We start from the raw sequence: 57,671 nt of genomic DNA on the forward strand, positions 1-57,671 counted from the left end.
GATGTGCGTACTCCAGAACAGCTGCTTCATTGTCCGAGGAACAAGGACCAATAATTAATAAAAGCCGGGAATCCTCACCTTTGATAATTGCTTCTAATTCTCTGTCTCTTGCTTCTTTTCGCTGATGTTGTTCGCTATCAAGGTGGCCCAGCATTTTGACTGCATCAACATTTATCTCTGGGCTTATTATTTTGAAAGACATCTTTCTCCTTTCAATTTATTGATATCTTTTGTATTTATCAACTTAGAAAAATGAAACACCCTAAGTTAGGGTGTTTCGTCTATTTTATCACTTTTTTATCTAAGCTGTGTGAACGCGACCATGACAGTTCTTATATTTTTTACCTGAACCACATGGACACATGTCATTACGGCCAACTTTACTGAAATCAATACCTTCTGCAGAGGATTGTCCCACATTTGTCAAGTTTTCTTGTGAAGCCGTTACAGTTACACGCGGTGCTTGTTCTTGAACAGCGGTTTGCGGATGAATTTGAGCTTTCATCATCAAACGAGTTACTTCAAACTCAATAGCTCCAATCATGTTATTAAACATTTTGTGCGATTCTTCTTGATATTCAACAATCGGATTGTTTTGTGCATAACCACGCAAGCCTACAGACTGACGCATTTGATCCAAATGATCGATATGCTCAGACCAATTGTTGTCTACTACACGAAGGATAACAGCACGTTGGAAGTCAATCTGACGCTCTTTATCGCCCAAGCGTTCCATTTGTGTTGCATAATGTTCTTTAACTTTTTCAAAAAGAAAATCTTTAATTTCTTGTGGGCTTTTACCACGAAGATCTTCAATGCTAAAGACATCCGCTGAAAGCATTGTATTTTCAACAGTTTCATAAAGATTGAGCAGATTTGCTTCTTCTTGAAGATCTCCTGTTGCTGCATGGCCGTCAACTTGGCGATCGATTGTACGCTTAAACATACCATACAGAGCAGGTGTCATATCTTCAGTTGCTACAATCACTTCATGGCGTTGTGCATAAATAACTTCACGTTGTTCACGAATCACATCATCATATTGCAAGACTTGTTTACGTGAATCGTAGTTATTTCCTTCGACACGTTTCTGTGAACCTTCGATTTGTCGTGTGATTAAGCCAGATTTGATGACGGCATCATCACCACTGATACGCATACGATCAAGGAAGGCAGAAACGCGTTCGGAACCAAAACGTTTCATTAAGTCATCTTCAAGTGAAAGATAAAATTGAGAGACACCAGCATCCCCTTGACGACCAGAACGTCCACGGAGCTGATTATCGATACGACGACTTTCATGACGTTCAGTACCGATTACCGCAAGACCTTGATATTCTGGATTTGGATGTTCTTTAACACCAGGGCCAAGCTTGATGTCTGTACCACGACCAGCCATATTGGTCGCAATGGTTACCGCACCTTGTTGACCGGCATTCATAATGATTTGTGCTTCACGGAAGTGGTTTTTCGCATTCAAAACTTCATGCGGGATTTTAGCTTCGACCAATTTTTTCGAAATAATCTCAGAAGTTTCAACAGCCACAGTACCAATCAAAATAGGTTGTCCCTCAGCATGACGTTTCTTCACGTCATCCAAGACAGCATTTAGTTTTGCTTCAAGGGTTGGATAAAGCAAGTCTGGATGGTCCACACGACGGATTGGGCGGTTCGTTGGAATCGGAATAATTTGAATATTATAGATTTCACGGAACTCTTCTTCTTCCGTTTTCGCTGTACCAGTCATCCCTGACAATTTTTTGTACATACGGAAGTAGTTTTGAATCGTAATTGAAGCCATGGTTTTAGATTCATCTTGAATCGGCACACCTTCTTTGGCTTCAATCGCTTGGTGTAAACCATCAGAATAGCGACGACCAGGCATTGTCCGACCTGTAAACTGGTCAATAATCAAGACTTCTTGTTGGTCATCAACCATATAATCAATATCATGAAGCATGATATAGTTGGCGCGGAGTGCATTGTCCACAAAGTGAGTCAAGGCAACATTTTCCATGTCATAAAGGTTTTCAATATCAAAGAAACGTTCTGCTTTATCTATCCCCTCATCTGTGAGTGAAATAGTTTTAGATTGCAAGTCAATCTTATAGTCATCGCCCTCTTCATAGTCTTCACGACCAACCAAAGTCTTAGCAAACTGATCTGCACGGTAATAAAGCGCAGAAGAGCCCTCTGCTTGACCTGAAATAATCAATGGTGTGCGCGCCTCATCAATCAAGATGGAGTCAACCTCATCGACAAGAGCATAGTTGAGCGGACGCTGTACCATATCTTCAAAACGAGTGACCATGTTGTCACGCAAGTAGTCGAAACCAAGCTCAGATGATGTCGAATAAGTGATATCACAGTTATATGCTTCACGTTTTTCTTCTGGTGACTTAGAGTTAAGGTTAAGTCCAACAGTCAAACCGAGCCAGTTGTATAATTCACCCATTTCGGTTGCATCACGTGTTGTCAAATACTCGTTGACTGTTACTACGTGTACACCTTTGCCAGAAATCGCATTTAAATAAACTGGCATGGTAGCTGTCAAAGTTTTACCTTCACCAGTACGCATCTCCGGAACGTCACCATTGTGGAGGACAATCCCCCCCATAATTTGCACGTGGAAAGGAAAAAGACCAAGGACACGTTTTGCTGCTTCACGGCAGACAGCAAAAACTTCATACAGCATGTCGTCAAGACTCTCACCGGCAGCTGCACGTTCTCTAAATTCTTCTGTTTTGGCCTGCAGTTGCTCATCTGCAAGGGCAGCCATTTCTTCTTCGTATGATTCGACTTTTTGAGCCATTTTATGTAATCTTTTGAGCTCTTTTTTGTCGTTTTCTACTAATTTTTTAATAATATTTGCCATGTATTCTCCGTTTACTATCCAATAAGGGATATTTCCTTAATTTTAGCATTTTTAAAGGTTTTTTCCAATAGTTACCTCAAAAATATCAATACAACTGTATCATTTAGCAACGTATTTGTAATTTGGATCGATTTCCTTATCGAGTTGAGCAAATGCAGCTTCCAAACGGCGATTTACTTCTTCGATACCTTCAGCATTTGCTTTTTTAATATCTGAAATATCAATAGGTTCCCCAAAATTCAATTGTACTTTTTCACGCTTAAAAATACCCTTCATTGATAAAGGACCTTGATAAACAGCAGGAACAATCCGAACTTTTGCCATTTTAGCGATAATCGTAACACCGCCTTTGAGTTCGTTGGAGTGCCGTGAACCTGTTGGAAACATGATGAGAGATTTGTCTGATTTTTTTAGCATCTTTACCGGATACTGAATGACTTCACGTCCAGGATTTTCACGATCGACTGGGAAAGCCCCACATTTTTTAATCCACCACGCAAAGAAAGGATTTTTAAAAAGCTCTTTCTTGGCCATAAAGATAAACTGTTTTGGACGTGTCGCAAAAGCCATGTAAACAGGATCAAGAATCATGCGGTGTGGCGCTACCAAAATATAATTCTCAGACTTGTCTGGAATGCGTTCCGTATGATGGTATGTAGCCTTACCATTAAATATGAAAAGTAAAAAGCGAACTAAACCGCGTAAAAATATATAAAACATAACTGTAGAATACTCCTAAAAATATTTAGCTTTATAAATTTTATACTATTTACTTCAATTTGGCTAGTCAGAAAAGCAAAAAAACTCCTTCTGGAGTTTTTATTTATCAATTGACTTGACGCTAATCAATTTCTAAGTCGAGAATGGTCTGAGGCTTTTGGAGATGAATTGTTTGGAGCCCCACCTTCTGTGCTCCCACTATATTAGCTAAATTATCATCTATAAACAAAGTTTCCGCCGCCTGTAAACCAGAGTATTCTAAAACCTCTTTAAACCCAGCCATATCTGGTTTTCTCAGGTGTAAACTATGTGAATAAAACACCTGTTTAAAGTAAGACTCCAAAGTTCTTCCCGTTTGTTCTGAGCATCTTTTTTCAAAACATTTTGCATGGATACTGTTAGTGTTTGAAAAGAGAAAAATGTTATATTTTTCAGAAATTCTTTCCAGATAATTCATCCGCTCTGAACTGAAATCTTTCAAAATAAGATTCCAAGCTTCTTCTATCGCCTCATTATCCACATCGACTTTTGCTTCTTCTCGAAGGCGGTCACAAAATCCTTCTGGTGTAATGAGTCCCAACTCCAAAGCTTCGAAAAAATCCGCCTGTTTTTTCAAGGTGAAATAATCTTCGAAATCTGAAATACCTAATTTGTGGAATTGCTGTATCATTCTTTCAAAATCTAGATCAAGAATCACACCGCCGAGATCAAAAATGATATTTTTAACTGTCATCGATTGTCCTCTGCTTTCTATTTTCGTGCACTTTTTGTATCAATAATTATTGTTACTGGCCCATCATTAATTAAACTGATTTCCATATCTGCACCGAATTCTCCTGCTTTAGTCGGAACAATCTGGTTAAGCTTTTCATTAAATTTAAGATACATCGCTTCTGCATATGCTGGATTCCCGGCTTGCGAAAAGCTTGGGCGTGTTCCTTTGCGAATATCCGCATAGAGTGTAAACTGTGAGATAGAAAGTACTTCGCCAGAGATATCTTGTACAGATAAGTTCATCTTGCCATTTTCATCTGAAAAAATACGCATTTTACTGATCTTGCGTACGGCATAATCTAAGTCAAAATCTGTATCTGCATCTTCTACTGCAACGAGAAGTAATAGGCCAGATGTGATTTGATTTCTGATTTTATTTTCAATTTTTACTGAAGCTTCTTTAACTCTTTGGATTACTATTTTCATAATTTCATTTTAACAAAAAAACTATCCAAAAGGACAGTTTTTTGCTATTTTATGTTAACCATTGGTCCGTTTAACACTATAAACATCTGGTGTCATCTTAATCTTATCAACAATCAAAGTCAAATCAGATAGATTTTTTATTCCAATAGAAAGATGGATATTGGCCATTTTTTTATCCTTTGTTGGATGAGCATTAATTGAGATCAAACTTTTTGTTGTATTAGACAACACTTGAACGATATCATTAAGCAGATTCGGACGATTAAACGCATACACATGGATATTGGCCACGTATTCTTTAGTGAGGTGTTGTGAATCATCCCATTCTACATCAATCAGACGTTTTTCATAATCTTCTTGACTGCGAACATTTTTACAGTCTGCGCGGTGGATGGAAACCCCTCGACCTTTAGTGATATAGCCGACAATCTTATCCCCTGGCACAGGGTTGCAACATTTACTGATATGCACCAACATGCTATCAACGCCAGAAACACTCACACCACCATCATGGCGAATTTTCATGACATTTTTATTTTTGTTTTCGCGTTTGACTTCGCCCTTCATTAGTTGTTCAGATTCAGCTTTCAGCTTTTCTTTCTCAACTTTACGGCGCTCACTTTCTGTCAAACGATTGAATACAGAAGTTGCTGATATTTCCCCAAAACCAACTGCGGCAAACAGGGCTTCACTGTCCCGATAACTTAATTTTTCAAGTACTTCGTCCAGATGTTTTTTATCCAAATATTGGTTCGGTGTGAAACCATTCTCTGCAAGTTCCGTTTGCAGCATTTCACGACCTTTGTGGATAGAGAGTTCCTTATCTTGACTCTTGAAAAATTGCTTAATCTTGTTACGGGCTTTATTGGTCTTAACGAGCTTAATCCAATCACGACTTGGTCCAAATGACGTTTTGGAAGTAATAATTTCTACTTTATCACCTGTTTTCAGAACATAATTCAGCGGTTGCATCCGCTCGTTAATCTTCGCACCTGTTGCATGATCTCCCACTTGCGTATGAATAGCATATGCAAAGTCAATAGGACCGGAGCCAGCTGGCAATTCCTGAACTGCTCCTGTTGGTGTAAACACATAAATTTTGTCGCCAAGAATATCTTCCTGAACTGCTTTAACAAATTCCTCTGCGGAGTCACCTGATTGTTCTTGAAGTTCCACCAATTCGTTAATCCAGTTTAGTGTTTCCGAAATCTCATGAACGTCAACTTTAGCTTTACGCCCTTGCTTGTAAGCCCAGTGTGCTGCGACCCCGTACTCAGCAATCTGATGCATCTCATGGGTTCTGATTTGGAATTCCATCGGCCCCTTAGGACCGTAAACCGTGGTGTGAACAGACTGGTAACCATTAGCTTTAGGGTTAGCAATATAGTCCTTGAAACGCCCAGGCATCGGTTTCCATAAATCATGGATATACCCTAGTGTCGTGTAAACGTCGCTTGTCGAGTTTGTCAAACAGCGAATGGCAATAAGGTCATAAATTTCATCAAAACGCTTTTTCTTATCGTGCATTTTACGATAAATAGAATAGATATGCTTTGGTCGCCCATAGATTTCAGCGTCAACTTGTGCATCTTTCATACGCTCATTTAGCTTCTCAATCACTTCTTCAACTAAATTTTCACGCGCTGCACGTTTTTCGTTCATTAAGCCACGGATACGATAGAACTCTGTTTCATTAAGATAACGGAAAGAGAGATCTTCAAGTTCCCATTTAATGCTTCCAATACCCAAGCGGTGTGCAAGCGGCGCATAAATCGCCATAGTCTCACTTGAAATACGTTTTTGTTTGTCTGGTCGGAGATTTTTGAGAGTGCGCATATTATGAAGACGGTCGGCAAGTTTGACCAAGATAACTCGAATATCCTTGCTCATTGCCATCAACATCTTACGGTGATTTTCCGCAAGTTGTTCTTCATGCGATTTGTATTCTACCTTACCAAGCTTCGTTACTCCATCAACAATATTCGCAATCTCTTCACCAAAAAGTTCCACCAAGTCTGACTGTATAAAGTTAGTGTCTTCAACAACATCATGCAAAAAGCCTGCCGATACAGTTGCTGCATCAAGCTGTAGTTTAGCTAAAATTCCCGCCACTTGGATAGGATGGATAATGTAAGGTTCTCCGCTTGCACGATACTGTTCAGCGTGAGCTATTGATGCACACTGTAAAGCTTTACGTACCAGCAAGATATCTTTTTCATTCATGTATGCGGAAGCAAGTTTAACCACTTGATCTCCGGTAAGATTTGGTTCTGAGGGCATATTTTATTTCCTGTGAAGTAGCTCCACTTTCCTCCTTGATATATTTTTACTATTCTAACACATTTCTGCCTATAAATTTACGCTTTTAGTCCTTAAAGCGCGAGTTTTCGTCTCTTTGTTCGGTTTATTTCAACAAATCAAAGTAAGTTGAAAAGGCCGACAAGGCGTAGAGCGGTGCTGTCTCAGCACGCATAATACGCGGTCCAAGCCCGACAATCTCTGCACCTGCTTGTTCAAATAGCGCAATCTCTTCCGGTGCAATACCACCTTCTGGTCCAAAAAGCAGCAAAACTTTTTGGCCTGGTTTTAAACTCGCCATACTTTGAGCCAACTTCGCTTGCTCCCCTGCTTTAGCAGATTCTTCATAAGCAATTAAAACTTGGTCAAATTGAGAAAATGTAGCAACCAGTTCAGACAGTTTTTCAAAAAAACAGATTTCTGGCAATATTTGACGGCGAGATTGTTCTGCAGCACCCAATACAATTTTATCTAATTTTTCCTTCTTTTTAGCAAGCTTTTTGCTGTCCCATTTGGCCACAGACCATTTGAAGGGCGCAGCCCAGATTGCACTTGCGCCAAGTTCCGTTGCCTTCTCACTGATAAATTCTAATTTATCGCCTTTAGGGAAACCAAGCGCTACAGTAATGTGAACTGGAAGTTCCGTTTGCACTTCCAGTACCTCTAATAAACGTACCGTACATAGCTCGCTAGAAACAACTTCGGCAAGGCCCACTTTCCCCTCTTCAAAAACTAGCTGTATCTTCTCCCCCACACTCGTCCTCATGACTGTAAAAATGTGATGAACAGCTGCCTTATCGTCAATAGTAAAGTCTTCACCAATTTCTGGTTGCTTTTTGAACACAAAATATTGATTTGCCATACTTAACCGCCAATTACCCCTTCACGGTTTTCTGTCTTTTTGAAAATCACACAGTTCCATTCACCTTGAGTCATACGCGTTTCAAGGAAGAAACCAGCATTTTCTGCGGATGCAATAACTTTATCTGCCTTATCAGCGATGATACCACTCATAATCAAATAACCTTCATCTTTGACGAGACGGAAAGCGTCGTCAGTCATAAGTACAAGAATATCTGCCAAGATATTTGCTACGATAACTTCTGCTTGTTGCTCGATACCCTCCAATAAATTATTGGCTGAGATTGAAATTTTATCCGTATTTGGGTTAAGCTCGATGTTTTCACGTGCTACACGCACAGCAACTTCATCAATATCATAGGCATGAATTTCACTTGCGCCAAGATAAGCGCTAGCTACAGAGAGCACACCAGAACCTGTACCTACATCCAAGACCGTTTCGCCACCGCGAATTATTTGTTCTAGAGCATAAAGACTCATTTTTGTTGTTGGATGCGTACCTGTACCAAAAGCCATCCCTGGATCAAGGCGAATCAGCTTCTCCGCTGAAGATTGTGGAGTATAATCTGTCCAACTTGGGACAATCGTCAAATCATGAGTAATACGAGCTGGTTCAAAATACTTTTTCCAAGCATCTGCCCAATCTTGTTCTGCAAGATTATTTGTACGTACTTCAACGTTGGTCACGTCAAAGCTTCCTGCTAAAGCATTTACCTTTTGTTCAATATCTGACTTGAGCTCCGTAATTGGCATATTTTCCGGATAATAAGCAGTCACTTCCACCATTTCTGACTGTTCTACCTGAGGAAGCACTTCTCCGAAAAGGTCCTTGTGATTAAGATAATCTGCACTGTCGTTAATTTCGACTCCTGCTGATCCTGCTTCAACTAAAATATTACTGATTGCTTCTTCCGCTGCACGAATGATGCGTACGGTGATACTGTTCCAATTATTCATATTATTGCTATTCTCTTCCTTATATTAATAACGAGGATACTTGAAAAAAGTTGTCTCCTCAAGATTTTCCAAACCTTTTTCAAATTTTTCTTGATCAAATTCAAGCATAAATTCTTCTTCATCGGAATTTAAGAAATCTATCAAAGCATCTAAACCTTCATCCGCTGTTTCTTGTAAGAACTCAACAAAGTAAGCAATATATTCACGAGATAATCCCTTATCTGAATACGCCACACCTGCTAAATAGTCTTCTTCTGAAAACTTCGACTTGTTCGGATTATAAAAAATCACAGCATCTTCATAAAGTACATTTTCTTCTGACTCGACACCATCTGCATCCGAAAGAACAACGCCTTCTGGATTTGCAGCTTCCAAAAGGAAGCTGACTTCGACAGCGAAATTTCTTTTATCCCAATTTATCTCAAAATCATAACTGAAATTCTTGCTCAATTCTTCATCTAAAATATCTAAAAAACCGTACTTTGCCATTTTCTACCTCTTTTTTCTGTTACAAGCAATTTTCTCTCCAATGCTTCGAATTAAAATAGCAATTGGGAGTTTAAACGTCGTAATACTTTTCTGTTATAATTATAACAGAAATAAAAATTATCTCTAGAGAGAAATATATGAAAATCAGACCTATCGAACCCCATGATTTCGCTTATGTGGCTAAAATCGAAAATCAAAACTGGACTTTAAAATCCACACCCTTTGTCATCAACAGCTCTGCTGAGAAAATAATGAAGAAAATATTGAAGGGAACACGTTATCTTCTTGCGGAAGAAGAGGGTGTTATTTTGGGTGTTTTAGATTACGGTCCCCGCAATAAGTCTGAATTTGGTTCACATGTAATTACTTTCGGTGTAATGACTGTAAAAGAAGCAAGAGGAAAAGGTGTGGCGACTCAGCTTATCCAACATCTTATTCACGAAGCACGTACCGAAAAATATGAAAAGATTACTATCAATGCAATGTCAAGCAACCCTACAGCAGTAGCTCTCTACGAGCGTCTAGGATTTCAACTTGAAGGGCGACTCAAAAAAGAGTATTTCATTGATGGTCTCTATGTTGACAGCTTAATTTACGCCTATTATCTCTAGGTAGTAAGGAGAACCGCTTTATATGACACATCAAAATTTAGCTCGCCGAATGCGACCGCGTAATATTGACGAGATTATTGGGCAATCTCATCTTGTTGGCCCTAAAAAAATCATTCGCCGGATGGTCGAAACAAAACTTTTGACTTCCATGATTCTTTACGGCCCTCCGGGAATTGGTAAAACTTCCGTTGCCTCTGCTATTGCTGGCACGATGAATGCCGCTTTTCGTAGTTTTAATGCGACAACAGACAGCAAGAAAAAACTACAAGAAATTGCCGCTGAGGCGGAATTTTCTGGACAACTGGTTCTTCTCTTAGATGAGATTCATCGTCTGGATAAACCTAAGCAAGATTTTCTCCTGCCTCTGTTAGAAAATGGTCAAATTATCTTAATTGGCGCTACTACGGAAAACCCTTATTTTAGTGTTGTGCCTGCCATCCGTAGTCGTGTGCAGATTTTTGAGTTAAAGCCTCTAGAAAGTGATGATTTACAGAATGCTGTAAACCTTGCCCTTGAAGATACGGAACGAGGCTTTAACTTTCATGTTACTCTTGACGATGATGCTCTTTACTTTCTCACACACTCAACCAACGGTGATTTACGCGCGGTTTACAATGCTTTGGAACTTGCCGTCTTATCTTCCGAAAACCATCATGTAACCCTGGAAGATATGGAAAACTCACTTCAACGTAAAGCACTAAGTTTTGATAAAGATGGCGATGCTCATTATGACTTGCTTAGTGCCTTACAAAAATCAATCCGCGGATCTGATGTAAACGCAAGTTTACACTATGCTGCACGTCTAATTGAAGGCGGAGACCTTCAAAGTCTGGCACGAAGATTGACAGTAATGGCTTATGAAGACATCGGTCTTGCCAATCCAGAAGCCGCTGTTCATACAATGTTAGGTTTACAAGCTGCAGAAAAATTAGGGTTTCCTGAGGCAAGGGTACCGCTAGCAAATATAGTAATTGACCTTGCCCTCTCCCCTAAGTCCAATGCCGCTTATATGGCTCTGGATGCGGCAATAGAAGACTTAGGAAAATACGGAAATCTTCCCATTCCTGCGCACTTACAAGACGGGCACTATGCGGGAGCTAAGGATCTTGGGCGAAGTGAGGGTTATAAGTACCCACATAATTTCCCAGAACATTGGGTGAAGCAGGATTATCTACCCGATAAACTGCGAAAAGCAGATTACTTCCACCCTGATAAGATGGGCAAATACGAATGGGCCTTAAATGAACGTAAGAAATGGATCGAAAACCAAAAGAAAAATCGTCAAAACTGACGATTTTTTATTACTTATTCTTAAATCCCTTCAAGGCTCTTAAAGCATAAAGAATCGAAACAACATCAATAACCTCTTGGAAAAGAGCACCGATAATTGCCGGAATAAGCCCTGTAGCAGCAATTAACATCAAGATGACACAAATGATAATCCCAATCAAAACCGATTGTTTCGCAATGGTTAATGTATCACGACTAATATGAACTGCTTTTGTCACGGAAGACAAATCATTTTTCAGAAGCACAATATCAGCTGCTTCACTAGCGACAGTATTGTTTCCTGTCCCGATAGAAATACCGACATCCGCAAGTGTTAAGGCTGGAGCGTCATTGACACCGTCACCAACCATTATTGTCGGATGAATAGTTGAAGCTTGGATTTTGGCAAGCTTTTCTTCTGGTAACATACTACTGTAAACCTCGGTAATCCCTACTTGTGCTGCAATTTTATCGGCAACACGAGCATTATCCCCTGTCAGCATCGTAATGCTCTCAAAACCTGCTTGACGTAAATCTTTAATCACAGCGGGAGCATTGGCACGTAAAGTATCTGAGAAGGTTACTGCACCGATATATTGGCCATCACGTGACACATAAAAAGCTGTTTCAAAATCTAACCCCTCTGGTGCGCCCACAAAACTTGCACGTCCGATTTTAATTAATTGACCATTGATTTGCCCTGTCACACCTAATCCTGCAACCTCACTGAGGCTTTCTAAAGCAAGACTTTGGACATTATGTGACTCTGCATAGCTTGAAACAGCCTTGGCCAAGATGTGAGTGGAAGATTTTTCGATGGTGTAAACAATATTGAGTAACTCTTCTTGCGATATTCCTTCTGCTGGAACAATGGCATCTACTTCGATTTTACCATCGGTAATTGTTCCCGTTTTATCAAAGAAAATTGCCTTGGCTGTTGCAAGTTTCTCAATGATGGTTCCATTTTTAATTAAAAAACCATTTTTTGAGGAACGACTCATTCCTGAGACAAAAGCAATGGGCGCAGCCAAAATCAAAGGACATGGACTTGCGACCACCAATACTTCTGCAATACGGACAGGGTCACCAGAGATAAAGTAAGCAACAGCTGCAATGATGTAGGCCATAATCGTAAATGGCACAGCGTAACGATCTGCTAAACGTACAAAATTTGCCGGCGTTGCTTCTGCTTCACGAACAAGAGCAACGATTTTTTGAAATTGGGATTCACTTGCTGCAACACTTGTGCGGATTTCGATACTGGAGCTACCATTAATTGCACCTGAAAGAATTTCATCCCCTTGTTGTAACTCATTCGGTTTAGTTTCACCCGTTACAGAGGATTCATCCAGAATAGCTGCTTCTGAAAGGAGAACCCCATCGATAGGCACAACTTCCATAGGCTTAATCAAGAGATGTGCCCCTATCTCAACATCATCTAAGTCCATGTCGACGACTTTACCCTCTTGCATGACATGGGCAATATCTGGTGTTTTCTGCAACAGGGCAGACAATTCACGATTGGCACGTCCCGCTGCGTAATCCTCAAGCGTTTCACCTCCAACCAACATTAAAATAATGATTAATGAGGCCCAATATTCTCCTACCAATAGTGTCGCAATAATCGCAGTAATTGCGAGTAAGTCAACACCATAATTTCCTTTACGCAGTGTTTTAACCATCTCAATAAACATTGACAGTGCTAAAATACCACCTGCAACAGTGATGATAAATCGTGCTATCAGAGGTGCGTTAAAAGCAAACTGAGCCAAAAGAGACGCAGCTGCTATGAAAAATACTAAAACAAGTTTTTGCCAGTTTTTCATGTTTTCTCCTTATAAAATAAATTTCCTGAAACTTTGCCCTGTTTGACTCAAAATAGTTTTCATCGAACACTGATTTGCTCGGGATAGAAAAATAATCCTTGTCGCACTTTGATTCCGAAGAACTGAGCTTTTATTTTATAAGTTACAACATTCTTAACTATATATTAGCAAAAAACAGGGAATATTCCCAACCAGACAACTGTCAAAAGTCTTTGTCACTTTATCTATAGAACTTTTTCACCCAATAGCCACCTTAAAAAAACGTCAAGTAAAAATACTTTACAAAGCTTGCTTTTTGAAAAAGATTAGTGTATTATAGTAAAGTACGTTTTTGGGCTTATCCAAAACGAAAAAATCTACGGAGGAATCAAACCATGGCAGTACCTGCACGTCACACTTCTAAATCTAAGAAAAACAAACGTCGTACACACTACAAAATGACAGCTCCAACTGTTACTTTTGACGAAACTACTGGTGACTACCGTCACTCACACCGTGTTTCACTTAAAGGCTACTACAAAGGCCGCCAAGTAAAAGACGCTAAATAAAAACAGTAAAAAAGTCAGAAAGGAACAGTTATGCGCGTAAATATTACACTTGAACACAAAGAATCTGGTGAACGTCTTTACCTTACTCAAAAGAACAAACGTAACAACCCAGACCGTTTGGAATTGAAAAAATACTCTCCAAAACTTCGTAAACACGTTATTTTTAAAGAAGTTAAATAATATTAAACCGCTGTGGCGGTTTTTTGTTTCTCAAGAATACCCCTCATTGAAACTAAAAGGGTACTATTTACCTAGCTTCACAAACAAAAAAACTTCCCAACATCACGCGAGAAAGCTTTTCCTATTTTTTATTATTTAAGATTAAAGCGACCAGTAAACACCTGCACGTAAATTCTTCACCGTCATCATAGCCAAGAAACTTAAAATATAGAGCACGGAGATGAAGAGCATAACAGTCATGATAGAGTAATGTGCCAAGATAAAGCCAATAACTATTGAAGAAAAACCTCCAATACAGCGCCCCGTATTCATAATCACATTATTTGCTGTCGCTCGGACTTCTGGCGGATATAGACGAGAAACTACGGCCCCATATCCTGTAAACATACCATTTGAAAAGTAACCAACGACGGCACCAACTAAAGTTAGTGATGCGAGTGTTGTTGGAATGGTCAAGACATAAACAGCCAAGGATGAAGCGATAAGGAAGAGACCAAAAGCTACTTTCGGACCAAGTTTATCCAAAATTTGACCAAAGGTCAACATACCTAGAGACATCCCGATAATGGTCGCAATCATCCATGAGGATGAGCCAGCGACTGTTAAGTTCAGTTTTTTCTGCATAATTGTTGGGAGCCAGTTCATCAGACCAAAGTAACCAGCGATTTGAACGATCGCCATCCACATCAGAACAAGTGTTTGGTGTGTCAATTGGCGTGTTTTAAACAAGTCGGAAATTTTTCCCTTATTTTCAGTTTTTATGGCTTTGAAAGAATCACTTTCCTTCAAGTGCTTTTGAATAAAGACTGTCAAAACTACTGGCACAAGTCCAAACAAGAACAAGAAACGCCATCCATAAGTGGGTAAGATACTCATTGACAAAATTGCTGCACACATCGCGCCAACTTGTCCCGCAACGGCAACAATCGAAGAAGTTCGACCCAGTTTTTTCTTGCTGAAATTCTCAGCGAGAATAGTCATTCCGACCCCATATTCACCACCGCCACCAATTCCTGCGATAAAACGTAAGATATAAAGCGAGGTAACACTGTGTGAGAAATAAATCGCGCCCGTTGCGAGACCAAAAATGAGAATCGAAAGGGATAACATTTTTACACGTCCAAATTTATCGGCCAGAATCCCAAAAAGAATTCCGCCCAGCAACATCCCCAAGTTAGTTACTGTAGAAATTGCTCCCGCTTCGGTCGTCGTTAGACCAAATTCACCAATAATTGACGATAGTGCGAATGAAAGAAACATGATATCCATGTTTTCTAAACCAAATCCAGCAGAAACCAAGGTTCCTACCTTGACTTGATAGGCGCTCACAGCCTTGGGATGTGCCGATGTGTGTGTTCTCATATTTAATTCCTCCAAATGCCAGATCTCTGCCTGACTTTATTTGCTTTTAGACAGTTTATCACTTTAAAAATTGTGATTCAAGGCTCAGCCAACCTTATACGAAACTAAATCACCAAATGTTCGGCTTTTGCTATAATTTATCTTTATTCTAAGAAAACACGAAGAACTATATTTCCTAGCCCGTCAATAAGACATTTATCCGAAGCTAGGAAAATTTTTTTGCTAGAATAGAAATATGTGTACAAGTATAAAAATGCAAGCTGCTGATGAAAGCATCGTCTTCGCAAGAACAATGGATTGGCATAGCTTTATCCCCGAAGCTCTCGTTCTACCACAAAATTACCAGTGGAAAAGTGTCTATAATAACAGGAATATCTCCAATGTTTATACTATATTAGGAGTAGGACGAAATATTCCGGATTTGCATGCGGATATCTCAGATGGCGTTAACATTTTTGGACTCTCTGTCCAAAAACTTACTTTTTCTAACCACTCAGAATACGCTGAATATGCTCATGAGGATAAATTACAGCTCGCGCCTTTTGAATTTGTCACTTGGGCTTTAGGAAACTGTCGTTCAGTAGCCGATTTGATAAACCAACTTGAAAGTGTCCAACTCATGAGCGACACCTTTTCGCATTATAAATTTGGCCGGAGTGATTTGCACTTCTCCGCTGTCGATCCAACAGGTCGTATGATTAATATTGAACCGCGCAATGGCAGTTTTGAGATTATCGAAAATACAATCGGTGTGGTCACAAATGCTCCTAAATTTGAACGTGAAATCCTCAAGTTACAAGATTATATGGATTTAACTACTCAACCCTTAGCACCTAACCGTATTTCAACTGGGGATTTCAGTGGGAAGCCTGTTTTTCCAGGAGGGTTTACCCCAACCTCGCGCTTCATCCGTGCCACAATTCTTAAAGAACGTGCAATTCTGCCTGCTGATGAACAACAGAATATCAGTGAAATTTGGCACATTTTAAATGCTGTCACTGTGCCCAAGTCTGATGGACGTTCAGATACTTATACTGTTTATCGCAGTGCGGTAGATTTGAATAGCCGTACTTTATATTTTCAAACTTATGATTCTCTTTCCATCATAAGTTATCCATTTCCTGATTAGTTTAAAACCGCCTCAAGCGGTTTTTTGCTCTTTTTCTTCTATAATAATAATAATCTTCTTTAAATGAAATCCCTTTCTTAAAAAAAATCAAAATTTTAACGCAAAATTATAGACGCTCCGTCCATTTTGTGCTATAATTGCATATCGTAAACTCAATAAGGGTTGTAATGATAATCTTTGCTAATTATAGACACGTTGTTCTTTTATATTTTAGTAATAGAGGAGGATTTATGGAAAATAGAAAAGAACGTACGAAATCAAAACTTCGCGATGCAATAACACAACTTTTACAGGAAAAATCGTTCGATCATATCACAACAACTGAGCTTGTGAAGGTTGCCAAAATCAGCCGAAGCGGCTTTTATACGCATTACCAAGACAAGTATGATATGATTGACCAATACCAAAAAACCTTGTTTAATACGATCGAGTATGTCTTTGAAAAAAATAATGGCGATCTTCATAAAACCATGTTAGAAACTTATGAGTTCCTTGATAACAATGAGATTTATGCTGCTTTATTTTCAGAAAATGGCAGTAAAGAAATCCATCAGTTCATGCAAGCCCAACTGAAAAATATTTTGGCACGTTCAATCCTGCCACAAAACCCTAAGCGTGAAAAGCTGGACAAGTTGGAAAGTATCTACACCACAACTTATTATGCTAATGCCATTTTCGGTTTAACTCAAGCTTGGATTCGTCGTAAACGGAAAGAAACACCAGAACAAATTTCTGAACTGTTGATGGCTCTGATTAGCTGATAACAAAAATTAAAACTGCCTTAGATTTACTAAAAGAGGAGAATATGTGAAACATATAAAAAATACTGGGAAACTATTTATTCTGGATTGGAAGCGTATCTTTAAAAATCCAATAGCAATCTTTTTAGTGATTGCTTTGATGTTTATTCCATCCTTATATGCTTGGTTTAATATTAAAGCCCTTTGGGATCCTTATGCGAATACTTCACAGCTCCCAATAGCGGTTTATAGTGATGACCGAACAGAGAAATTCCAAGACAAATCGATTAATATCGGTGACGAAGTCCTGAAAAATCTTAAAGAAAACAAACAACTCGGTTGGAAGTTTGTTGATTCTAAACAAGAGTTGGATAAGGGTGTCAAATCTGGTAAGTACTACGCAGGTATCTATCTGCCAGCGGATTTCTCTAAAAATTTGCTTAGCTTCACCACAGGGGATATCCAGAAGCCTAAAATCGTTTATTCCATCAATGAAAAAATAAATGCTATTGCCCCAAAAATTACTTCGAAAGGTGCGTCTTCATTACAAAGTCAAATTTCCGAAGAATTTATTAAAACGGCAAGTAGCACATTGCTTAAAACTTTTAATGATATCGGATATGACATTGATAAAAACATGGTCAGCATCCAGAAAATTAAAAACACCATTTTATCTACTAACGATAATTTAGATACAATTGACCAATATACTCAACAAGTCGTTGATTTACATGGCAAAATGCCTGATTTGAAAGCGAAGCTCGCTAAGGCAAATGAGTTTATTGACTATTTGCCTGAGGTTGATGCACTTGGTCAGAAAGTGGTCCAATTGGACGACAGCATGCCAACTGTGAAAAATCAGCTTGCAATTATTATGACCTTGCAAGAAAAAATCCCTGAAATTCAAAATGCTGGTAAACAGATCGCAATGATTGACAATGACTTTGCCTCTGTTGAGCAAACCATGAATGAGGGTATCCAAGAAGCCAAACAAGGCTTGACTATTATTCAACAAGTCCAAACTGCCTTGCCAGATATTCGTAAACTTGGCAATCAAGCCAATGAGCTGGCTTCTACTACTTTGGACGGTGCAACGCAACTTCAAAATGCTTTGCCAAGTATTACAAGTAGTGTAGAAGTGACTTTAAAAGCTTTGCAAAATGTGGCTGACAGTACTTCTTCTATTGTTACTACTATAAGACAAGCTATTGAGGATGGGCAACTCACTGATGATGAAAAGGCCAAAATTGATAGTCTAGTCAAAGCTTATCAAGCAAGCGTCCCCCAACAACAAGAGGCAATCAAAAATCTCATTGATTTTCTACAAAAAGCCCAAGAGAGTGCTGGTAATAATGAATTTGATGCCGCTATTAAAAACTTGAACGATTTAAGTGCGCTATTAGGAGACATCAGTACTAGATTAGGTAAGGTTAATGAATTTGTTCAAGCTGGAGATATTTCTTCTATTGAGGCCTACTTAGATCAAATTGATGACCTAGCAAAAAACATTTCTGGTCTTGTTAGCCAAATAGATGTTCAAGATATAACCGCAAAAGTGCAAAACGTCCTCACCCAACTCATCGCCACCATCAAAAATGCCCAAGGTCTCCTAACAAAAGCCCAAGCTATTGATTTTGAATCCTTGCTCAGCTCAACAAGTAAGACGGTTTCTAATGCGATTACCTTGCTTGAAAAGTATCAAAAAGAAATGCCTGCGATTAAGCAAGAAGTTCACGATGCCAACATTATGCTTAACGGCAATATGAACACTATTGTCAACGCGATTAATAAAGGTGCTTCACTTTATCAAAATGAATTGCCAGTTGTGGAGCAAAAACTTGATAAAGCCGCTGATTTTGTCAAAAATGATTACCCGGGTATTCGTAAAGATTTGACAGAAACTTTGGGTACAGTCAACCAAAAAATGCCTGATCTTGAAAAAGCCTTGAATCAAGCAAATGACCTTATCGTCAATGACTGGCCAGGAATCAAAACAGGAATTCGTAAAGCCGCTGATGCTATTCGTAAAGGTGAAAAAGAAGTTGATTTAGGCGAAATTGTAAAACTACTAAAACTTGATGCGACGAAAGAAAGTGACTTCCTGACACAACCTGTTGAGGTCCAAGAAAATGCAGTCTATCCAATCGCAAATAACGGTTCAGCCAGCACACCGTTCTATACTGCCCTTTGTTTGTGGGTTGGCGCTGTCCTCTTCTCTAGTGTCGCTGTCACCGGCTTCCACTTAGAAGGCAAAGATAAACTGCTTTACTCTAAACGTGAACAATTCTCAGCACGTATGCTTACTTTCATCGTGATGGGACTAGGACAAGCGCTTATCGTTACCCTTGGGAACTATTTTGGCCTTGGTGTAGACGTACGTAATCCTGTTTATAGTGTCTTATTTGCCTTACTGATTGCTATAACCTTTATGATCATGGTTTATGTTCTAGTAGCTTTGTTTGGAAATATCGGGAAAGGGATTGCCATTATTATCTTGGTCCTCTCTATTTCCGGTGGGGGCGGGAACTACCCTATTCAAGTCTCTGGTAAATTCTTCCAAGCGATTAACCCTTACTTGCCGTTTACCCATGCGGTCAACCTCTTACGAGAATCTGCTGGTGGTATTTATTGGCCAAACGCTTGGCTTGCCATCATCATCCTCGTAGCCGTTTCTATTGTCTTTTTAGTCGCTGGGCTTATATTCTTCCCACATCTCGAAAAAACCTCTAAAAAGATCTCAGAAATGACCCAACGGAGCCATCTCTTCCACTAATCAAAATAAAAAACTCATATTTTTATGAGTTTTTTTATTTTTTCCTTGACCTTGACCTAAGGTCAAGATATATAATATTAGTATCAATGAAAGGAGCGTTATGCAAAATATTAAAGCTATCACGAAAATGACAGGTTTAACCTCCAAAACTTTGCGCCATTGGGAGTCTGTTGGACTTCTGGCCCCAGCGAGAGACCAAAACGATTATCGTTTATATTCTGAACAAGATATTGCCCAAATTTTTTATATCATGAGCTTAAGAAAGTTGGACTTGCCGCTTGATCAAATCAAAAATGTCCTCTCACAAGATCAAGATGAAAAGAAAACTTTAAGCCAACATTTGATGCGCTTAAATGATCAACTCAAGCACCTTGAAAAATTGATTGAGCATCTGTCACACAAATTAGAAAAAGGAGATTACCACATGAATGAACAAGAATTTGAACTTCTCAAGAGTACGCAACTGAAAGAAAACGAAGATAAATATGGCGCTGAAATCCGTCTAAAATGGGGCAGTGAGCGCGTCGATAAGTCATATCAAAAATATGCCCAAGCCGATCAAGCCAAAATCAAACATTGGCAAAAATCCCACGAAAAAATGATTCACATGTTGGAAGAAGCTTATGAAAACAATGATGATAATCTCGCCAAACAAGCTATTACCCTCCATAAAGAAATCCTGGAACTCTTTTGGCCCGAAGAAACTATCGCTCCGGAAGCACATATTGGCTTAGGGCAAATGTATGTTGAGGATCCTCGCTTCCGTAGCAATTACAACCAAAAACACGCACAACTTCCAGAGTATTTCTTAGAAGCAATAAAAAATTACTACAAATAAAAAAGCCCAAAGGCTTTTTTATTCTATTTTTTTCCGCAGTTTTTCTACAAAAAGATAAGCCGCTGGACAGGTCACTGTGTTTTTCAAGGTCAGATTATTGATTTGATAAATCTTTTTTCGATCTGTATGGGGAAATTCACGGCAGGCCTTAGGACGAACCTCGTAAATACTGCAAAGATTATCACTTCCAAGAAAGGGGCAAGGCATCGTTTGAAAAACCTTATCACCATCCTCATCTATGCGTAAATATTGGGCTTCAAAATCGGCCGCCTTCATGCGCAGATACTTCGAAATACGGGTAATGTCAGCTTCTGTAAAAAGCGGACCTAAGCTCTTACAGCAGTTAGCACAAGCCGTACAATCGATTTCAGCAAAAACTTCATCATGTGTTTCTTTTACAATGTAATCTAGGTTTTTGGGTGCTTTCTTTTTTAAGTTGCCCAAAAATTTCTTATGCTCCTTCTTTTTTTGCAGAGCCAAATCTTTATAATGTTCTATATCCATTTCTTCATCATTATATCATAATCAAAAAAACAAAAAATGCCTGAGTTCACTCAGACATTTTCTGCATTTAGGAGTAGGTTTTATGAAAAATTTTATTGGAATAAAGATATTATAATGGACACGACTTAAGCTAGGCTAAAGCCACACTGAAATAAAACTAAAAGTGCACTTTATCCCAAATTATGCTGTTTCAAAAAGACTTAAAATATGATAGAATAGGGCGATAACCTTTATAAAAGTTAACTTTTATAAATCAATATACTCTAGGAGAAAAATATATCCATGCTTACAGTTTCTGATGTTTCATTACAATTTTCTGACCGCAAGCTTTTTGATGACGTTAACATCAAGTTTACGGCAGGAAACTGCTATGGTTTAATCGGTGCCAATGGTGCCGGTAAATCAACTTTTTTAAAAATCTTGGATGGTGAAATCCAACCCACAACTGGTCACGTTTCAATGGGACCAAACGAGCGTATGTCTGTCCTCCGTCAAAATCACTATGACTATGAAGATCAAACACCGCTTGATGTTGTTATGATGGGTAATGAAAAGCTCTATGCCATCGCACAAGAAAAAAATGCCATCTACATGAAAGAAGACTTTTCGGATGAAGATGGAATGCGTGCTGCTGAACTCGAAGCGGAGTTTGGTGAAATGGGCGGTTACGAAGCCGAAGCCGAAGCAGCTCAACTGCTTCAAAGCTTAGGCATTAAGACTGAGCAACATTATGATCTCATGGCAAATCTGACTTCTGGCGAACACGTTAAGGTCCTTCTGGCACGCGCTCTTTTCGGTAAACCCGACGTCCTTCTCTTGGACGAACCAACTAATGGTTTGGATATTCAAGCGATCAACTGGCTTGAAGACTTCCTTATCAACTTTGAAAACACCGTTATCGTCGTATCCCATGACCGTCACTTCCTCAATAACGTTTGTACTTATATGGCTGACTTGGATTACGGTAAAATCAAACTTTATCCTGGTAACTACGATTTTTGGAAAGAATCTTCTGAGCTTGCCCTTCGTCTGCAAGGAGATGCAAATCGTAAGGCTGAAGAAAAAATTAAAGAGCTGCAAGATTTCATCGCCCGCTTCTCGGCCAATGCTTCTAAATCAAAACAAGCCACATCACGTAAGAAAATGTTGGATAAAATCGAAGTGGAAAGCTTTGTACCTTCTTCTCGTAAATATCCTTTCATCGGTTTTGATCAAGAACGCGAAATCGGGAATGACTTACTCCGTGTAGATAATTTGTCCGTCGAAATCGATGGGGAAAAAGTCATTGACAACATCAGCTTTATCTTAGCTCCTGGTGACAAAACTGCCTTTATCGGTCAAAATGATATCCAAACAACTGCTTTGATTCGTGCCTTGATGGGCGATATCGAATATACAGGTGAAATTAAATGGGGTGTTACTTCATCACGTTCTTATCTTCCAAAAGATAACAGCCGTGACTTTGCGACAGACGAATCTATCTTGGATTGGCTCCGCCAATTTGTCTTAACTAAAGAAGAGGATGACAATACTTACCTCCGTGGTTTCTTGGGACGTATGCTCTTCAAAGGCGAAGAATCTCTCAAGTCTGTTTCTGTCCTTTCAGGGGGAGAAAAAGTTCGTGTTATGCTTTCTAAAATGATGTTGCAACGTGCAAATGTTTTAGTTCTTGATGATCCAACTAATCACTTGGACTTGGAGTCAATTTCTGCACTTAATGACGGACTGAAAAAATTCAAAGGCAGCATTATCTTTGCTTCACATGACCATGAATTTATCAATACGTTAGCAAATCATATCGTTGTTATTTCTAAGAACGGTGTCATTGATCGTATTGGAGAAACTTATGATGACTTCTTGGCTAATGACGAAGTCCAAGCTAAAGTGAAAGAACTTTGGTCTAAAGATTAAGATCAACTTTAAAAGAATAAATTGTTGCTCCGCCAAGACTATCTTGAAGCGGAGTATTTTTAATAAGGGGACAAGATGAGTAATCAATTGAAAATATTTGCGACAGATATGGATGGCACTTTTCTCGACGAAAACCGTGCCTACGATAAAAGTCGTCTACGTGATATTTTAAAAGAATTTAAAAAAAGAAATTATCTTTTTTGTGCAGCAAGCGGACGTCAACTCTTGGCTTTAGAAGAACTTTTTGACGAGTTCCAAGACCAAGTCGCTTTCTGTGCGGAAAATGGCGCCTTGGTTAAATACCAAGGCGAGATTCTCTACAGCAGTATCTTAGGTCAAGATAAGGCCAGCAAACTCGTTGAACTTGTACGTCAAAATCCACACATGCATCGTGATGTTGTTCTCTTTTCAGGACTCAACGGTGCTTATGCACTTCAAACAGCCGATCCACAATTTGTCGAATTTGCCAATCTCTATTATTCTGATTTAAAATTGGTACAATCAGTCCATGATATTGAAGATGAAATCTTAAAAGTCTGTGTGGAGTTTCCACCAGAACAAATCCGCGAATGTGAAGACTGGATAAATGCACAAATGACCGATATTCGTGCAACAACGACCGGCTTCCGCTCTATTGACATCATGTCAGCTGGAATCAGCAAGGCTACAGGCCTCTCACACTTGCTCACACACCTCCAATCAAGTCCAGAGTCACTTACAGCTTTTGGAGATCAAAGCAATGACTTAGAAATGCTGGAATTAGCAGGTACCGCTGTAGCCGTTGAGAATGCTATTCCGGAGGTTTTGAAAATTTCCGATAAGGTTATCGGTCACAATCGCGACGCAGCTGTCTTAACTGAGCTCGAAGCTATTTTGGCACATTAATCAAGAGTATGAGCCTTGCCTCATACTTTTTTGACTGTTTTCAGCCTCAATCATATTGGCTAAAACAAAAGATTTTCGTTATAATTGAACAGAGAAATTATCGGAGGATACACTATGAGAATCGCAATTGATGCTATGGGTGGCGACTTTGCACCCAAGTCAATCGTTAAAGGAATTAATTTAGCAAAAAAAGAATTTCCAAATATTGAGTTTCAGCTCTACGGAGAACCTGAAGCAATTAAAGCACATTTAGAGGATGAAAAAAACGTAAAAATCATCGCAACAACTGAGCTTATCGACTTCCACGATGAGCCAGTAAAAGCTATCCGCAAGAAAAAAGATAGCTCTCTCGTCCGTGCGGTTAAAGCAGTCAAAGATGGTGAAGCTGATGCTGTTCTTTCTGCAGGAAACACTGGAGCTCTGCTTGCTTCTGGCTTATTTATTGTCGGTCGCATCAAACAGATCGACCGGCCAGCTCTTATGAGTACACTTCCTACTGCAGATGGTACAGGTTTCGATATGTTAGATTTAGGTGCTAACGCTGAAAATAAACCTGAACATCTGGCTGACTTTGCTATTTTAGGAAGCTACTATGCGGCCAATGTACGTGGTGTTAAAAATCCTCGTGTAGCACTTCTCTCCAACGGCTCTGAAGAATCAAAAGGTTCAACGATGATTAAAGAAACGCATGCTTTACTCTCAAATATTGAAGATATTAATTTTATTGGTAATATTGAATCGCGTGACATCTTGACTGGAGCAGCTGATGTCGTTGTCGCTGATGGTTTCACGGGAAACGCTGTGCTTAAAGCTATCGAAGGTACTGCAAGTGTTCTGATGCGTCAAATCAAAAACGGTATTATGAATGGAGGCTTCACCACTAAAATCGGTGGTGCTCTTGTGAAAAAAGAACTCAGCAAACTCAAAGACACGATGAGTACCGATAGCGCGGGCGGTGCAGCTTTAGTAGGTGTCAAAGCTCCTGTTATCAAGGCTCACGGTAATTCTAGTCCTGAGGCCATTGTTTCAACGATTCGTCAAATCCATCGGATGCTAGAAACGGATGTTACTGGCCAACTAGTGAAACATTTCGAAGACAAAAACTAATAAAAAAAGCTTTACCATAATGGTAAAGCTTTTTTTATTAGTTGTATTTCTTGTAGTACACATTTTTGACAAACTGTAACAATAAGAGATAAGCAAGGATAATTAGACCCCAGTAGAAGAAGAATTGAACAGGCAAGTGTGCTAAGTCAATAATTGATCCATATGAACTTAAAATCAATGTAAAGCCAACGACAAATGCGCCAATTGTGGAAAGAATGACTGGCAATGAAGGACGACTTTGCAAGAAGGGGACTTTTTTGGTACGCAAGATATGGAAAGCCAAAGCTTGTGTACCTAAGCTGACTGCAAACCAACCTGCTTGGAAAAGGTTAGCATGGGCAACTGTATTGAAGCCAAAGACATACCACAATACAAGGAAAGTGATGATGTCAAAGATAGAAGACACGGGTCCAACAATAAATGCAAAACGGGCAAGACCTTTAGTTTGCCATTTCACTGGACGCGCAATGTCTTCTTCGTCAACATTATCCCAAGGGATTGAAAGTTGACTCATGTCATAAATCAGATTCAAAGTTAAAATTTGTAAACTGAGCATTGGCAAGAAAGGTAAAAAGGCGCTAGCCACCAAGACTGAAAAGACATTCCCAAAGTTTGAGGATAAAGTGATACGAATATACTTCATCATGTTTGTAAAGACTTTACGTCCTTCAGTAACACCCGTTTCCAAGACCTGTAAACTTTTCTCGAGCAGAATGATATTTGAGGCGTCTTTAGTAATATCAGCTGCAGTGTCAACTGAAATCCCGATATCTGCCGCACGTAAACTTGGGGCGTCATTTATTCCGTCTCCCATAAAACCAACCGTGTGAACCTTACGAATAAGTTCAATAATTCGTGCCTTTTGCATTGGATTTAATTTTGCAAAAAGATGTACTTCCATAGCTGTATTGAACAGTTCTTCATCATCCATAAGATCAATTTCACTTCCGATACAATAACGATCAACCGGAATTCCAACATCTTCACAAACTTTTTGCGCTACAATGGCATTATCACCTGTCAACACTTTTACAGTTACACCGTGATTTTGTAAACTATTGATTGCTTTAGCAGCAGATTCTTTAGCCGGATCCAGGAAACCGATAAATCCGACAAGTGTCATATCACGCTCGCTATCAGAGTCAAAGTCTTCTAGTTCATCATCTGAAATGATTCGTTCAGCAATAGTTAAGACACGCATGCCTTGCATATTCATTTCACGGTTGACTTCTTTCATCTCTGCTAAACGTTCTTCCGTAATTTCAACACGTTTCCCGTCTTCCATTACATGTGTACAGATGGCTTGCATCTCCTCAACGGCACCTTTTGTGACCATCAAGTTTTTATTATCGGTTTTTACAACGACAGATAAAAGACGACGTGAGAAATCAAAAGGAATCTCATCTACTTTTGTAATATTTTCATCAGGCAATTCACGGCCCAATTTTTTGAAATAGTCAATGACAGCAACGTCCATCAGATTTTTCCAACCGGTTTGGAAGTTAGAATTGATAAAAGCGGAATTTAATACTTCATCTGCCTTATTGCCACGAGAATTTACATATTCAACCATAACGACACGGTCTTCTGTAATTGTGCCTGTCTTGTCTGTACAAAGTATATCCATCGAACCTAGATTCTGGATAGCAGATAGATTTTTTACAATGACTTTTTCTTTACTGAGAGCCACTGCACCTTTAGCCAAGTTCGCATTGACAATCATGGGCAGCATTTCAGGTGTAAGACCGACAGCTACGGCGATGGCAAAGAAGAATGATGTTTCGAAATCGCCTTTTGTTACCCAGTTCAAAACCAAAACAACTGGGAACATAATCGCAACTAAAGTCAATAGAAGACGACTTACACGGCTCAATCCTTTATCAAAAGCGGATTCAACCTTTGTTGCTGTAGCTTTACTGGCAATATCACCGAACATGGTAGAAGCACCAGTTTTAACGATTAAAATCTCACCATTTCCTGATAAGACATCAGTTCCCATAAAGAGAACATTTGGAGCATCAAGTGCTGACGTAACTTCCCAATCAATTTGCTCATCTTCATCTAAATCCTCCGGCAAACGCTTCTCGACTGGGAAAGATTCACCGGTTAAAGAGGCTTGATTGATAAAGAGATCTCGGTGTGAGAGCAGAATAGCATCTGCTGGAATCATATCTCCCGTTTGAAGTTGAATAATATCTCCTGGAACAACTTCGTCCATTGGGATTTCAAAATTTTCCGCTCCACGTTTAACATTTGTGGTATTTTCAATCATCTCATGTAAAGCGATTGAAGCTTTTTGTGACTTGTATTCCTGTACAAAACTAACACCAGCAGATACGGTAACCATGAGCAACATGTAAAGTGCTCCCTCCATATCTCCTGTCAATGCGGAAACAACCGCCAAAAAAGCAAGAACAAAAACAAATGGATTTTTAAAAGCATGGAGCAGAATAATATACCATGGAACGGGTTGCTGACTTGCAACCACATTCGGTCCGTATTCGTCTAAGCGTTCCTCAGCCTGTTCAGCGTTCAAACCCGTAAAACTCGTGTTTAAACGTTCAAAAAGCTCGTCACGATTCAACTGTGCCAACTCTTTAAGCACATCGTTTTTGTTTGTTTTCATTTTTTGCATACTTGCACCTCCCTCGTTTCTAGGGCGTAAACCTTTAAAAAGTTTACTTTTCTTTTATTATGGTGTGGTTTGCGAAATTCCTCTCTTTATTCTACTACAAATTATAGGATAGTCCTATGAAGTTACTTAATCGAAATTATAAAGTAATTTATTATACATACATGAACACACTTCACTTCTTAGTGTTATATTTGTAACCAAAATCAGATGAACCACATGTAAACTTAGTTGACACATTCTTGACAACTCCTCTTGTCTTGCTCGAAAGGTTATACACATGTTTACAACTTTATTTTTGTACAAAAAAAACATGTGGAAAGATATGGAGGCACCTTTCCACATGTTAATAACTGTAGTTTAAATTATTAATTCCGCATCAAGTTCAATAGGAACTGATGCTAAAGCTTTAGAAACCGGACATGTTGCTTCGATTTCTTTTGCTAACTTTTGGAATTCATCATCAGAAATTCCAGCAATTTTAGATTGGTTTTTCAGATGGATTTTTGTAATCGCAGGACCATCGGCTGTTACCGCAAAAGTAACATCTGCTTGGGTATAGATATTATTGACCTTGTAACCTTTTTCGCTTAAAAGCAATGAGAATGCCATGCTGAAACAAGCAGCATGTGCTGCACCCAAAAGTTCCTCAGGGGTTGTTATTGATGCCGAATGCTCAGCGCGCGCTTCAAAATTATAAGGTGTATCAGTAAATACTTGTGAAGAATCTAGACTGATGGTACCTGAACCATTTTCTAAATCTCCTTGCCATTGTGCTGATGCTGTGGATACATTTGCCATATTTTTCTCCTTTTTTATATTATAAATAGTTAGTTTGCCTATATTCTCAGTATAGGATTTTATTATAGCCTTTTCAAGAGATTGGGCTCAGACTTATTTGACATTATTTGAAAATAAATGTAGAATTTGTACTATCAGAAGAGTAGCTTTTCAAAGAATTCTTTAGGAAGTTGACGGTTGTGCAAGTCAATGTTTTCAGAAAAGTGAATGGACTGATAATAACAAAAATGATTTTAAGCAATATAAATCACGGCTGCTCCCGTTAACAAAGCACTCGTTCCTAGGACGAGCTAGAGGAAATTCTTTAGGAATTTCGAATTACGGTGGTACCGCGTGCTAACGCCCGTAAAGTATTTTTACAATGCTTTACGGGTTTTTTTGTTATAAAAATTTGTACATCAAGAAGGAGAGAACTATCATGAATAAACCTACAATCTTAACTGGCGATCGCCCTACGGGCAAACTCCATATCGGACATTATGTTGGCTCACTTAAAAATCGTGTGCTTCTACAAAACACAGGAAAATACAACATGTTTGTTTTCCTTGCCGACCAACAAGCACTCACCGATCATGCTAAAGAACCAGAAAAAATTATCCAATCTGTTGGAGACGTGGCTTTAGATTATTTGGCTGCTGGCCTCGATCCAGAAAAATCAACCATTTTTATCCAGTCCCAAATTCCTGAATTGGCTGAACTTTCAATGTATTATATGAATTTAGTCTCTCTAGCACGACTTGAACGTAATCCTACAGTTAAAACAGAAATTGCTCAAAAAGCCTTTGGTGAATCTATTCCTGCTGGCTTCTTAGTTTATCCTATCGCTCAAGCCGCAGATATTACAGCCTTTAAAGCCAATCTGGTTCCTGTAGGAAATGACCAGAAACCAATGATTGAACAATGTCGCGAAATTGCCCGTTCTTTCAATAATGCATATAACTGTGACGTTTTAGTTGAACCTGAAGGACTTTATCCAGAAAATGAAGCGGCAGGACGTCTTCCTGGGCTTGATGGGAATGCAAAAATGTCTAAATCACTTGGTAACGGCATCTATCTGGCTGATGATATGGATACGCTCAAAAAGAAAGTGATGAGTATGTACACAGATCCCGACCACATCAAGGTTGAGGATCCAGGTAAAATTGAGGGCAATATGGTCTTCCATTATCTTGATGTTTTTGGACGTGAGGAAGATGCTACTACTATTGCTGAGATGAAAGAGCATTATCAAGCTGGGGGCTTAGGAGATGTAAAAACTAAACGCTATCTATTGGATATTCTCGACCGTGAACTCTCTCCAATTCGTGAACGCCGCATCGAATTCGCTAAAGACATGGGCGCTGTTTATGATATGCTTCAAGCGGGCTCTGAAAAAGCACGCGCTGTTGCTGCAAATACCTTATCTGAAGTAAAATCAGCGATGGGTATTAACTACTTTGATGCTAAATAAAAAGAAGGCAAGAACTTATGACAACTCAAGAAAAAATTGCCGCATTTGCCAAGAAAATCCATGAGAATAACAATGATGGACATGGCTTTGATCACGTCAGTCGCGTTGTCAAGCTCGCAAAGCAAATTCTTGCTACTGAGCCCCTTGCAGATTCGGATTTAGTTATTGCTACGGCCTACCTGCACGACATCTATGATGAAAAGCTCTGTGCCAATGTTACCAAACAAAAACAGGACCTTGCAGCCTTCTTAACTTCCTTAGATTTTTCCAAAGAGAATCAGGATAAAATCTTTTACATCATTGACAATATGAGTTACTCTACTAACCTTTTGGAGAAAAAAGAACTTGACATCAATGGTCAAATCGTCCAAGATGCCGACCGTCTTGATGCGATGGGCGCTTGGGGCATTGTGCGGACTTTAGAGTATGGCTGGGCCAAAGGTCGCATCTTTTACGACCCACAAATATTACCCGAAAAGTTTGAGAATAAGCATACTTACCACCAAAACCAAGGCACAACACTCAATCATTTTTACGAAAAGCTCTTTTTACTCAAAGATTTATTGAACACAGCACATGCTAAAAAATTAGCTGAGAAAAGAGATAAAATTATGCATGATTTTGTCACGGCTATCGAAGATGAATACAATATTTAGAAGGAAAAGATATGGACTTAGAGAAAAATGATTCTTATATGAAAAAACAGAATACTTGTCTTATTTTTGCTCACCGTGGCTCAAAATGTAACCGACCTGAGAATACGTTAGCCGCCTTCCAAGAAGCTCTTCGTGTCAAATCAGACGGTATTGAACTCGATGTCCATCTGTCTAAGGATAATCAATTGGTCGTCATTCATGACGAAAGAGTCAATCGGACAACCTCTGGAAAAGGACGTGTCCGTGACTTAAGACTGGCAGAACTTAAACAATTAGATGCTGGCTCTTGGTTTGATAGCCGTTTCAGGGGAGAACGTATTCCTACATTACAGGAAGTTATAAATCTGCTGACGAAAGAGAACTTTACAGGCTTCTTAAACATTGAGTTTAAGACCGACATTATTGACTACCCAGATATCGAAGAAAAAGTATTGGAGTTGGTTGCTCAACAAACTCTTCCATTTACAATCATCTATTCTTCTTTTAATGTCAATACACTTCAGCGGCTTCAGGATCTCGGTGTAAAAGATGAAATAGCCTACCTTGCAGGTAAAAAATTACAGAAGGTAAGCCTAAATAAAGTAGAGAACTTTATGTCCAGTCTTCATTTGAAAAAAAAGTATGTTTTAAAGTACCCCGAACTTCTAGCTTCTGATCATCGGCCAATCCGGCTCTGGGGGATTGATTCGGAAACGGACATGCGCTATGCCTTTCAGCATAATATAGCAGGAATTTTTACAGATTTTCCTGAAAAAGCACGACACATCAGGCAAGATTTATAAAAATTATTGAACTCATAAAAAAACATGCCAATGCATGTTTTTTTACATTCATAACTTCACAAATTTTTCAAAGAAATAGCATAATATTCAATTATGATAGCGGAGTCATTTTTCTTTACATTCTATTTCACAAGGGATATAATGAAACTATATGTGTTCAATGTCAAAGACATTTGACATATATTTTTAATGGAAGGAGAATCTATGCAATATATCAATTATCTCGGGCAGGATGCCTATACTAACATTGCGATGGATTCTTGGTTATTAAACAATCTGAAAGCAGACGAACCCGTATTTTCCCTTTGGCAAAATAAGCGTGCTGTTATCGTTGGACGTAACCAAAATACTTTTGCTGAGATAAACCAAGATTATATTGATCAACATGATGTACAAGTTGTACGTCGCGTATCTGGTGGTGGTGCTGTCTATCATGATGAGGGAAATATTTGTTTTACATTTTTTGTTCCCGTAGCCAGTTCAGCCCAGGTCAACTTTCATCAATTCGTGAAACCCATGTATGATGCACTTCGCTCCCTTGGTATTGAAGCCGAAATTACTGGAAGAAATGATTTAGAAATTTCGGGGAAAAAAGTTTCGGGGAACGCTCAACGTTACGCTGGTGGTTACCTTATGCACCACGGTACTTTACTTTGGGATACTGATGTGGAGGCGATGATCCGCTCACTGAATGTCTCTGACGAAAAGTTTGTCTCTAAGGCTGCTAAATCTGTCCGCGCACGTGTCGGGAACATTAAAGACTTTGCCCCTGACTTAAACTTAGATACTTTTATCGATGCCCTCAAATACTATTTGACGGACCAAGGTAAAGATGGTGAATATATTCTGAGCGATGAACAGCTGGCTGGTATAAAGGTTGCACGTGATGAACAATTTTCAACTTGGGATTGGAATTATGGTGAAAGCCCTAAATTCAGTTTCAACAACCATGCCAAATTTACTGGTGGATCAATTGATATCCAAGTTGACGTTGATAATGGTCTGATTACTGATATTAATTTCTTGGGGGATTTCCTTGGTGTCCGTGACTGGCGTGATATCAAACAAGATTTTATCGGTCTTCCGTTTAATCCAGATGCTGTCTATGAAGTTTTAGAGAAAAACAAAGCAGGTCAGTATTTTGGAACAATTGAAAACAACGAACTTTCACAGCTTTTTAGAGCTGATGAATTAGTTTAAAAACAAGAATGAAGAAGAAAGTGAGATATTTATGTCAAACAGCACAAAAATCCTCGATTTCAAAGAACAATTAGAATTACAAGATAGCGCATTTCCAACGCTTCAAATCTTAGACGAAAATGGAAAAATCGTTGACGAAGAAGGCCTTAAACGTGCCGATCTTTCAGATCAAGATTTAGTAGAACTCTTTAAAAACATGCTTCTTAGTCGTCAAATTGACATCCGTTGCATGAAGCTTGCTAAGCAAGGCCGTATGGGATTCTTTGGACCAACTGCAGGTCAAGAAGCTTCTCAAATGGCTTCTGCTTTTGCATTCACTGATGAAGACTGGCTTTTCCCAGGTTATCGTGACTTGCCACAAATTTACGCAAAAGGTTGGCCAATTTGGAAGGGGCTCCTCTGGTCTCGTGGTCACCAACTCGGTAACGAATATACAACAGACGAAGGTGCGGAAGTAAAATCTTGGTTCCCACAAATCATCATTGGTGCTCAATATGTTGAAGCTGCTGGTGTTGCTTTGGGCCTTAAAAAACGTAAAAAAGATGCAGTTGCCTTTGTTTACACAGGTGATGGTGGTTCATCTCAAGGTGATACTTATGAAGGTATCAACTTTGCTTCTGCTTACAAAGCTCCTCTTGTTGCTTTTATCCAAAATAATGGTTATGCAATCTCAACACCACGTGAACTCCAAACAGCAGCACCTCACTTGGCTGCTAAAGGTTGGGCAGCTGGTGCGCCATCTATCGTTGTAGACGGTAACGATGCAATCGCTATGTATTTGGCAGCTAAAGAAGCTCGTGCTTGGGCTGTTGCTGGTAATGGACCGGTAGTTATTGAAGCTCTTACTAACCGTTTGGAGCCACATTCAACAGCTGGTGATGATCCACTTCGTTACCGTAGCCAAGAAGGACTTGATGCTTGGTGGGCAAAAGAGCCATTGCTCCGTATGCGTACTTACTTGACTGAAAAAGGTATCTGGGATGATGCTCAAGAAGAAGCTTATATCGCAGAACTTGATGCTCGTATCGATGCAGACATCAAGAAAGCAAATAATGTTGAAAAACAAAAAATCTCAAGCTTCTTGAAAAACACACTTGAAGTACCTAGCCAAGTGATGGCAGAACAAATTGCAAAATTTGAAAGTGAGGGCAAGTAAACATGGCAGTAAAAACTTATATTGCAGCAATCACAGAAGCGCTTGACTTGGCGCTTGAACGTGACGAAAACACATTGATCTTCGGTGAAGACGTTGGACAAAATGGTGGGGTATTCCGTGCAACCGACGGACTCCAAGCCAAACACGGAGAAGACCGCGTCTTCAACACACCTTTAGCTGAATCTGGTATTGGTGGTTTAGCAATTGGTCTTTCAACTCAAGGCTTCCGCCCTGTTATGGAAATCCAATTTGGCACATTTGTGTATGAAGTTTTTGACTCAATTGCTGGACAAATGTCTCGTACACGTTACCGTTTTAACAACACACGTCATAACCCAATTGTTATCCGTACACCTTATGGTATCGGTACAAAAACACCTGAAATGCATGCCGATTCTATTGAAGGGCTCTTTGCTCAAATTCCTGGACTCCGTGTTGTTATGCCTTCAAATCCGGCTGATGCTAAAGGTCTCCTTTTGGCAGCCATTGAAAATAATGACCCTGTAATGTACCTTGAAAACTTACACCTTTATCGTTCTGTTAAGGGTGAAGTTCCAGAAGGTTATTACACAACACCTTTGGACCAAGCAGTGGTTGCTAAAGAAGGTTCAGACGTTTCAATTATCGCTTATGGTGGTACAGTTCCTTTGGCTATCAAGGCTGCTGAACAACTCGAAAAAGAAGGTGTTAGCGCTGAAGTTCTTGATTTGCGTACTGTTTCACCACTTGACATCAAATCAATCGGTGAAACAGTTGAAAAAACTGGACGTGTTGTTGTCGTTCAAGAAGCTCAACGTACAGCTGGTATTGCTGCTAACGTTATGGCGGAAATTTCAGAACGTTTCGTTCTGTCACTTAAAGCACCTATCGGCCGTGTAGCGGGGCCAGATTCTATCTTCCCATTTGCTCAAGCCGAAAATGACTGGGCAATTAAAGCTGACGATATTGTGAAAAAAGTGAAAGAGGTAGTAGATTATGACTGAAATTTTTAAAATGCCTGATATCGGCGAAGGCATGCACGAAGGCGATATCGCCAACTGGCTTGTAAAAGTCGGAGATGTCGTTAAAGAAGACGATCCAGTAGCCGAAGTACAAAACGACAAATTGATGCAAGAAATTTTGTCTCCTTACTCTGGTACTGTAACAAAACTTTTCGTTGAAGCTGGAACAACTGTTGAAGTTGGCGCTCCACTTATCGAATATGATGGAGATGGCTCAGGTGAAGCTGGTACTACTGAAGCATCTCCCGCTGCTGCTTCTGAAGCTCCTTCAGGTGATGCTCAAATCTTCACTATGCCTGATATCGGTGAAGGTATGCACGAAGGCGATATCGCCAACTGGCTTGTAAAAGTCGGAGACGACGTCAAAGAAGATGATCCTGTTGCTGAAGTACAAAACGACAAATTGATGCAAGAAATCTTGTCTCCTTACTCTGGTAAAGTTACAAAACTCTTTGTTGAGGCTGGAACAACTGTTGAAGTCGGCGCTCCACTTATCGAATACAATGGTAATGGTTCTACAGCTGCCGCTACTCCAGCTCCTAAAGCTGCTCCAACAACAACTGCCGATACAGCACCTTCTGCTCCTAAAACTGAAGGTGGTGCTACAACACGTACTACCGCAGACGGTCGCGTTCTTGCGATGCCATCTGTACGTCACTATGCGCGTGAACACGGTATTGACTTGACTCAAGTTCAATCTACAGGTCGTCATGGACACACAACCTTGGCAGATGTCAAAGCCTTTGCTTCTGGCGCAGCTGCTCCTAAAGCCGCTGCTCCTGCGGAAGCTAAGCCAGCTCCTAAGGCTGATGCAGCTAAACCTGCTGCTCCTAAACCAGCTCCAGCTCCTGTACAAGCAGCTGAAGGTGATCGTCGTGAGCCAATGACGCCAACACGTAAAGCCATCTCAAACGCGATGAGCACACAAAATGCAAATATTCCAGCGGTTACTAACTTTGACCAAGTGGAAGTTTCTAAACTTGTTGCTCACCGTAAAGAATACAAAGAAATTGCGGCTAAACAAGATGTTAAACTTACTTACCTTGCTTACGTGACTAAAGCCTTGGCTGCTACAGCTAAGAAATTCCCAGAAATTAACGCATCTATCGACGGTACGGATATTGTTTACCATAATGATGTAAACATTGGTATCGCCGTAAATGCGCCAAGCGGACTTTATGTACCTGTGATTAAAAATGCAGATAAGAAATCAATCTTTACTATTGCTAAAGAAATTTCTGAACTTGCTGAAGCTGTACGTACTGGTTCTATCAAACCAGACCAAATGCGCGGTTCAACAATCACAATTTCAAATATTGGTTCTGCCCGCGGCACTTGGTTTACACCAATCATCAATGGTTCTGACGTTATGATCCTTGGCCTTGGTTCAATCGTTAAAGAACCAATCGTTAACGCTGAAGGTGAATTAGCTGTTGGTCAAAACATGAAGCTTTCTGTAAGCTACGACCACCGTCTCATCGATGGTATGCTCGGACAAGGTTCATTGAACTATCTTAAGAGTCTTTTAGCTGATCCAGCTTACATGCTCATGGAAGTTTAAGAAGAAAAGAGGAAAGAATAATTATGGTTGTTGGTGCACAAGCCACTGAAGTAGATACAGTTGTCATCGGATCAGGCCCTGGCGGTTACGTTGCGGCGATTCGCGCGGCTGAACTTGGTAAAAAAGTTGTTGTTATCGAAAAAGATAACGTAGGTGGGGTATGCCTTAATATTGGTTGTATCCCTTCAAAAGCCTTGATTAACGTGGGACACCACTATCAAGACGCTCTTAAACAAGAAGCAGGCAAAAGTCCCTTTGGACTTTCTAACGGTGAAGTAAATCTTGATTGGGCAGCTGCTCAATCATGGAAAGATGAAAAAGTTGTGAAGCAACTCACTGGCGGTATCGCAATGCTCCTGAAAAAGCATAAAATTGAGTTGATTAAAGGAACAGCTGAATTCATCGATAATGAAACAATTAACGTGGAGCAAGAAGACGGCTTCCAATTGTTGAACTTCCAAAATGCAATTATTGCTACAGGTTCACGTCCAATTGAAATCCCAAGTTTCCCTTACGGCGGACGCATTATTGATTCAACAGGTGCGCTTAATCTGAAGGAAATCCCTAAACATTTGATTATCGTTGGTGGTGGTGTTATCGGTTCTGAACTTGGTGGCGCCTACCGTATGTTAGGTTCTAAAATTACTATTGTTGAAGGATTAGATCACATCTTAAATGGTTTTGACAAAGAAATGTCAGACATCATTGCTAACCGTGTAAAAACTGCTGGTTCAGAAATCTTCACTTCTGCTATGGCAAAATCTGCGACTCAAACAGATACAGATGTTACTTTAACTTTCGAAGTAGATGGTAAAGAACAAACAGTTACGGGTGACTACTTGCTCGTATCCGTAGGTCGTCGTCCAAATACTGATATGCTAGGTCTTAACAACACTGACGTTAAGCTTACAGATCGTGGCCTCATCGAAGTCGATGACTCATTCCAAACTTCTGTACCGCACATCTATGCTATTGGTGACGTTGTTCCTGGACCAATGCTCGCACACAAAGCATCATTCCAAGCGAAGATTGCTGCTGCTGCCATTGCGGGCGGAGAAGACGCTGTGGACTTGCATATCGCTCTTCCTGCTGTTGCTTATACAACAACAGAGTTGGCTACTGTAGGTGAAACACCTGAATCTGTAAAAGATCGCATGGATCAAGTTAAAATCAGCAAATTCCCATTTGCAGCTAACGGACGTGCTATCTCAATGGACGATACAACAGGTTTCATCCGTTTAATTACAGAGAACAAAGAAGGAGCCGTTATTGGTGCTCAAATCGTTGGTCCTGGAGCTTCTGACTTGATTTCAGGTCTTGCTCTTGCGATTGAAAATGGTTTGACTTCAAAAGATATTTCCTTGACTATCCAGCCTCACCCAACACTTGGTGAAGCAATCATGGATACAGCTGAAATTGCTGATGGATTACCTATCCACGTTTAAAAGAATAAAAAAAGCATTCATCTGAATGCTTTTTTTATTCTTTCATTATGTCGGCCCAATCTTTCATTCCATCTAAAAACTTTTTAGATTTCAAATGAATACCGACATATTCGTCGTAGATACCATCAATAAATAAACGTATCTTTTCTTTCATCTCTCTTTTAACAGATATTTTCTCGAGTTGATCTAAAGATATTTCCTGAAAGAGATTGACCAAATAAAGAACGTTAGGATCCAGATGTAAGCGACGCATATCCTCATCAAAATGATTTTTGCAAAGGCAAGCGTTGAATTTATAGGAATAATCAAAAGGACCTTGCTTACTATGGCAAAAAGCACATTCCGTACAATTTAGAGCAACTCCAAAACGACTTAAAACTTGGATTTCAAAAATATTGGTAATGATTTCTTTATCAAAACCTTGATCCAACAAGTCCATACACTTAATCACGAAAGCATAAAGAGAAGAATCATATTGGTTATCCGGAATTGCTGCATCGGCTAGACTAATAATATAAGAAGCATGAGCATTAAGGAAGATATCCTCACTGATATGCTTGTAAGTTACAGCTTCACTCACATCATCAAGAAAGGAAAAACCTTCATCATTGATTGTTCCCATCAAACTTGCAGCTGTAAAGTTTTGTAAACTGCTGGCATATTTAGAACGTGCAAAATTTTTAACAAAAAACATACGCTTGCCAAAAGACTCAGTAAAAATCTTGACCAACTTATCCTTTTCACGATAATTTTTAGTATACAGGACGAGCCCACGGGTTTCAACACTCTTCATTCTTATATTGTAAAGCCAGAGGTCTATCTTTGTCAAGAGACTTATCCTATTGCACCTACAGCTAAGGCTGTTACTCAGATAAGCAAGATAGCATTACTATTATTAAAATAGCTTCAAATCTTATATCATCTTAATTCGATATAAAAAACAGCCTCATCCTAAAAATGAGACTGTTTATTTTATAGTGCCCCCTGCAGGGCTCGAACCTGCGACCCATAGATTAAGAGTCTACTGCTCTACCAACTGAGCTAAGGAGGCTATTCACATGTAATAACTTACTTTATTAGTATAGCACTTTCAGTAAAAATTGCAAGAATTTTTGTATTTATTTCTCTCATCCTTCAAGGCTCCATATGAGCTCTTTTAGCTTCTTTTGCAGAACCTTAGTAAAAAGATATGTGAAACAAGTTAAGAAAGCTCACAATGGCGTTTTATAGCCTTTTGAGTTAATAACTAAAGATACTAAGAGAATGACTTTATTTGTAAAAAAAATTTATAAATACACAAAAAAAAAACACTGATTGAATGCCGTATGCTTACTCCAGTATTGAACCCGCCAAGAAGCCAGGTGGGTGTTCTCGCTTCAGATCAGCTGCTCTTACTTTATTCAGAGTCTTAACGCTATCGAATGTCTCTTGAACCCCTATGCAATACAAATATAGTCGGTCAAAAATTTGAGTAAACTCGCACATTCCAGTGCTTTTCTATATACATATACTAACATGTTCCGAGGTCTTTTTCAAGTAAAAGAGTTAGCGGTTTCATCAGTAGTATATAAAATAAAAAAAGACAACCCTTAGATTGTCTTGGGACTGCGGATGTCAGACTCGAACTGACGACATCATGATTAACAGTCATGCGCTACTACCAACTGAGCTAATCCGCAATACTTGGCATCTACCTTATCTCACAGGGGGCAACCCCCAACTACTTCCGGCGTTATAGGACTTAACTTCTGTGTTCGACATGGGAACAGGTGTATCTCCTATGCAATGAATACCAAATATGGGAACACGAGGATTTGAACCTCGGACCCCTGCGTTATCAACACAGTGCTCTAACCAACTGAGCTATGCTCCCTCATATTTGAAATGTTTTTCATACTTTTATAAAAAACAAAGCGGGTGATGAGAATCGAACTCACAACATCAGCTTGGAAGGCTGAGGTTTTACCACTAAACTACACCCGCAAATGGCGCGAGACGGAATCGAACCGCCGACACATGGAGCTTCAATCCATTGCTCTACCAACTGAGCTACCGAGCCAAAAATGTAATTCAATAATTAATTGCGGGAGCAGGATTTGAACCTACGACCTTCGGGTTATGAGCCCGACGAGCTACCTAGCTGCTCCATCCCGCGATAATAAAAAGGAGGATGTGGGATTCGAACCCACGCACGGTTTTACCCGCCTGACGGTTTTCAAGACCGTTCCCTTCAGCCGGACTTGGGTAATCCTCCAAAAATAGTCCGTACGGGATTCGAACCCGTGTTACCGCCGTGAAAAGGCGGTGTCTTAACCCCTTGACCAACGGACCATCTTATTATTGCGCTGTCCTCTCGAACAGTACTTTTCTATTATACACTAATTTAGAAATATGTCAAGAATAAACTGTAGTTTTTCCAAAATAATTTCTTTTTAATTCGTGTTTAGATAGAACTTGTTGAGTGACAACTATATTAGTATACCATATTTTTATTTTTTGTCAAAGAAAAACTCGAATATTTAGATTATAAATATCCGAGTTTAGAAAAAAACAGTCTTATTCGACTGTTTTATCTTCTTTATTTTCATTAGCTGCTTCTTCTTGAGCTTTATTTGCATCTTCAAGGACTTCCTCGAATGATTTTGCTTCTACAGGCTCATTTTCGTGTTCGATAACATCATCCGGCATTTTACCTGTCTTATAAAGAGACATGATTTGTTTAGCATCCAATGTTTCGTATTTAAGAAGGGCAAGCGCAATAGCTTTATGTTGTTCACGGTGAGCTTCGATAATCTCAACAGCTTTATCGTAAGCTTCTTTCGTAATTGCACGGATTTCTTCATCAATAGCTTGTGCTGTAGCTTCTGAGTAAGTTTTTGTTTGTCCGTAATCACGTCCAATAAATACAGCTTGACTGCCTTCGTAACTGATTGTACCCAGTCTTTCTGACATACCGTATTGTGTCACCATACCACGAGCGATACGCGTAGCTTGTTCAAAGTCATTTGAAGCGCCTGTCGTGATAGCATTAAAGATAATTTGCTCAGCGGCACGGCCACCCATAAGACCTGCAAGGTTTTCTTGCATATCTTCTTTTGAAAGAAGGAATTGATCTTCCTTAGGAAGAGCAATCATATAACCACCGGCGCGGCCACGTGGAACGATCGTAACTTTATGGACAGTATTAGCATTTGAAAGGACCAAACCAACGATTGTGTGCCCTGCTTCATGGTAAGCCACCATTTCACGTTCACGTTCAGAGATTTTCTTGTCCTTCTTAGCTGGTCCTGCAATAACACGGTCTTGTGCTTCATCAATATCTGAAGCATCGATAACTTTTTTATCACGACGTGCGGCCACGAGAGCAGCTTCATTAAGGACATTTTCAAGATCGGCTCCAACAAAACCTGGGGTTTGTTGTGCAACAACTTTAAGGTCAACACTTGAATCAAGGGGTTTGTTTTTCGCATGCACACGAAGTACAGCTTCACGACCTTTAACATCAGGGGCGCCAACAAGTACTTTACGGTCAAAACGACCTGGACGTAGCAAAGCTGGATCGAGAACGTCTGAGCGGTTTGTCGCTGCGATAACAATAACAGAATTATCATTGTCTTGGAAACCATCCATCTCAACCAAGAGTTGGTTAAGTGTTTGTTCACGTTCATCATTACCACCGCCAAGACCAGCGCCACGTTGACGACCGACAGCATCAATTTCATCAATAAAGATGATTGATGGTGCTGTCTTCTTCGCGTTTTCAAAAAGGTCACGTACACGGCTGGCACCGACACCGACAAACATTTCGACAAAATCAGAACCAGAAATAGAATAGAAAGGAACGCCAGCTTCACCGGCAACAGCTTTTGCAAGCAAAGTTTTACCTGTACCTGGAGGGCCCTCTAAAAGAACACCCGCAGGGATACGTGCACCAAGATCATGGTATTTTTTAGGATTTTTGAGGAAATCAACAACTTCGACAAGTTCTTGTTTTTCTTCTTCTGATCCTGCAACGTCTGCAAAGCGAACTTTTGAAGTTTTAGCGTCTTGTTGCTTCGCTCTAGATTTACCAAAGCTCATTGGATTGCCGGCACCGCCGCCACCACGTGAGCCCATTCCGCCCATCATTAGCCAGAAGAAGCCGACCATGAGAAGCATTGGTAAGATGTATGAAAGAATTTGGATCCACATACCGCTTGTTGAAGCTGGAACGACACTCACTTGGATTCCTTTTTCTTCTGCTGCTGTTTGGACACCTTTAATCACACTATCTGTAGGGATAATAAGCGATTGGAAATTCGTTACTTTAGAATTGTTGCCTGGTAAAAATGGAAGGTTGTTATTACCTTCTACAGGTTTGGGATCCTTGTATTCGCCAGAAACTGTAAACAGACTATCACTAGGCTGCATTTTCAGTGATTTAATATTACCGTCTTTAATGTCACTCATCAATGTAGAGTAGCTGATTTTATCAACGTTAGATTGATTGCCACTAAAGAAAGCATTAATACCGAAAACGATGACGATTACAAGCAAGACCCAACCTAGAGTACTTTTAATAAAGCCTCCGTTTTTATTGTTGTTAGGATTTGGATTGTTCATATTTTCTTCTTTGCCTTTTATTTTTTTATCTCTTAGTTATAGCATACTTACGTATCTTTTGCTATTAGTAAGCCCTATCATGAGCATTTTTCATACTTTGGTATGAGTTTTTTTATTTGTTATAAACTTCTTCTTTTAATACACCGACATAAGGGAGGTTACGGTAGTGGTTATCGAAATCAAGTCCGAAACCGACAACGAATTCATTTGGAATTGTAAAGCCAGTATAATCTGCATCAATTTCCACAACACGTCCTTCTGGTTTATCCAAAAGTGTTACGATTTTAACGGTCGCCCCACGGTGTTCGAGAAGCTCTTTCAGATATTTCAAAGTACGGCCAGTATCGATGATATCTTCAACAATAATAATTTCTCGTCCAGTTACAGGAGTAGCCACGTCAAGAAGCAACTTTACTTCACCTGAAGACTCTGTTCCGCCATGATAGCTTGAAACGGTCATGAAATCCATTTCCAATTGGATATCCATGCGTTTAACTAATTCCGCAAGGAAGGGAACTGAGCCACGTAAAATGCCTAGAAGCAATGGATTTTTGTCTTTATATTCATCAGCAAGAATTTTTCCAAGTTCAATCGTTTTACTCTGGATTTCTTCTTCTGAAATGAGTACTTTTTTTATGTCTTTTTCAAGCATTATCAATATCCTCTCTTATAGTGGGTTTGACCCACAGCGTCCTTTTCATTTTATCATTTTTAAGGGCTTTACTCAAATCTGAAACAGTTAAATCAGTGATAGCATAGATATCTTTCTCAACTAAAATTAAAAGATTTTCGCGCTTTTCCAATGGAACATGTTGTTCAATAAAAAATTTCCGCAATTTTTTATGATGTCCATTTATCAAAATATAATCCCCTGGCTGACGCTTCCTTATTTCAATTTCACCTTCCATTGGAAGATCAACACGCATGAAACTGGCATCTTTGGGATCATTCTCCCTTATTTCGATTTCTTTTTTAGGGAAAGGTTGATTCGGAACAATCATGAAATACTGGTCATTTTTCACAAAAAAATAGGCGCTAGATAGTTCCGAACGGTATTGCTGCGGACGCTCAATAATCCATAAAAGTTCTGAAAATTTTGCTTTGGAAACCTGCAGGTCAGGGAATTTTTCTAGATATTCTTGAAGGATAAAATGTTGCAAAGCCTTTGATTGTCTGAAAAAAAGTTTGAGATTGATTTCGTCCTTGATAATTTCTAACTCTGCTATCTTATCTTTGATTACTGAAAAAGCCAAGGTAATTTCTTGCGACATACTTACAATTGCCTCAGAAAACTGTGGATTTTCCTGTGTAAGTGCTGGTATATATTGATTACGTACACGATTGCGCAAATAATCCGTTCCTGCATTTGTTACATCCTCAAAATATTCCTCCGCATCAAAATCATCTTTACTAAAAGTGAGTAAAGGACGAATTAATTCACCGGAACCAAAGGCCTGACGTTCAGGAATTCCGGTCAAATGGCGTAAACGTCGTCCTGTAATTTCGCGCATGAGGACTGTTTCAACTTGGTCGCCTTTGTGATGCGCTGTGACCAAAGCAGTACAGTTTTTATCTGCCATAACTTGACGAAAAAACTCATAACGCATGTTTCTTCCTGCTTCTTCACTGAATTTCTCATCAGAATCGTAATGAGCAACTTCCAATTCAATCTGGAGATCCGCCATTTTTTGCTTCAGTTGTTCTTCTTCCCAATCTGCAACATCGCGTAAACCATAGTTTACATGTGCTGTAAACAGTTCAACCTCAAGTTCTTTGCGGTAAGTATAAAGCCAATTGAAAAGAGTCATTGAATCTTTCCCACCAGATAAGGCAACTAAAACGCGTCTGTGCTCTTTAAAGAATTCCTTTTGTTGAACCAGTTTTAGAAATCTATTCATTTGAGTACCTCATAGACATCCTTGGAAATTTGAGAAATGATCTTGTCACTACCACCTTTTGTTTCTACCACCAAGATATAAGGTTGATTTGTAAAAACAATAGCTGCATCATGATTGTAAGCATCAGCAGCACCAATTTTATGAGCAACACGAACATTTTTAGGTAAACCTGCCTGTATTTTTACATCGTCAAATTGTGTATCAAATAGAGCATTGAAGGAGTAACCTCCTTCATTATACAGAGCTTCGAGCACTCTTCCGGTCATTTCAGCTGAGGCTTCTCGCTCAACCGGATCCCAAGCTTCCCCTGCGATTTTTGTAATCTCATTTCGAAAAGCTGGAGAAAATTGTCCCGTTTCATAGTAGGCTAAAAGATTGCTTCCCACATTATCCGAGTTTTTTGCTGTCCGATCGATAACTTCTGATAAGGAATAGCCTTTATTATCAGCTATAACTGGTAGTGTTCCTGTTCCTCCAGCTTCAAATGAACCTTTAAATGTATTAATTGCAGTATTATATAGCAATTTGTCGCTTAAGGTTGCTTGACCTTCATTTAAGCGCTTTTGTGTCCAATACAATATCGGAAGCTTCGATAAACTCGCTGCATACATCTTTTGCTTTTGGTTGACACCTATTGTAAATGAGTTGTCCAGTTGTTTAACATAAATAGAATACTTTGAATCGTCATACTTTTGCTTCAACATCTCTTGAGCCTGAACCATCTTAGGGTCTTCAAACTTCAAGTTTTCCTTGCTAACCCATCCTGTTTGTCCCCCATTAAAGATAACCTCATAATAAGTGCCCCAATGAGTTGTGGCGACTTGATTGGTAAGCAGTTTTTGACCACCTGAAAGTTTTGTGTAAACTTCCTTGTCATAAGTCGTAAACGGATTATAATAAACTTCAGCTGTCTTTGCTGTATAAACACTTATCTTTTGCTCTTCTTTGTTCAGTAAAACATCTGAACCTATCATTTTCGGATCTGCTTTGACAAAAGTATGATTGGCCAATTCAAACATATTTTCTTTTAAATTTATAATTTCAAGCTGTTTCTGCCTCGGAAATTCCCCGATTTTTTGTGTCATGGCTACATCTTTGTAGGCTATTACTTGGGTAAGCGTCACGGCACGAGAAGGTATGCTTGTATAGTAATTTTCCTTACTTTGTGTTAAGCTTTTTACTTTGGAATCAATGCTTACATTTTGATTCTTCTGCGGCAAGATAAAAAAGGCTGGCATGAGCATTATAATCATTACCAACCAAACAGCTATATTCATTTCATTCTTCAGTTTTTGCATTTTCTAAAACCTTATCAATCATATCGTATGCTTTACTTAAGTCTGCGGTTTTCCAGTGCATATTCTTAATCCACATTGGATTACCACCGTGCAGAAATTCATAAGTTCTTTGCCGTTGGCCAAAAGATTCGCCAGTAATATCCCAAGCTAAATTAAGCAGAAGTGCACGATCCTCTGCCTGAAGCAATGGACTAGTCATACTTGCTTTCAAAAGGTCAGCTATTTCGGAATTTTCAAATTCTCGAAAATCTGGCACGCCAACAATTGAGCCACTAGCAAATTCAGCAATGGCCCGAAGAGCTTCATCATAATACTTTGTTAAACTCGCACGAACGGCAAGTAAAACTTGCATATTTGGTTTTAAGACTTCATTTTCTATCTGTGCAGTATATTCACTCGCCAGAATACTGGATTTAATCATTTCCAAATTTACTGTTAAAGTTCCTAAAATCTCTTGCACACGCAAAAACTCAGTTAAGCCTAATTTTTCTGCTAAGCGTACAGCTAAGCCTGTTACAAATTCTAACTTCACATAGCCGCGAACTTCATCTTGATGTGCCGTATGTACAAAAAATCCTGAACCTTCAAAGAATGCATTCGACAAGGCAACATCACCACAAACAAAAAGACGTTCATTTGGGATAAAGACATCATCAAAAATGATAAACGCATCCATCTCGTCAAAAGATCCCGAAAGGGGATAATCTTTGAGAGAAAATTCCTCTCGCATTGTGGATTTACGACAGACAATCTTCACACCTTCAGTCGCTAAGGGAACAGAAAAAGCCAGAGCAAACTTTTTATCTTCAGCTGAGAGACCCGGCAAGTTAAAGACCATCAATTCATCAGCTAAAGGCGCCAAAGTATTAACCTGTTTGGCACCACGAACAAGAACACCATCTGGACGCTCTTCTTTGATCCAAACTGCTGCAAATTCTTGCCCTTCTTCAAGCAAGGTATTCAAATTTTTCGAACGATCCACTTGAGGATTCTGAATTGCATGGGAAACGAATAAGTCTTTCTCCTTAACACCTTCTCCCCATTTTTTAGCATTTAGTGCATAATTCGTGCGTTGATCTGCTCCTAGAATATCAGCATAATAATCAAGAACAGCAATGCCCGTATCAATAAAATCAGGTGTACGTCCTAGCATACCAAAGCTTTCACGCGCCACATCCTCATAAATCTTACGTTTTTTGGCCAAATCCTCAATACTTTTAGGTGGAAGAAACATCGTAGGATGCTGAATACCCTTTTCATCATACATATGCCCTGCTTTTTCGTTTTGCAACTCGTAATAACGTTGAATGTATTTTAAAGTCCGTGCAAAAACTGGTTCTGCTGTAAAATCTTCAATTCGTTTTCCTTGATAATATACAGCACGTCCGTCATTCAAGTTTCCGTCTTTTGTCGTCATAATCTTTTAAGGTTCCCGTTTTTTGTGCTTAAATCTCTCAGCCGATCTTCAGTTTCTTCCAAAAAACTCCCAAAAGTTTCTTTAAAATCTTTTTCGATAAAAGATAGTTCTATTTTTCCATCTTCACGTTCCTTCAAAACTTCCACTTCAATAAGATCGCCTGCTTTAAATTTTATCTGTCTTTTAGGTATATTCGACCACCGTAAAAGACCTGTTTTTGAATCAGAAAAAAGGACAAAAAGTCCAAATTTACTGATTGATTTTATTTTTCCAATCACGGCTCTATCCCACCATTGACAAGTTCTGGAATGCTAAAAACTTTCTCATTTGCTTGGGAATCATCTAATTTAGCACGCGCATATTTTGCTAAAAAGGTTGGATCTTTGAGTTTACTGATATCTGAACTTTTAAGGGCTAAATCGTGGTCCAATGCTGCATTTTTCTGTGCAGCTTGAGCCTCCATTGCAATTTGTTTTTGTAAATTTTGATAAGACTGTACCACACTGATAGTTGCTAAGCTAAAAAGCAACATTGCTCCAATCAAAATAATACCTAGATGTTTCCGTCGAGGTAGAGGATGGGAGTTTCTTTCTGTTTGTTTAGCATTCGTATAATCATTTTTCAAATGAATAATTTGTTTGTCCATTTTTCCTCCGAAAAATTTATAGCTGAATTATAGTTCAGTATCTGCAGTAATCCGTGTTTCACTCAAAATTTTATACATTTTTTCTGCGTCTTCTTTACGCGTGAATTCTTTAAGTTCTAGAACACTTACTTCTACAATCTTGTTTCCAAAGCGAATTTCAATGACATCATCAAATTTAACATCACTTGAAGATTTCGCTATTTTCCCATTGATCTTAATTCGTCCCTTATCAGCAACTTCTTTAGCTACAGGGCGACGTTTTATCAGACGAGAAACCTTTAAAAATTTATCTAATCTCATAGTGGTTATTATAACACACTTCAAGCCTTTTGAAAAATCACTTGAAATTATTTTTAGAGTCGTTAAAGGCTTTTAAATAAAGAGTTCTCTAAAATAAAAGAATAATGTTTCATATGAAACATTATTCTTTTTCGTGCTTATCTCTTAATTCTGAAAGTTTTTCAGTAAAATTCATGATTTCACGTAGAAGAACAACATCTTTTCGATTTTCAATTTTAAAACGAAAAGTCATTTTTCCTAGCTTCTCACCCACACTTGCTTTTAAGTTTGTTTCAGACAAAGCTTCAAAATACTCTTGTGGATCATACATCGTATTGGCTGATTTAGCCATTATTAGCACAACTTCAAATTTATTTTTTTCGATTTTTTCAACGAGAGCATTATCCGCAAATGTTTTCAATAACCCAATTTCTAACAAGTAGGCAACCTCATCCGGATACTCTCCAAAACGGTCCATCATCTCATCTTGTAGTTCTTCATAGTTTTTTCGAGTATCCACTTGGCGAATACGCTTATAAATCTCAATTTTTTGTCTTTCATCACCGATATAATAACTTGGAATAAAAGCATCTAAGCCAAGCATAATTTCCGCATTGGTCTTCATCTTAATCTTATCGCCACCCATACGCTTATGGACTGCTTCTTCAAGCAATTGCGAGTAAAGTTCAAAACCAACCGAATCAATAAAGCCAGATTGTTCTGCTCCCAGCAAATTTCCTGCGCCTCGAATTGAAAGATCACGCATTGCAATTTTGAAACCTGAGCCAAGTTCTGTAAAGCCCTTGATTGCTTCTAAACGCTTTTCTGAAACTTCAGATAAGATTTTTTCTGGTTTATACATAAAGTAAGCATAAGCAACTCGACTGCTTCGGCCCACGCGCCCCCTTAATTGATACAGTTGCGATAATCCCATCATATCGGCATTTTCAATAAAGAGCGTATTGGCATTTGGAATATCAACCCCTGTTTCAATAATCGTCGTTGCCACTAAGACATCATATTCATTATTTATAAAATCCATCAAGGTATTTTCTAATTGAATTTCTGTCATCTGTCCATGAATATAGCCAATTCTTGCCTCAGGTATCAACTCTTCCAGTTGGGAAACTTTTTGCTCAATACTGTCTACTCGGTTATGAACGTAGTAAACCTGCCCACCACGCGAAATCTCCCGAAGTACAGCATCACGTACAACTCCATAATTTGTTTCCATTACATATGTTTGGACAGGATAACGGTTTGTTGGTGGCGTTTCAATGACTGATAAATCACGAATACCTAACATTGACATATGCAAGGTTCTCGGTATAGGTGTTGCGGTAAGTGTCAAAACATCAACCTGTGTTTTTAATTCTTTCAAACGTTCCTTGTGTTTGACACCGAAGCGCTGTTCCTCATCAATAATCATTAAACCCAAGTCAAGAAATTCGACATCCTTGGATAAAAGACGATGGGTACCAATGATTAAGTCCACGCGTCCTTTCTTTAACTTATCCAAAATCTCCGTTTGTTGAGCCTTGGTTTGGAAACGACTCAAAACAGCAATGTTTACACCAAAGTTTACAAAGCGTTCCATAAAGTTATTATAGTGTTGTTCCGCTAAAACAGTGGTTGGTACTAAAACGGCGACCTGTTTACTGTCATTAATTGCTTTAAAGGCTGCACGCATTGCAACCTCTGTTTTCCCAAAGCCAACATCTCCCACTAATAGTCGATCCATCGGGCGCTCAAGTTCCATATCCTTTTTGATTTCACTAATTGAGCGCAACTGGTCTGCAGTTTCTGGGTAAGCAAATCCATTGTCAAATTCTTCCTGGTTAACATCATCCACAGAAAAAGCATGACCTTTTAAAGCTTGTCTTGCCGAATACAGCTTGATCAGGTCCTCAGAAATATCTTCGACTTGTTTACTTACAGATGACATCGTTTTACGCCAACGGCCATCATTAAGCTTATTTATCTTGGGAGTTTTTCCCTCAGCCGCAGAGTATTTACTTAATAGATTCAGATGGTCGACTGGAACCGATATCGTATCACCATTTTGATATTGAATCGTCAAGTAATCACGATGCATTCCTGATACTTCAATGGTTTGAATACCTAAGTATTTCCCTATCCCGTGATTTTTATGTACAACGTAATCACCAACTTCGAGTTCATTGTAATCTTTTAGACGTTCTGCATTAGTGATATTTAAACGCCGTGTTTTTTTCTTTCTTGCTTTACCAAAAATTTCTGACTCAGTAATAACAACAAGTTTCTCATCAATAAAATTAAAACCATTGTTAAGATTTAAATTCAAAAGGTTTATTTTTCCTTTTTGAATTTCATCAGTGGATACCATTTGAAGCTCTAAATCTAGTTTCTGGAGCTCCGAACGTAGTTTCTCAGAAGACACAGCCAAAACAACTGTAAAACCCTGCTTTACAAACCTGTCAACTTCGGTGTAAAAGAGTTCCATTTGCCCAAAGAACTGCTGCATCGAATGTTGATTAAAATTATATAAAGCATCAAACTTTATATTACCTAAGCCTTTTTGAAAATTCGAGAAAAAACTTGCCGGTTTGTGAGAACGTAACTTAGAAATAACATCTAAAAGATAGGTTTGTCCTTCAAAAGAGCGTCCCATACTTTTTTCCGAAACAATAAATTCTGCAAGTTCTTGTTCTGTTTTATTATTGGCTTCGTTAATTTTTTGAAAATCATCAATAAAGATTTGAATATTTTTCGGAAAATAATTCAAAAGAGAGGCTGGCTTTTCGTAAAAATATTCTGCAAACTTACGTAAATCTTTATGATAGTAATGATTTTCCGCTGCTGCAATCACTTCTTCAAAATAAGATTGAGCTGTAGGATCGGTTACATTTTGTAGCTGAGCACTTAATTTTTTTACACCTTGCTCAAATTCCCAAGGCATTAAAATAAAATCGCTTGCCGGATATATTTCTACTTGATCCATATTTTCGTGCGAGCGTTGTGTCTCACTATCAAAGGCACGAATCGTATCTACTTCGTCGCCAAAAAATTCCAGCCTTAAAGGTTGAGCTGCATCGAGTGGATAAATATCCACGATGTCACCACGTTGTGAAAACTCTCCAGGTACCATCACACGCTGTGTCTTCTCATAACCGGCACTGGCTAATATTTCGAGTAGATTTGTCATCTCAAATTCATCACCTTGAGTCAGGAGGAGATAGTTTTCTTGAAAATTATCAGGGTGAGGCAAGAGCGAACGTAAAGCCATAAAAGGAACGACCAAAAATCCTGTTTGCTGTGTATCAAGCAGGAAATTTAGAGCTTCAAGTCGATATGCTGTCCGGTCTTTACTTGCTATTGCAAATTCAGCATAGACATTGTCATCTGAAAAAAATTGGTAAACCTTCTCATCTTCAACAAGATTAGTCAGTTCATCATAAAGTTCGTTTGCGTGGTATTGATTATCAGTGACAATCACGTACTTATCCGGATTATTCTCATAAGCATTAGCCATAACCATCGCCTGAGCAGTTCCAGATAGACCGGTTAAAAGCGTACGCTCTGCTTTTGCAAAACTTCTCTGCCATGATTGTAAATCGTGGTTTTGATCAAAAAATTCGTTTATTTTCATTGTCCGTTAAATTTATTCATTGCTTGTGAAAAATCATTTGATTCAATATAGAATTTAACTGCCTCTACAGCCTTGTTTATGCCGTCCTGTGCAATTTCTACATTTTCTTTATCAAATTTAGATAAGACATGTGCAACTACTGTTTTTCCATGTTCTGGACGTCCAATCCCAATTTTTACTCGGTTGAACTGCTCTGTTCCTAGATGAGTGATTGTTGACTTTATTCCACGTTGACCACCTGAAGAACCTTTTTGACGCAGTCTCACGCGTCCAATAGCCGAGTCCATATCGTCAACAATGACCGTTAAATCTGCTGGATCCAGATTATAGTAAGTCAATAAAGGTTGGATGGCGCGTCCTGATTCATTCATGAAGGTTTGCGGTTTTACTAGAAAAACTTTTTCACCATTAACGAAAGTAGAAGCAACTTCAGCCATAAAGGTTTTTTCCATGTTAAAGTTTACACCATAGTCTTTTGCAAGTAAATCAACAGCCATAAAGCCCATATTATGTTTGGTTTGCTCATACTTGTCGCCAGGATTTCCTAGCCCTACAATCATTTTTGTCATTTTTTCTCCTCTTTCCCAAAAATAGCAAAAGGCTGATTCATACAAATCAGCTCTTTTTAGTTATTGTAAAACTTTTTGGCTCATAGGCTTAAACGCTTGGGGAACTATCTTACACGTTAAAGCGGAATTCCATGATATCGCCATCTTGTCCCACATATTCTTTACCCTCTTCACGTAAACGTCCTGCTTCTTTAACAGCCTTTTCACTACCATATTTCATCAAATCATCATAAGACATGGTTACAGCACGAATAAATCCTTTTTCAAAATCACTATGAATGACTCCTGCCAATTGAGGAGCTTTCATGCCTCGCTTAAAGGTCCAAGCACGCACTTCTTTTTCGCCAGCTGTAAAATATGTGGCAAGTCCAAGTAAGTGATAAGCTGCTTTTGTCAATTTATCAACACCAGATTCTTCTAAACCGAGTGCTTCAAGAAACTCTGCTTTGTCCTCATCATCAAGTTCGGCAATTTCTTCTTCAGCACGTGCTGAAATAACAACAACCTCTGCATTTTCAGTCGCTGCAAATTCACGAATTTGTTTCACATATTCAATGTCATCTGGTGCACTTACTTCATCTTCACCTACATTAGCGACATACAGGACAGGTTTTGTAGTAAGTAGGAATAGCTGTTTGACAACTTTTTGCTCTTCTTCATCAAATTCTACTGTTCGCGCAGATTTTCCATCTTCCAAAACTGGCTTGATTTTAGACAAAACATTGAATTCTGCTACCGCATCTTTATCCTTAACCGTACGTGCGACTTTTTCAACCCGCGCATAGCGTTTGTTTACGGATTCCAAATCGGCCAAAATCAACTCTAAATTAATTGTTTCAATATCTGCCAATGGATCAACGAAAGAATCCTCACGGTTATTTTCGCGCATCACGTTTTCATCATCAAAAGCACGAACCACGTGTACGATTGCATCAACCTCGCGAATATTCGCAAGGAACTTATTACCCAAACCTTCACCTTTAGAGGCACCTTTTACAATACCTGCAATATCTGTAAATTCAAAAGTTGTAGGAACAGTCTTTTTAGGTTTGATTAATTCTGTGATTTTAGTCAAGCGTTCATCGGGAACTTCAACCATACCTACATTAGGCTCGATGGTTGCAAAAGGATAGTTTGCTGCTTCAGCACCCGCTTTTGTAATTGCATTAAAAAGAGTAGATTTTCCGACATTAGGAAGGCCGACAATACCTGCTGTTAAAGCCATATTTATTCATTTCTCCGTCAAATTTTATAGTCATCCAATTATACCGTAAATCATGAAAAAAGACAAAAAAGCATATTCTATCAAGTTTTTTAGAAGTCCAAACAAAAAGTTGTGACTACTTTGTCACAACTTTTTTTATTTTTTTATTGAAATCATTACGGTTCATCATAACGACATGATCACAATTCGTACATCGAATTTTGATATCTGCACCCATGCGAATTATTTCCCAACTGTTTGCTTTTTTTCCCGTTGATTTGATTGTACAAGCATGTGGTTTCTTCATTTCAACAATTGATCCTAATTGATAGTCTAACATTTTACAACCTTTCTACGACGACTTTTTGAGGTCCACCTAATAAAATCAAATACTTGTCAACTTGGTTGACATGATAGGCCTTTCTTAAAGCATCTGCATAGAGTTCCATCTGAACTTCATAATTTTTCTTGATTTCTGCAATCTGCGCTTGATTGCGAAAATAATCCGTCTTATAGTCAAATAAGATAATCTTATCTTCAAATTTTATAAAGCCATCACATATTCCTCGAACAATATATTGTTCTTGTGCAACTTCATCCGTTTTCAACATAGAAAAAGGTGCTTCCTTAGTTGTACGCTCCACGTTATCAACCAGGACTTTACCAAAATCTGTGTCAAATAAAGTCAGAATTTTGGGTAAATCAATTTTGTTTTTCACTTCATCCAGAAGCTCCATCTGATCCAAGGTTTGTTGGAAGTCGAATAAGTTTGGTCGTGAAAAATCTGCATATTGCATAAAACTATGGGTAGCAGAACCTATTTCGGCAGCTGTAATTTTATGTTGACCAAAATCCAACATCTCCAACTGTTTTACACGTTCATACTCACTTGATGGTAAAACATTTCCCAACTCTAATTGCTTTTCATAACTTCTTTTTTTTACTTGACTGGGAGTTTGAATGCTTGAAAGCTTCGTTGCTGCTACCTTTGGATATTGATAATCTAATATAGCACGCGCTTGTTTTACATCGGATAAGCTGTCCATTATTTTATCAAATTTTTTCGCGTCTTCTGCTAATTTTTTAAAGTCAGGATAAACTGTAAACTTTTTATCAACTCCTTGTAAATCAGCAGCCTTGATTACTTTAAAATTCATCGGTAACTTATGTGCTTTTTGAAGAGCTAACAACCAATGTTGGTAGCCATTCGCAGCTTGACGATATTTAAGAGGTAAAATGCCTTTTTCTAATTTCGTTTCCCCATATTTTTCCAGATCTTTTGGTTTGATTTTACCGACCATATAGAGTTTTTTCTTCGCTCTTGTAAAGGCGACATAAAGAACACGCATTTCTTCTGAAAGCATTGCATTTCGCTTCAAATCCTTATTGACGAGATACGGTAAGGTTTCCATTTTAACCAAAGCATAGGGGAAATCGGTCTCTACAGCTGACTCATTTTTTAAATCAGCAGTATATTTCATTCCTAAGCCATTTTCCCGAGTAAGTATCACCGAATCCCTTAGATCTTTCTGGTTGAACTTAGTTTGTAAATTCATGAGAAAGACAACATCAAACTCTAACCCTTTGGACTTATGAAAAGTCATTACTCTTACCGCATTTTGTGGCAACTTAATATTCACAGAAGCAAGGTCGTTGTTTTGTTCCATAAATTTATCAATCATCTTGATGAATCGGAAAAGACCTTTATAGCCCGAACTTTCATATGATTCAGCCCTTACTGAAAGAGCATGAAGATTGGCTTGACGCATCTCACCATTTGGTAGCGCTCCAACATAGTCCAGATAAAAAGTTTCTGTGTAAATCTTCCATAGAAGTTCATGGATAGTGACTTCGTTTACAAGTTTACGCCACCCTGTAAACCTCTCCAAAAAGGTATCAATCTTTGTTTTAAGGGATTTGTCTATCAGCTCTCCATCACTAAGCTGCAACTTCTGCCAAAACCGGGTATCAGAACCAGCATTCAAACTAATCCTTGTAAGATCATCCTCTGTAAAGTTAAACATTGGTGAGCGTAAGGTCGCCACTAAAGGAATATCATAGAGCGGATTATCTATAGCACGCAAGACATCCAAAATTAAGGTTACTTCAAGAGATTTTAAAAAGTCAACGCGCCCCTCATCCAAAACGACTGGAATATCGTAAGCTTTTAAGATATCTTCAATTTTATTATTTTGAGATTTGGAACGTACCAAAAGAGCGATATCTTTATATTCTAAGTTCTCGTCAGATGCTATCAGCTCCTTAATTTGTTGAGCAACAACTTTTATTTCTCCATCACTCATTTGTTCTGACTCATCTTCTAAAGTATCTTCTTCATAAAGAAGGAGCTCAGGGTAAAAGTTCTCTTCTAACTTCTCCGGATAGTCCATAAGATTCCCTTGGACCAATTCCTCTTCTTTACCGTATATCATTTCTCCCACTTCTTCGTCCATCAAATGTTTAAATACCTCATTTGTGAAGGAGAGGACTTCACCGCGTGAACGAAAATTTTCTTTGAGACGAATCAGTTGATTAGGATTCGTTTCATCAGCATAGGCCATGTATTTCTTGAGAAAAAGACTAGGATCGGCCAAACGAAAACCATATATCGATTGCTTAATATCACCAACCATAAAAAGATTATCAGAGCCGTCACCATTTTTACTCAGCAACCTTAGCATCGCTTCTTGGACATGACTGGTATCTTGATACTCGTCAATCATTATTTCACTATATTTATTACGATAAGCCGTTGCGACATCTGGATTTTCTTCTAATATTTTAATCGCAAAATGGGCAATATCCGAATATTCAAATGCATTTTCCGAACGTTTTCGCTCCAGATAGACATTATAAAAATATAGAACAAATTTTTGAAGGGTTTCAGCCAAAACTTTTGCTTCAGGTTGATATTTTTCAATCGTTGACAAATGTTTTATTTTTTCTAAAAAATCTCTTACAAGACCTGGAGCAGTCTTGGTTCCTATCACAGACTTAAAACTTTCTGCTAAAATTTCATCTTTCTTTAATGACCAGCGCGAAAAGTCAAGAGATCTAAAAATTTCCGTAAATTGAAGATAATCTCTCCGAGCTAAACTAGAAAGAAGATGTTCTTGATTATCCACTACGATCTGTGCTTTTTCTAAAGTTTTCCCCGTAAGATTTTTTTCCGTCAGAGATTTCTGTAAATCTAAAATAAAGGTTTCGAGTTGTAAGACTACATCTTGTGAAAATGATTCGGGTAAATCAGAGAATTTTTGATAAAAATCAAAGCCTTTAAGAAATTCATTTTTTAACCAATTTTCAGGACTTTCTGTTGCTGAAGCAAAGTTGTAAACCGTGTAAACCACGCTCTGGAAGCCCTTAATATTCCGATCTCTTGAAAAATTTTTTACCAGCTTTTCAAAGGCCTTTTTATCTATTTTTGCTATCTCTTTGATTTCCGATTGCTCTGAAAGATATTGCTCGACCAGATCATCAAAGACTTCTTGTTTCAAGAGATCACTCTCTGTCTGATCTGCTAGAATTCTAAAGTTTGGATCAATATCTACACGATTAAAATTTTCTCGTAACAATTTCTGTGTAAAGCTATCCATTGTACCAATGTCTGCATGAGGTAGTTTTTGTAATGCCAGTTTAATCCTTTGTTTTTCAATACTATCTTGAGATTTATAACTTGCATTCTTTAGATCTTTTTCTAAACGCATGCGTAATTCTGCTGCCGCTTTTTTAGTAAAGGTTGAAATAAACAAGCTCTCAATATCAATGCCATTTTTTATTTTTTCAACAATCCGGTTCGCCATGACAAAAGTCTTTCCTGATCCAGCACTTGCTGAAACGAGTATATTATGTCCTTGGCTATGTATTGCTTCTTCCTGTTCGGGTGTCAATTTTACTTCAGTCATTTACTGGACCTCCTTTCAACTCTTCAAGAATCTCTTTGCGACTTTTTTGACCGACTTCACGTGCATAATCATTCATATGCCTGCTTGCTTCAAAGCGACAGATTGATTTTAAAGGACAATAGCGACATCCGTGTACGTTACCAGATTTATCAATACCTTCTTTAGTCATGACTGGGTTAATCGCTATCTCTCCCTCACGCAGTCGTTCTCCCGCACGAGCATAATGACTTTCGTTGAGCTTGATAAGGCCTTCAAACTCCTCTTGACTATAGACATTATTTCGATTAATGTTAACAACGTCAATTTCCTGATTTACTTTATCCTTATACTCTTCCAGAATAAGACCTTCATAGCGCATTTTTTTCGCTAATAAGGCAGCTATTTCTCCTAAATAATCTACATCAGAAAGATTGATACTTTCGTTTTTTAACTGCAGGTAAAGAGCGCCCCAAAGCTTT

At 38.8% G+C, this 57,671-nt stretch carries 48 protein-coding genes, 8 tRNA genes, 1 rRNA gene and 1 other annotated feature (2 of these 58 only partly in view); of the genes, 19 read left to right on the forward strand and 38 right to left on the reverse strand.

The genetic code is table 11. From position 1 onward, the window contains the following. The 9 genes from BZZ03_RS06455 to BZZ03_RS06495 form a co-directional block, all read right to left on the reverse strand. Positions 1-202: the 5' portion of a 3-deoxy-7-phosphoheptulonate synthase gene (locus tag BZZ03_RS06455; protein ID WP_019293824.1), read on the reverse strand. It extends 827 nt beyond the left edge of the window; only the first 202 of its 1,029 coding nucleotides appear in the window; the start codon lies at positions 200-202; its stop codon lies beyond the left edge, outside the window. A 99-nt stretch (positions 203-301) separates the two neighbouring features. Then, positions 302-2,875: a preprotein translocase subunit SecA gene (gene secA, locus BZZ03_RS06460; protein ID WP_019291926.1), complete on the reverse strand. Its 2,574-nt coding sequence runs from the start codon at positions 2,873-2,875 to the stop codon at positions 302-304. A 99-nt stretch (positions 2,876-2,974) separates the two neighbouring features. Continuing rightward, positions 2,975-3,595: a lysophospholipid acyltransferase family protein gene (locus BZZ03_RS06465; protein WP_019291927.1), complete on the reverse strand. Its 621-nt coding sequence runs from the start codon at positions 3,593-3,595 to the stop codon at positions 2,975-2,977. Between the two features lie 121 nt (positions 3,596-3,716). After that, positions 3,717-4,328, reverse strand: coding sequence for an HAD family hydrolase (locus BZZ03_RS06470; RefSeq protein ID WP_086582805.1), 612 nt, complete (start codon positions 4,326-4,328; stop codon positions 3,717-3,719). 17 nt (positions 4,329-4,345) lie between these two features. Further along, positions 4,346-4,795 carry a D-aminoacyl-tRNA deacylase gene (gene dtd / locus BZZ03_RS06475; RefSeq protein WP_019291929.1) on the reverse strand — a complete coding sequence of 150 codons (450 nt, stop codon included), beginning with the start codon at positions 4,793-4,795 and terminating at the stop codon, positions 4,346-4,348. Between the two features lie 54 nt (positions 4,796-4,849). Further along, a complete protein-coding gene (locus BZZ03_RS06480; RefSeq protein ID WP_003133614.1) occupies positions 4,850-7,075 on the reverse strand; it encodes a RelA/SpoT family protein in 2,226 nt (741 codons plus the stop codon). A gap of 124 nt (positions 7,076-7,199) precedes the next feature. Then, positions 7,200-7,955, reverse strand: coding sequence for a 16S rRNA (uracil(1498)-N(3))-methyltransferase (locus tag BZZ03_RS06485; RefSeq protein ID WP_019293237.1), 756 nt, complete (start codon positions 7,953-7,955; stop codon positions 7,200-7,202). Between the two features lie 2 nt (positions 7,956-7,957). Continuing rightward, entirely contained in the window at positions 7,958-8,911 is a 954-nt protein-coding gene (gene prmA, locus BZZ03_RS06490; protein WP_019293238.1) for a 50S ribosomal protein L11 methyltransferase, read from the reverse strand. Positions 8,912-8,935: 24 nt separating this feature from the next. After that, positions 8,936-9,400 (reverse strand): DUF3013 family protein, encoded by a 465-nt coding sequence (locus BZZ03_RS06495; protein WP_017368678.1) that lies wholly within the window; start codon positions 9,398-9,400, stop codon positions 8,936-8,938. 137 nt (positions 9,401-9,537) lie between these two features. On the opposite strand from BZZ03_RS06495, the gene BZZ03_RS06500 reads away from it, so the two are divergent. Further along, entirely contained in the window at positions 9,538-10,011 is a 474-nt protein-coding gene (locus BZZ03_RS06500) for a GNAT family N-acetyltransferase (protein ID WP_019293239.1), read from the forward strand. Between the two features lie 22 nt (positions 10,012-10,033). Next, the gene (locus tag BZZ03_RS06505; RefSeq protein WP_086582806.1) at positions 10,034-11,302 is read left to right on the forward strand and encodes a replication-associated recombination protein A; all 1,269 of its coding nucleotides are present in this window, start codon (positions 10,034-10,036) and stop codon (positions 11,300-11,302) included. A gap of 10 nt (positions 11,303-11,312) precedes the next feature. Here BZZ03_RS06505 and BZZ03_RS06510 read toward each other — a convergent pair whose 3' ends face one another. Continuing rightward, a complete protein-coding gene (locus BZZ03_RS06510; RefSeq protein ID WP_086582807.1) occupies positions 11,313-13,106 on the reverse strand; it encodes a heavy metal translocating P-type ATPase in 1,794 nt (597 codons plus the stop codon). 374 nt (positions 13,107-13,480) lie between these two features. On the opposite strand from BZZ03_RS06510, the gene rpmF reads away from it, so the two are divergent. Next, a complete protein-coding gene (rpmF, locus tag BZZ03_RS06515) occupies positions 13,481-13,654 on the forward strand; it encodes a 50S ribosomal protein L32 (protein ID WP_003135292.1) in 174 nt (57 codons plus the stop codon). A 30-nt stretch (positions 13,655-13,684) separates the two neighbouring features. Continuing rightward, complete coding sequence (gene rpmG / locus BZZ03_RS06520) at positions 13,685-13,834, forward strand: 50S ribosomal protein L33 (RefSeq protein WP_003135293.1); 150 nt, start codon at positions 13,685-13,687, stop codon at positions 13,832-13,834. A 141-nt stretch (positions 13,835-13,975) separates the two neighbouring features. Here the strand turns inward: rpmG and BZZ03_RS06525 are convergent, their stop codons facing one another. Continuing rightward, positions 13,976-15,196, reverse strand: a complete 1,221-nt coding sequence (locus BZZ03_RS06525; protein ID WP_046401171.1) for an MFS transporter — start codon at positions 15,194-15,196, stop codon at positions 13,976-13,978. Between the two features lie 235 nt (positions 15,197-15,431). Here BZZ03_RS06525 and BZZ03_RS06530 point away from each other — a divergent pair, with 235 nt between their 5' ends. The 4 genes from BZZ03_RS06530 (at position 15,432) to BZZ03_RS06545 (ending at position 20,676) form a co-directional block, all read left to right on the forward strand. Further along, on the forward strand, positions 15,432-16,325 hold the full coding sequence (locus tag BZZ03_RS06530) for a choloylglycine hydrolase family protein (protein ID WP_086582808.1): 894 nt from the start codon (positions 15,432-15,434) through the stop codon (positions 16,323-16,325). Positions 16,326-16,555: 230 nt separating this feature from the next. Continuing rightward, entirely contained in the window at positions 16,556-17,086 is a 531-nt protein-coding gene (locus BZZ03_RS06535; protein WP_003133604.1) for a TetR/AcrR family transcriptional regulator, read from the forward strand. Positions 17,087-17,132: 46 nt separating this feature from the next. After that, positions 17,133-19,838: a YhgE/Pip domain-containing protein gene (locus BZZ03_RS06540; protein WP_086582809.1), complete on the forward strand. Its 2,706-nt coding sequence runs from the start codon at positions 17,133-17,135 to the stop codon at positions 19,836-19,838. Between the two features lie 100 nt (positions 19,839-19,938). Beyond that, positions 19,939-20,676, forward strand: coding sequence for a MerR family transcriptional regulator (locus tag BZZ03_RS06545; protein ID WP_086582810.1), 738 nt, complete (start codon positions 19,939-19,941; stop codon positions 20,674-20,676). Between the two features lie 18 nt (positions 20,677-20,694). Here the strand turns inward: BZZ03_RS06545 and BZZ03_RS06550 are convergent, their stop codons facing one another. Beyond that, entirely contained in the window at positions 20,695-21,180 is a 486-nt protein-coding gene (locus BZZ03_RS06550; RefSeq protein WP_019292105.1) for a YkgJ family cysteine cluster protein, read from the reverse strand. Positions 21,181-21,462: 282 nt separating this feature from the next. Here BZZ03_RS06550 and BZZ03_RS06555 point away from each other — a divergent pair, with 282 nt between their 5' ends. The 3 genes from BZZ03_RS06555 to plsX all read left to right on the forward strand — a co-directional run bounded on the left by BZZ03_RS06555 (position 21,463) and on the right by plsX (position 25,083). Beyond that, positions 21,463-23,091, forward strand: a complete 1,629-nt coding sequence (locus BZZ03_RS06555; protein ID WP_086582811.1) for an ABC-F family ATP-binding cassette domain-containing protein — start codon at positions 21,463-21,465, stop codon at positions 23,089-23,091. 75 nt (positions 23,092-23,166) lie between these two features. Next, the gene (locus BZZ03_RS06560; RefSeq protein WP_019292104.1) at positions 23,167-23,976 is read left to right on the forward strand and encodes a Cof-type HAD-IIB family hydrolase; all 810 of its coding nucleotides are present in this window, start codon (positions 23,167-23,169) and stop codon (positions 23,974-23,976) included. A 114-nt stretch (positions 23,977-24,090) separates the two neighbouring features. Further along, positions 24,091-25,083, forward strand: coding sequence for a phosphate acyltransferase PlsX (gene plsX / locus BZZ03_RS06565; protein WP_086582812.1), 993 nt, complete (start codon positions 24,091-24,093; stop codon positions 25,081-25,083). A gap of 37 nt (positions 25,084-25,120) precedes the next feature. Here plsX and mgtA read toward each other — a convergent pair whose 3' ends face one another. Both mgtA and BZZ03_RS06575 read right to left on the reverse strand, forming a co-directional pair. Beyond that, on the reverse strand, positions 25,121-27,718 hold the full coding sequence (gene mgtA, locus BZZ03_RS06570; protein WP_086582813.1) for a magnesium-translocating P-type ATPase: 2,598 nt from the start codon (positions 27,716-27,718) through the stop codon (positions 25,121-25,123). 357 nt (positions 27,719-28,075) lie between these two features. Continuing rightward, positions 28,076-28,516, reverse strand: coding sequence for an OsmC family protein (locus BZZ03_RS06575; RefSeq protein ID WP_086582814.1), 441 nt, complete (start codon positions 28,514-28,516; stop codon positions 28,076-28,078). A gap of 120 nt (positions 28,517-28,636) precedes the next feature. Next, positions 28,637-28,866, forward strand: a binding site (T-box leader). 68 nt (positions 28,867-28,934) lie between these two features. On the opposite strand from BZZ03_RS06575, the gene trpS reads away from it, so the two are divergent. The 8 genes from trpS to lpdA all read left to right on the forward strand — a co-directional run bounded on the left by trpS (position 28,935) and on the right by lpdA (position 37,767). Then, complete coding sequence (trpS, locus tag BZZ03_RS06580) at positions 28,935-29,966, forward strand: tryptophan--tRNA ligase (RefSeq protein ID WP_019292148.1); 1,032 nt, start codon at positions 28,935-28,937, stop codon at positions 29,964-29,966. 17 nt (positions 29,967-29,983) lie between these two features. Then, a complete protein-coding gene (locus BZZ03_RS06585) occupies positions 29,984-30,622 on the forward strand; it encodes an HD domain-containing protein (protein WP_086582815.1) in 639 nt (212 codons plus the stop codon). 11 nt (positions 30,623-30,633) lie between these two features. After that, positions 30,634-31,404, forward strand: coding sequence for a glycerophosphodiester phosphodiesterase (locus BZZ03_RS06590; protein WP_086582816.1), 771 nt, complete (start codon positions 30,634-30,636; stop codon positions 31,402-31,404). Positions 31,405-31,608: 204 nt separating this feature from the next. Further along, complete coding sequence (locus BZZ03_RS06595) at positions 31,609-32,604, forward strand: lipoate--protein ligase (protein ID WP_019292151.1); 996 nt, start codon at positions 31,609-31,611, stop codon at positions 32,602-32,604. A 31-nt stretch (positions 32,605-32,635) separates the two neighbouring features. Further along, on the forward strand, positions 32,636-33,760 hold the full coding sequence (locus BZZ03_RS06600; protein ID WP_003133590.1) for a thiamine pyrophosphate-dependent dehydrogenase E1 component subunit alpha: 1,125 nt from the start codon (positions 32,636-32,638) through the stop codon (positions 33,758-33,760). Positions 33,761-33,762: 2 nt separating this feature from the next. Next, positions 33,763-34,743, forward strand: coding sequence for an alpha-ketoacid dehydrogenase subunit beta (locus BZZ03_RS06605; RefSeq protein ID WP_003133589.1), 981 nt, complete (start codon positions 33,763-33,765; stop codon positions 34,741-34,743). After that, complete coding sequence (locus BZZ03_RS06610) at positions 34,736-36,322, forward strand: 2-oxo acid dehydrogenase subunit E2 (RefSeq protein ID WP_019336064.1); 1,587 nt, start codon at positions 34,736-34,738, stop codon at positions 36,320-36,322. Before BZZ03_RS06605 ends, BZZ03_RS06610 begins: the two co-directional genes overlap by 8 nt. A 23-nt stretch (positions 36,323-36,345) precedes the next feature. Next, positions 36,346-37,767, forward strand: coding sequence for a dihydrolipoyl dehydrogenase (gene lpdA, locus BZZ03_RS06615; RefSeq protein WP_019292153.1), 1,422 nt, complete (start codon positions 36,346-36,348; stop codon positions 37,765-37,767). Between the two features lie 34 nt (positions 37,768-37,801). Here lpdA and recO read toward each other — a convergent pair whose 3' ends face one another. The 24 genes from recO to rexB all read right to left on the reverse strand — a co-directional run. Then, the gene (recO, locus tag BZZ03_RS06620; protein WP_019336065.1) at positions 37,802-38,560 is read right to left on the reverse strand and encodes a DNA repair protein RecO; all 759 of its coding nucleotides are present in this window, start codon (positions 38,558-38,560) and stop codon (positions 37,802-37,804) included. A 185-nt stretch (positions 38,561-38,745) separates the two neighbouring features. Further along, positions 38,746-38,818: transfer RNA gene (locus tag BZZ03_RS06625), tRNA-Lys, on the reverse strand. Between the two features lie 554 nt (positions 38,819-39,372). Further along, positions 39,373-39,446: transfer RNA gene (locus BZZ03_RS06630), tRNA-Asn, on the reverse strand. 2 nt (positions 39,447-39,448) lie between these two features. Further along, positions 39,449-39,564: ribosomal RNA gene (gene rrf / locus BZZ03_RS06635) — 5S ribosomal RNA — on the reverse strand. A 2-nt stretch (positions 39,565-39,566) separates the two neighbouring features. Then, positions 39,567-39,640 (reverse strand) — tRNA-Ile (locus BZZ03_RS06640). 39 nt (positions 39,641-39,679) lie between these two features. After that, a tRNA-Gly gene (locus BZZ03_RS06645) sits at positions 39,680-39,750 on the reverse strand. 3 nt (positions 39,751-39,753) lie between these two features. Next, positions 39,754-39,826, reverse strand: a tRNA-Phe gene (locus BZZ03_RS06650). A 22-nt stretch (positions 39,827-39,848) separates the two neighbouring features. Continuing rightward, positions 39,849-39,922, reverse strand: a tRNA-Met gene (locus tag BZZ03_RS06655). A 9-nt stretch (positions 39,923-39,931) separates the two neighbouring features. Next, positions 39,932-40,021 (reverse strand) — tRNA-Ser (locus BZZ03_RS06660). Between the two features lie 5 nt (positions 40,022-40,026). After that, positions 40,027-40,098 (reverse strand) — tRNA-Glu (locus BZZ03_RS06665). Between the two features lie 225 nt (positions 40,099-40,323). Beyond that, entirely contained in the window at positions 40,324-42,369 is a 2,046-nt protein-coding gene (gene ftsH, locus BZZ03_RS06670) for an ATP-dependent zinc metalloprotease FtsH (protein ID WP_003133580.1), read from the reverse strand. A 112-nt stretch (positions 42,370-42,481) separates the two neighbouring features. Further along, positions 42,482-43,021, reverse strand: coding sequence for a hypoxanthine phosphoribosyltransferase (gene hpt / locus BZZ03_RS06675; RefSeq protein WP_003133579.1), 540 nt, complete (start codon positions 43,019-43,021; stop codon positions 42,482-42,484). Then, on the reverse strand, positions 43,014-44,267 hold the full coding sequence (tilS, locus tag BZZ03_RS06680; RefSeq protein ID WP_086582817.1) for a tRNA lysidine(34) synthetase TilS: 1,254 nt from the start codon (positions 44,265-44,267) through the stop codon (positions 43,014-43,016). Before tilS ends, hpt begins: the two co-directional genes overlap by 8 nt. Further along, complete coding sequence (locus BZZ03_RS06685) at positions 44,264-45,565, reverse strand: serine hydrolase (protein WP_086582818.1); 1,302 nt, start codon at positions 45,563-45,565, stop codon at positions 44,264-44,266. The genes tilS and BZZ03_RS06685 overlap by 4 nt, the downstream gene beginning before the upstream one ends. Next, positions 45,546-46,982, reverse strand: coding sequence for a 4-hydroxyphenylacetate 3-hydroxylase N-terminal domain-containing protein (locus BZZ03_RS06690; protein ID WP_086582819.1), 1,437 nt, complete (start codon positions 46,980-46,982; stop codon positions 45,546-45,548). Before BZZ03_RS06690 ends, BZZ03_RS06685 begins: the two co-directional genes overlap by 20 nt. Next, complete coding sequence (locus BZZ03_RS06695) at positions 46,979-47,260, reverse strand: S1 RNA-binding domain-containing protein (protein ID WP_019292435.1); 282 nt, start codon at positions 47,258-47,260, stop codon at positions 46,979-46,981. Before BZZ03_RS06695 ends, BZZ03_RS06690 begins: the two co-directional genes overlap by 4 nt. Further along, complete coding sequence (locus BZZ03_RS06700; RefSeq protein ID WP_019335920.1) at positions 47,257-47,628, reverse strand: septum formation initiator family protein; 372 nt, start codon at positions 47,626-47,628, stop codon at positions 47,257-47,259. The genes BZZ03_RS06695 and BZZ03_RS06700 overlap by 4 nt, the downstream gene beginning before the upstream one ends. 27 nt (positions 47,629-47,655) lie before the next feature. After that, positions 47,656-47,928 (reverse strand): RNA-binding S4 domain-containing protein, encoded by a 273-nt coding sequence (locus tag BZZ03_RS06705; protein WP_017370095.1) that lies wholly within the window; start codon positions 47,926-47,928, stop codon positions 47,656-47,658. A 121-nt stretch (positions 47,929-48,049) separates the two neighbouring features. Further along, positions 48,050-51,535, reverse strand: coding sequence for a transcription-repair coupling factor (mfd, locus tag BZZ03_RS06710; RefSeq protein WP_086582820.1), 3,486 nt, complete (start codon positions 51,533-51,535; stop codon positions 48,050-48,052). Beyond that, positions 51,532-52,104, reverse strand: a complete 573-nt coding sequence (pth, locus tag BZZ03_RS06715) for an aminoacyl-tRNA hydrolase (RefSeq protein ID WP_086582821.1) — start codon at positions 52,102-52,104, stop codon at positions 51,532-51,534. Before pth ends, mfd begins: the two co-directional genes overlap by 4 nt. Before the next feature lie 109 nt (positions 52,105-52,213). Then, positions 52,214-53,329 carry a redox-regulated ATPase YchF gene (ychF, locus tag BZZ03_RS06720; RefSeq protein ID WP_003133569.1) on the reverse strand — a complete coding sequence of 372 codons (1,116 nt, stop codon included), beginning with the start codon at positions 53,327-53,329 and terminating at the stop codon, positions 52,214-52,216. Between the two features lie 115 nt (positions 53,330-53,444). Further along, entirely contained in the window at positions 53,445-53,648 is a 204-nt protein-coding gene (locus BZZ03_RS06725) for a DUF951 domain-containing protein (RefSeq protein ID WP_014024078.1), read from the reverse strand. Between the two features lies 1 nt (position 53,649). Then, on the reverse strand, positions 53,650-57,213 hold the full coding sequence (addA, locus tag BZZ03_RS06730; protein WP_086582822.1) for a helicase-exonuclease AddAB subunit AddA: 3,564 nt from the start codon (positions 57,211-57,213) through the stop codon (positions 53,650-53,652). Beyond that, a protein-coding gene (gene rexB / locus BZZ03_RS06735) for an ATP-dependent nuclease subunit B (protein WP_086582823.1) crosses the window boundary here: on the reverse strand, positions 57,206-57,671 show its 3' end. It continues 2,858 nt past the right edge of the window; the window shows 466 of its 3,324 coding nt (coding positions 2,859-3,324); the start codon falls outside the window, past its right edge; its stop codon occupies positions 57,206-57,208. The genes addA and rexB overlap by 8 nt, the downstream gene beginning before the upstream one ends.

The sequence above is a fragment of the Lactococcus petauri genome, from assembly GCF_002154895.1.
GTDB lineage: Bacteria > Bacillota > Bacilli > Lactobacillales > Streptococcaceae > Lactococcus > Lactococcus petauri.

Excerpts from the sequence above, each read along its gene's own strand:
- secA (WP_019291926.1), bottom strand. The coding sequence starts at position 2,875 with ATGGCAAATATTATTAAAAAATTAGTAGAAAACGACAAAAAAGAGCTC.
- BZZ03_RS06465 (WP_019291927.1), bottom strand. The coding sequence starts at position 3,595 with ATGTTTTATATATTTTTACGCGGTTTAGTTCGCTTTTTACTTTTCATA.
- BZZ03_RS06470 (WP_086582805.1), bottom strand. The coding sequence starts at position 4,328 with ATGACAGTTAAAAATATCATTTTTGATCTCGGCGGTGTGATTCTTGAT.
- dtd (WP_019291929.1), bottom strand. The coding sequence starts at position 4,795 with ATGAAAATAGTAATCCAAAGAGTTAAAGAAGCTTCAGTAAAAATTGAA.
- BZZ03_RS06480 (WP_003133614.1), bottom strand. The coding sequence starts at position 7,075 with ATGCCCTCAGAACCAAATCTTACCGGAGATCAAGTGGTTAAACTTGCT.
- BZZ03_RS06485 (WP_019293237.1), bottom strand. The coding sequence starts at position 7,955 with ATGGCAAATCAATATTTTGTGTTCAAAAAGCAACCAGAAATTGGTGAA.
- prmA (WP_019293238.1), bottom strand. The coding sequence starts at position 8,911 with ATGAATAATTGGAACAGTATCACCGTACGCATCATTCGTGCAGCGGAA.
- BZZ03_RS06495 (WP_017368678.1), bottom strand. The coding sequence starts at position 9,400 with ATGGCAAAGTACGGTTTTTTAGATATTTTAGATGAAGAATTGAGCAAG.
- BZZ03_RS06500 (WP_019293239.1), top strand. The coding sequence starts at position 9,538 with ATGAAAATCAGACCTATCGAACCCCATGATTTCGCTTATGTGGCTAAA.
- BZZ03_RS06505 (WP_086582806.1), top strand. The coding sequence starts at position 10,034 with ATGACACATCAAAATTTAGCTCGCCGAATGCGACCGCGTAATATTGAC.
- BZZ03_RS06510 (WP_086582807.1), bottom strand. The coding sequence starts at position 13,106 with ATGAAAAACTGGCAAAAACTTGTTTTAGTATTTTTCATAGCAGCTGCG.
- rpmF (WP_003135292.1), top strand. The coding sequence starts at position 13,481 with ATGGCAGTACCTGCACGTCACACTTCTAAATCTAAGAAAAACAAACGT.
- rpmG (WP_003135293.1), top strand. The coding sequence starts at position 13,685 with ATGCGCGTAAATATTACACTTGAACACAAAGAATCTGGTGAACGTCTT.
- BZZ03_RS06525 (WP_046401171.1), bottom strand. The coding sequence starts at position 15,196 with ATGAGAACACACACATCGGCACATCCCAAGGCTGTGAGCGCCTATCAA.
- BZZ03_RS06530 (WP_086582808.1), top strand. The coding sequence starts at position 15,432 with ATGTGTACAAGTATAAAAATGCAAGCTGCTGATGAAAGCATCGTCTTC.
- BZZ03_RS06535 (WP_003133604.1), top strand. The coding sequence starts at position 16,556 with ATGGAAAATAGAAAAGAACGTACGAAATCAAAACTTCGCGATGCAATA.
- BZZ03_RS06545 (WP_086582810.1), top strand. The coding sequence starts at position 19,939 with ATGCAAAATATTAAAGCTATCACGAAAATGACAGGTTTAACCTCCAAA.
- BZZ03_RS06550 (WP_019292105.1), bottom strand. The coding sequence starts at position 21,180 with ATGGATATAGAACATTATAAAGATTTGGCTCTGCAAAAAAAGAAGGAG.
- BZZ03_RS06555 (WP_086582811.1), top strand. The coding sequence starts at position 21,463 with ATGCTTACAGTTTCTGATGTTTCATTACAATTTTCTGACCGCAAGCTT.
- BZZ03_RS06560 (WP_019292104.1), top strand. The coding sequence starts at position 23,167 with ATGAGTAATCAATTGAAAATATTTGCGACAGATATGGATGGCACTTTT.
- plsX (WP_086582812.1), top strand. The coding sequence starts at position 24,091 with ATGAGAATCGCAATTGATGCTATGGGTGGCGACTTTGCACCCAAGTCA.
- mgtA (WP_086582813.1), bottom strand. The coding sequence starts at position 27,718 with ATGCAAAAAATGAAAACAAACAAAAACGATGTGCTTAAAGAGTTGGCA.
- BZZ03_RS06575 (WP_086582814.1), bottom strand. The coding sequence starts at position 28,516 with ATGGCAAATGTATCCACAGCATCAGCACAATGGCAAGGAGATTTAGAA.
- trpS (WP_019292148.1), top strand. The coding sequence starts at position 28,935 with ATGAATAAACCTACAATCTTAACTGGCGATCGCCCTACGGGCAAACTC.
- BZZ03_RS06585 (WP_086582815.1), top strand. The coding sequence starts at position 29,984 with ATGACAACTCAAGAAAAAATTGCCGCATTTGCCAAGAAAATCCATGAG.
- BZZ03_RS06590 (WP_086582816.1), top strand. The coding sequence starts at position 30,634 with ATGGACTTAGAGAAAAATGATTCTTATATGAAAAAACAGAATACTTGT.
- BZZ03_RS06595 (WP_019292151.1), top strand. The coding sequence starts at position 31,609 with ATGCAATATATCAATTATCTCGGGCAGGATGCCTATACTAACATTGCG.
- BZZ03_RS06600 (WP_003133590.1), top strand. The coding sequence starts at position 32,636 with ATGTCAAACAGCACAAAAATCCTCGATTTCAAAGAACAATTAGAATTA.
- BZZ03_RS06605 (WP_003133589.1), top strand. The coding sequence starts at position 33,763 with ATGGCAGTAAAAACTTATATTGCAGCAATCACAGAAGCGCTTGACTTG.
- BZZ03_RS06610 (WP_019336064.1), top strand. The coding sequence starts at position 34,736 with ATGACTGAAATTTTTAAAATGCCTGATATCGGCGAAGGCATGCACGAA.
- lpdA (WP_019292153.1), top strand. The coding sequence starts at position 36,346 with ATGGTTGTTGGTGCACAAGCCACTGAAGTAGATACAGTTGTCATCGGA.
- recO (WP_019336065.1), bottom strand. The coding sequence starts at position 38,560 with ATGAAGAGTGTTGAAACCCGTGGGCTCGTCCTGTATACTAAAAATTAT.
- ftsH (WP_003133580.1), bottom strand. The coding sequence starts at position 42,369 with ATGAACAATCCAAATCCTAACAACAATAAAAACGGAGGCTTTATTAAA.
- hpt (WP_003133579.1), bottom strand. The coding sequence starts at position 43,021 with ATGCTTGAAAAAGACATAAAAAAAGTACTCATTTCAGAAGAAGAAATC.
- tilS (WP_086582817.1), bottom strand. The coding sequence starts at position 44,267 with ATGAATAGATTTCTAAAACTGGTTCAACAAAAGGAATTCTTTAAAGAG.
- BZZ03_RS06685 (WP_086582818.1), bottom strand. The coding sequence starts at position 45,565 with ATGCAAAAACTGAAGAATGAAATGAATATAGCTGTTTGGTTGGTAATG.
- BZZ03_RS06690 (WP_086582819.1), bottom strand. The coding sequence starts at position 46,982 with ATGACGACAAAAGACGGAAACTTGAATGACGGACGTGCTGTATATTAT.
- BZZ03_RS06700 (WP_019335920.1), bottom strand. The coding sequence starts at position 47,628 with ATGGACAAACAAATTATTCATTTGAAAAATGATTATACGAATGCTAAA.
- BZZ03_RS06705 (WP_017370095.1), bottom strand. The coding sequence starts at position 47,928 with ATGAGATTAGATAAATTTTTAAAGGTTTCTCGTCTGATAAAACGTCGC.
- mfd (WP_086582820.1), bottom strand. The coding sequence starts at position 51,535 with ATGAAAATAAACGAATTTTTTGATCAAAACCACGATTTACAATCATGG.
- pth (WP_086582821.1), bottom strand. The coding sequence starts at position 52,104 with ATGACAAAAATGATTGTAGGGCTAGGAAATCCTGGCGACAAGTATGAG.
- ychF (WP_003133569.1), bottom strand. The coding sequence starts at position 53,329 with ATGGCTTTAACAGCAGGTATTGTCGGCCTTCCTAATGTCGGAAAATCT.
- BZZ03_RS06725 (WP_014024078.1), bottom strand. The coding sequence starts at position 53,648 with ATGTTAGACTATCAATTAGGATCAATTGTTGAAATGAAGAAACCACAT.
- addA (WP_086582822.1), bottom strand. The coding sequence starts at position 57,213 with ATGACTGAAGTAAAATTGACACCCGAACAGGAAGAAGCAATACATAGC.